Raw genomic sequence first — 56,299 nt, forward strand, 5'->3', positions numbered from 1 at the left:
CTACGACACCGGCGACCGCGGCGACTACCTGCGAGCCATTGTCAGACTCGCATGCGAACGTGAAGACCTGGGCCCCGACTTCAAGGCCTGGCTTCGCCGGTACGCAGCCGAGGAGATGTAACGACGTTGAGCAGCGCCGAGCCCCGCACTCCGGGCCCCGACCACCTCTGGTCGGTGGACGAGCACCTGGCAGACGTCCTCGCCACCGTCCGCCCCCTGGAGCCCATCGAGCTGCAACTGCTCGACGCCCAGGGGTGCGTCCTGGTCGAGGACGTCATGGTGCCCCTGTCCCTGCCGCCGTTCGACAACAGCTCCATGGACGGCTACGCGGTGCGGGTCGCGGACGTCTCGGGCGCGAGCGAGGAGTTCCCGGCGGACCTCGAGGTCGTCGGGGACGTGGCCGCGGGCGCGGCCGACCCCGTCCGGGTCGGGCCGGGCCAGGCCGCCAGGATCATGACCGGCGCCCCGCTGCCGCCCGGCGCGGAGACCGTCGTACCGGTGGAGTGGACCGACGGCGGGCTCGGCGAGGGACCGGTCAGCGGGATGCGCGCCCGCAGCCTGGCCCCCGAGGGCGCCACCGGGCACGTGAGCGTGTACCGCCCGGCCGAGGCCCGCGCGCACGTGCGCGCGAAGGGCGGCGACGTCAAGGCGGGCGACCGCGCCCTGAGCGCGGGCACCGTCCTCGGGCCCCCGCAGATCGCGCTGCTCGCCGCCATCGGCCGCGGGACGGTCCGGGTGCGCCCGCGCCCACGCGTGGTCGTGCTCTCCACCGGCAGCGAACTCGTCCAGCCCGACGAGCAGCTCGGCGGCGGCCAGATCTACGACTCCAACAGCTTCGCCCTGACCGCGGCCGCGCGGGACGCCGGGGCCATCGGCTACCGGGTGGGCGCCGTCGCCGACGACGCCGACACCCTGCGCTCCACCATCGAGGACCAGCTCGTCCGCGCGGACCTCATGGTCACCACCGGCGGGGTGAGCGTCGGCGCGTACGACGTCGTCAAGGAGGCGCTGTCCCACGTCGGCGACGAGGACGAGCCGGGCGCCGGGGTGGAGTTCCGCAAGCTCGCCATGCAGCCCGGCAAGCCCCAGGGCTTCGGCACGGTCGGGCCCGACCACATCCCGCTGCTGGCCCTGCCCGGCAACCCGGTGTCGTCGTACGTGTCCTTCGAGCTGTTCGTGCGCCCCGCGATCCGCACCCTGATGGGCCTTCAGGACGTCCACCGGCCCACCGTCCGGGCGCGGCTGAACGCGGACAAGGCGCTCAGCTCGCCGCGGGGCCGCAGACAGTTCCTGCGCGGAGCCCACGGCGACGGCGAGGTGACGCCCGTGGGCGGTTCCGGCTCGCATCTGATCGCCGCCCTCGCGCAGGCCGACGCGCTCATCGTCGTACCCGAGGACGTCGAGACCGTGGAGCCCGGCGCCGAGGTCGAGGTGATCCTGCTCGGCTGAGCGGGCGGGGTTGGCGGTACCGTGTCGCGCACAGCAGGCCCGCGCTCCGCACCGCGCCGGGCCCCGACCGGGAGCGCCACACGATCATGACCGTGCCTTCCCGGGGGGAGACCCCCGGATCCCCCGTACCGCCCGCGCAGGACGACGCGCGGGGCCGGCTGACCCACATCGACGAGGCGGGCGCGGCCCGCATGGTCGACGTGTCCGGCAAGGACGTCACCGCGCGCACCGCGCGCGCCCGCGGCCGCGTCCTCGTCTCGCCCCGCGTGGTCGAGCTGCTGCGCGGCGAGGGGATGCCCAAGGGTGACGCCCTGGCCACCGCGCGGATCGCCGGGATCATGGGCGCCAAGCGCACGCCGGACCTCATCCCGCTGTGCCACCCGTTGTCGGTGTCGGGTGTGAAACTGGACCTGTCGGTCGCGGACGACGCCGTGGAGATCACGGCCACCGTGCGGACGACGGACCGCACGGGCGTGGAGATGGAGGCGCTCACCGCGGTCAGCGTCGCCGCGCTCACCGTGATCGACATGGTCAAGGCGGTCGACAAGAGGGCGGTCATCACGGACGTACGGGTGGAGGAGAAGACGGGCGGCAAGTCCGGCGACTGGAGCCGGACATGACCTACCGCGCACTGGTGGTCACCGCCTCCAACCGGGCGGCGGCGGGCGTCTACGAGGACCGGGGCGGCCCGCTGATCGCCGACGCCCTCGAGCGGTTCGGATTCCTCGTCGACGGCCCCCGCGTCGTGCCGGACGGCGACCCGGTGCGCGCCGAACTGCGCGCGGCCGTCGAGAGCGGTTACGACGCCGTGGTCACCACCGGCGGCACCGGCGTCTCGCCCACCGACCGCACGCCCGAGGCGACCCGCGAGGTCATCGAGTACGAGGTGCCGGGCATCGCGGAGGCGATCAGGGCCTACGGCCGGGACAAGGTGCCCACCGCCGCGCTGTCGCGGGGCCTTGCCGGGGTGGCCGGGCGGACCCTGATCGTCAATCTGCCGGGCTCCACCGGCGGGGTGAAGGACGGCCTCGCGGTGCTGGAGCCCCTCCTGACGCACGCCGTGGACCAGATCCGCGGCGGCGACCACCCCGGATCCGGCGCGGGGGGTGCGAGCTGAACACCCCGTCGTGGCCCGTGGTGCTCGCTGAGGGCGCGGTCGTCCTGAGGCCGATAAAGCTGCGCGACCAGCGGGTCTGGCGCGAGGTCAACCGGCGCAACCGGGACTGGCTCAGACCCTGGGAGGCGACCATCCCGCCGCCCACGCCCGGCGGCCCCCTCACACACCGGCCGACGTACCGGCAGATGGTGCGGCACCTGCGTTCCGAGGCGCACGCCGGCCGGATGCTGCCGTTCGTCATCGAGTACGAGGGGCGTCTCGTCGGGCAGTTGACGGTCGCCGGGATCACCTGGGGCTCGATGTGCTCGGGCCACATCGGCTACTGGGTGGACGAGTCGGTGGCCGGCCGCGGGGTGATGCCCACGGCGGTGGCACTGGTCGTGGACCACTGTTTCCGCACCGTCGGACTGCACCGCATCGAGGTCTGCATTCGCCCCGAGAACAGGCCGAGCCGCCGGGTCGTGGAGAAACTCGGATTCCGCGAGGAGGGGCTGCGGCCGCGTTATCTCCACATCGACGGAGCCTGGCGCGACCACCTGGTCTTCGCACTCACCGCGGAAGAGGTGCCCGAGGGACTGCTGAACCGCTGGCGCCGCAGCCGGCCGCGCGACTCCGAGAACAGCCAGGGGAATCCCGCGCGCCCCGGAAATTGAATAAGTGTTCGAAAATGATCGTCCCGAGATCCGGGTGCGATCGTCTTCGACTCATTGAATTCGCCGCCTTGACGGGCTGTTGATCGCATCGGTCGCAAAAAAAGTTCGAAATATCAGCCGGATCGTGCGACACACCGGCCCAATTGGCAGATGGCCTCACGCAAACCCCTCTACCGTGTGAGGCGTGAGCAGCAGCGGCCTCATCTACGCAGTCATCGTCGGGGCCTGGGCCGCCTACTTGGTGCCGATGTGGCTCCGTAGGCAGGACGAGCTGAACGAGGCCCGTCCGACGGAACGCTTCAGCACCGCCATCCGGCTGCTGTCCGGACGGGCGGGTATGGAGCGCCGGTACGCCAGGGACCTGCGGGCGCGCTCCGCCGAGGAGGGGGAGTCCAGCGCCGTGGAACCGGACGCCGTCACCGACTCGGTGGACGTCCGGGCCTTCGCCGTGCCCCCGGCCCGGGAGCGGGAGCGCGAGCAGGCGCCGGCGCACCCGCCGCAGGACCGGCCGGAAACCGCCCGCGAGCAGGCGGCGGCCCGCGACGCACGTGAACAGGCGGCGGCCCGCGACGCACGGGAACAGGCGGCGGCCCGCGACGCACGGGAACAGGCGGCGGCCCGCGACGCACGTGAACAGGCGGCGGCCCGCGACGCACGGGAACAGCGCGAGCAGCGCGGCCGGGCGGCCGACGGCAGGCAGGGCCAGGGGCGCGCCCAGGGCTCCCGGCCCCCGGCGGCGGTCCCGGCCCAGGGCACCGCTTCCCGCAGGGTGACCTCCGAGGTCCCCGCGTCCTCCGCCAACCCCTCTACCGCCCCCGACCGCCGACGCGTTCCCGCCGCCCGGCGCGCGCCCGGCGCGGAGGCGGCCGCCGCGCGCGCCCGGCGCTCCAAGGTCCTCGCGCGCCGTCGGCGCACCACCGTCGTACTGTTCCTCGCCTTCACCGTCGGCGCGATCGTCGCCGCGGTCGGCGGGCTCGCGTTCCTGTGGGCCCCCGCCGTGCCGGCCGTGATGCTCAGCGCGTACATCGCGTATCTGCGCGCCCAGGAACGGCGCCGCTTCGCCTACCAGATGGACCGCCGCCGCGCCGAGGTCGCCGCCCAGCGGCTGCGCGAGAACCGGCACCAGCCGCGCCGGCGCACGCCCCTGGACCCGGCCGCCGACGAACCGGACGCCGGTCCCGAACCGGAGACCGACCCCGGCCTCGCCGCGCTCGCCGCCGACCGGCGCGCCCTGGTCGAGCAGACCGACCACGCCGAGTGGCTGGACCAGCAGCGCGAGCGCCGCAGCCGCCCCGGCCAGGGCGACAGCTGGGACCCGGTGCCGGTGCCGCTGCCCACCTACGTGACCGCGCCGGTCGCCCCGCGCGCCACCCCCGACGTGGACCTGGGGGCGCCGGACGCCTGGAGCTCGGCCCGCTCGTCCTCCGTCGTGCCGGAGCAGGAGGCGGCCCCGGCCGCCGAGGAGCCGCCGCACGCCGGGCAGCACGCCGAGCCGCCCGCCTACGACGACAGGCCCGGCGCCGACGGCCGCACCGACGCCCGCCGCGCCGCCTCCGCCCGCCGCTCCCGCGAGCGCGGCCGGACCCCGCTGTTCGACCAGTACGAGGACGGCGACCGCCCCCGCGCGGCCAACGAGTGATCCCCGCCCCTGACCAGCCCGGGTACGGATTTCCAACCACCCGGACGGGGATGCTAGAGTTTCACTCGTTGCAAGGGCCTGTGGCGCAGTCCGGTAGCGCACCTCGTTCGCATCGAGGGGGCCAGGGGTTCAAATCCCCTCAGGTCCACGCAGCTCGAAGCCCCCGTCGGGAAAACTGACGGGGGCTTCGACATGTTCGGCCTCGTCCGAAGCCGAAGCCCCGGCCGAAGCCGAGGGCCTAGGCCAGGGCTTCGGTTACAGCTTCTTCGCGAAGCACATGCTCGACTCGTACTCCCGGTAGTAGCCGAACTTGACGCACGGTTCGTAGCCGCTGGAGGTGTAGAGGGCGATGGCCTCCGGCTGCTGGTCGCCGGTTTCCAGGACCATGCGGCGGCGGCCGGCGGCGCGGGCGTCCTCCTCCAGCGCGGCGAGCATCCGGCGCGCGAGCCCGCGGCCGCGCATCTGCGCGATCACGAACATGCGCTTGAGCTCGGCGTCGCCGTCCTCGTTGCCCTCCTCGTTGCGGTCCTGGCTGCGCCAGCCGCCGGTGGCCACCGGGGTGCCGTCCTCGTCGTAGGCGATCAGGTAGACGCCGTGGGGCGGCCGGAACTCGGCCGGGTCCAGGGGGGTGGCGTCGCCGCCGTCGCCGTAGCGGACGTGGTATTCGGCCTGGACCTCGTCGTTCAGCTTGACGGCGTCCGGGTGGTCGAAGGGAACAGGGCGCAAAATCATGTTGGGCACCGTATATCAATGCAATCGGTAACGGGAGAGCGGGACAATGGTCTCTTACGAGGCCCCGTCCAGTGTGCCGGTAAAGTGCCCGCGTGCTGACTGTGACCTCCGCCAATGTGAACGGGCTGCGCGCCGCCGCCAGGAAGGGCTTCGTGGAGTGGCTCGCGGGGACCGGCGCCGACGTGCTGTGCCTCCAGGAGGTGCGCGCCGAGCCGCACCAGCTGCCCGAGCAGGTGCGCGCCCCCGAGGGCTGGCACGTCGTGCACGCGCCCGCCGCCGCCAAGGGCCGCGCCGGCGTCTCCCTCTACACCCGCCGCGAGCCGGACCGGGTCCGGATCGGCTTCGGGTCCTCGGAGTTCGACGCGAGCGGCCGTTACGTCGAGGCGGACCTGCCCGGGGTCACGGTCGCCTCCCTCTACCTCCCCTCCGGTGAGGTGGGCACCGAGCGCCAGGACGAGAAGGCGCGGTTCATGGGCGAGTTCCTCGGCCACCTCAAGGAGCTGCGCGAGCGGGCCGCCGCCGACGGCCGCGAGGTACTCGTCTGCGGCGACTGGAACATCGCCCACCAGAGGGCCGACCTGAAGAACTGGCGCGGCAACACCAAGAACTCCGGCTTCCTGCCGGAGGAACGCGCCTGGCTCACGCGCGTGCTCACCCCCGAGGACGGCGGCTACGTCGACGTCGTACGCGCCCTGCACCCGGACACCGAGGGACCGTACACCTGGTGGTCGTACCGGGGGCGGGCGTTCGACAACGATTCGGGATGGAGAATCGATCTCGCCGTGGCGACGCCCGGGCTCGCTCAGCGTGCGGTCAAGGCGATCGTGGAGCGAGCGGCCAGCCATGCAGAGCGGTGGTCGGACCACGCCCCGGTGACCGTGATCTTCGCGATGTGACGCTGACCGCGCGGGAGGCCCTGCCGGCAGGTGCTGCTCTCCCGTGCGGTCTCGTCGGTCAGCTCAGTGGTCCCACCGGCTGTCGCTCGGTTCTCCGATGGTGAAGGTCAGGCGTGCGGTGTCCGGCCCATGGTTGCGTTCGGGCCCGCCGCCGCGTCGGCCCTTGGCGGCCGTTACGCGGACTCCGTCGCGGAGCAGGCCCTCGCGGACTGCTCTCCCGTCCTTCCCCGTCGCTTGGTGGTAGCGGTCGAGCGTGTACCGCTCGAGCCAGTCGGAGCGCATCCCCGCAGGTGCGGGGCACACCTCACCGCGAGCGGTCGCTCGGCACAGGTAGTCGCCGTACGCGTAGCCCTTGCGCGCGGCGAAGTACATGCGTCCGCCGCACCCTTGGCAGTGCGCCACGCCGATGAGCAAGGCAGTCGTTCGACGCCTCGGGCGGTGGGTCCCGTTGGAGCGGGCCCGCAAAGTGACCTGTAAGGCGTCGAACTCGGCATCGGAGAGCAGCGGACGGCCGATGAGCACGGGCGCACCCAGTTCATCGCGGACGGTCTGGCCACCATGGGTGCGGTGGCCCATCAAGGTCGGGCTGCGCAGCACCTTGGACAGGGTGCCGGACGTCCACCGGAAGCGGTCGAAGTCGCGCCCGTGGCGGCGGCCCCCCATGGAGCGCCCCTGGAGCTGGGCATGGCGGTCCCGAGGGACGGGCACGCCCTGCTCGTTGAGGTCGCGCGCGATGGCGAGCAGCGACCGTCCCGATTCCACATCGCTCACGATCGACCGCACGAGGGGGGCGGTATCGGGGTCGGGAGCCAGGCACCACCCGCTTCCCGAAGGATGAGGTGCCTTCCGGTATCCGAAGGGCACCAGCCCACCGCCGTAGCGACCGGTCTCGCGCAGGGCCGCGTGGGCGCTGGTGAGGCGCGCGGAGATGGTCTCCGCCTCCTGCTGGGCGTCGCGGGCCAGGTCCACGCAGCGTTGGACGACGGAGTCGCCTGAGAGAGGTGTCATCACCAGCGGAAAACCGTCCTCGGGCATCCCGAAGACGAGAATTCGGCCGTGCCGGCGAGCCCATGCGATCAACTCGGTCATGTGTTGAACGGAGCGCACCGCACGGTCGACGTGCGACCAGACGTCAGCCTCGTACGCGTGGGGTCGTTGCAGCCACGGTGAGAGGGCCGGCCTTTCGAACGGAGATGTCTTACGTGCCGAGACGCCGACGTCCGAGGCTTCGGCGATCAGAGTGAAGCGGAGTTGGTCGGCGCAGCGCCGGACGGCGGAGCGCTGCCGGCCGGGTGATGTTGTCACACTGGTGGCGCAGCTCAGACGCAGAGCTGCCAACGCCCGGAGCGGACGGGCGCGGAGCGGGTCGAAGCAAGCGGGAAGGGCCGAGAGCGGGCTACGCTCGGGCATGTCGACACTCCTTGGAAGAGTCGGCCGTACCCCGGGGCTGCTGACACAGCCGCCGGGGCCTTTTCGGTCCCACTCTCGGAGGTCGAATCGACTTTCGTCGGCGCTTGCCCTGAGTGTGCCCCGATGGAGTGAACGACCGGCGGATCCTTAAGTCCGCTTGCTGAGCCGCCGGTCCAGGGCCATCGACAGTTCCGCGTCGACCACGCTCTTCGCCAGGGGGCGCAGGCGCGGGAGGTCGCCCTCCGAGGCGTGCCGGAGGATCAGGTCGGTGAAGAGGGCGGCCAGGGCGTCGGCGTGGTCGCGGACGCGGCGGCCGGCGGCGAGCACCTCGGCCAGGGGGATGCCCTCGCGGACCAGGGCGGCGGACACGTCCAGCAGGCGGCGGCTGATGTGGACGATCTCGTCGCCGTCGGTGCCGAGGTAGCCGAGGTCCATGGCGGCGGCCAGGTTCTCGGCGGTGACTTCGCCGGCGAAGTGGTCGGCGAGTTCCTCGGGTGTCAAGCGCACCGGGGTCTCCTCGGTGGGGGCGCCGATGCCGAGGAGGTCGCCGACGTCGCGGCCGTGGTCGAAGGCCTCGGCCAGTTCCGCGATGCCGCTGAGGGTGTGGCCGCGCTCCAGCAGGGCGGAGATGGTGCGCAGCCGGGCCAGGTGGTGGTCGTCGTACCAGGCGATACGGCCCTCGCGGCGCGGTGGCGGGATCAGCTTGCGCTCGCGGTAGAAGCGCAGCGTGCGCACGGTGATGCCGGCCAGCCGGGCCAGCTCCTCCATGCGGTACTCGCGCGGGCCCGCGCCCCGTCCGTCGCGTCGTCCAGCGTCTTCAGCCACGGCAGCAGCCTATGTTGTACCGCCGGTAACTTTCCTTGCCCGCCCCCTACCGATCGGTACGGAGCTCCTCTACGCTCCCCATTGCGCCAGTGTTCACTGGCAGATTCGCTGTGAGGAGGGGCGCTCCATGGCCGAGCGGGAACACGGGCACGTGCACGGGCAAGGACACGGGCAAGGGCCCGGTCACGAGAACGAGCACGTGCGGGTGGCGGTGATCGGGTCCGGGTTCGGCGGCCTCGGCGCCGCCGTGCGGCTGCGCCGCGAGGGGATCACCGACTTCGTCGTGCTCGAACGGGCCGGCAGCGTCGGCGGCACCTGGCGCGACAACAGCTATCCGGGGTGCGCCTGCGACGTCCCCTCCCACCTGTACTCCTTCTCCTTCGCACCCAACCCCGAGTGGCCGCGCACCTTCTCCGGCCAGGAGCACATCCGCGCCTACCTGGAGCACGTGACCGACGTCTTCCACCTGCGCCCGCACATCCGCTTCGACTCCGAGGTCAAGAAGATGACCTGGGACGCCGGAAGGCTGCGCTGGGACATCGAGACCACCGGCGGCAACCTCTCCGCGGACGTCGTGGTCTCCGCGACCGGACCGCTGTCCGACCCGAAGATCCCGGACATCCCCGGGCTCGACACCTTCCCCGGCCGGGTCTTCCACTCCGCCCGCTGGGACCACGACTACGACCTCGCCGGCAAGCGGGTCGCCATGGTCGGCACCGGCGCCTCCGCCATCCAGATCGTGCCGTCCATCCAGCCCGAGGTCGCCCGGCTCACCCTGTTCCAGCGCACCCCCGCGTGGGTGATGCCCCGTGTCGACCGCGCGATCAGCGGCCTGGAGCGCTCGGTGCACCGCGCGCTGCCGGTGACCACCCAGCTGCGCCGCGGACTGCTGTGGGGCATCCGGGAGTTGCAGGTCCAGGCGTTCACCAAGCGCCCCGACGAGCTCGGCTTCGTCGAGCGGCTGGCCAAGCGCAACATGGCCCGCGCCATCAAGGACCCCGCGCTGCGCGCCAAGCTGACCCCCGACTACCGCATCGGCTGCAAGCGGATCCTGCTGTCCAGCACGTACTACCCGGCGCTCGCGCGGGACAACGTGGACGTGGTGGCGTCCGGGCTCAGCGAGGTCCGCGGCTCCACCGTGGTCGCCGCCGACGGCACCGAGGCCGAGGTCGACGCGATCGTCTTCGGCACCGGCTTCCACGTCACCGACATGCCGATCGCCGAGCGGGTCGTCGGCGCGGACGGCCGCACGCTCGCCGAGAGCTGGCGGGGCGGCATGGAGGCGCTGCGCGGCGCGTCCGCGGCCGGCTTCCCCAACTGGATGACGATCATCGGGCCCAACACCGGCCTCGGGAACTCCTCGATGATCCTGATGATCGAGTCGCAGCTCAACTACATGGCCGACTACCTGCGCCAGCTCGACGTCCTCGGCGGCCGGGCCGCCCTGGACGCCCGCCCGAGCGCGGTGAAGGCCTGGAACCGCAAGGTGCAGGACCGCATGAAGCGCACGGTGTGGAACACCGGCGGCTGCACCAGCTGGTACCTGGACGCCTCCGGCCGCAACACCACCATCTGGCCCGGCACCACCACGGAGTTCCGGCGCGCGACCCGGCGGGTCGACCTCGCCGAGTACGAGGTGCTGCGCGCGCCCGCCCGCGAGGGCGCCACCGCGCCCGCCGAGCCCGCCGGGCAGACCCAGCCCACCGAGCCCGCCGAGCCCGCCGGGCAGACCCAGCCCACCGAGCCCGCCGTGCCAGCCGAGCGCGACGAGCGCGCCGAGGCGGTGGAAGCGTGAGCCGCACGACCCACGTCACCTCCGGCCCGTACGCCCCGCCCACGCCCGCCCGCGAGCTCACCGTCACCTCCGCCGACGGCGCCCGCCTGCACGTCGAGGTGCACGGCCCCGCCGGCGACCCAGCAGTCCCCGCCGTCGTGCTCGCCCACGGCTGGACCTGCTCGACCGCCTTCTGGGCCGCGCAGATCCGCGACCTGGCCGCCGACCACCGCGTGATCGCCTACGACCAGCGCGGCCACGGACGCAGCCCGGCGAGCCCCGCCTGCAGCACCGACACGCTCGCCGACGACCTGGAGGCCGTGCTCGCGGCCACCCTCGCCCCGGGCGAGAAGGCGGTCGTGGCGGGCCACTCCATGGGCGGCATGACCGTCATGGCCGCCGCCGCCCGGCCCGGCTTCCAGGAACACGCGGCGGCCGTACTGCTGTGCAGCACCGGCAGTTCGGGGCTGGTGGCCCGGTCGACCGTGGTCCCGCTGCGGTCCGGACGGGCGCGCACCTGGCTGACCCGGCACGTCCTCGGCTCGCGCGCACCCCTCGGGCCGGTCACGCCGCTCGCCCGGCGGATCCTCAAGTACGCCACCATGGGCCCGGGTTCGGCGCCGCACATGGTCGAGGCGTGCGCCCGGATCGTGCACGGCTGCCCGAGCCGGGTGCGGCACGCCTGGTCCGAGGTGCTGAACCTGCTCGACCTCGACCACGGCGTACGGGAGTTGCGGGTGCCGGCCGCGGTCGTGGTGGGCACCGCCGACCGGATGACCCCGCCGGTGCACGCACGGGCGCTGGCCGCCGCGCTGCCGCAGTGCGTCGGCCTGACCGAACTGGCCGGCCTCGGCCACATGACCCCGGTGGAGGCGCCCGAGCTGATCACCGGCAAGATCCGGGAACTCGTCACCGCCTACGGGCAGTCGCACGCGCACCCGGACGGCGGCGCGGGCGCCGGCGGTCGCGACGGCGACGAGAACGACGACGACGTACGGATCAAGGAGGGCGCATGAGCAGGGTGAGCCTGGAGGGACAGGTCGCGGTCGTCACCGGGGCCGCGCGGGGCGTGGGGGAACTGCTCGCGCGCAAACTGTCCGCGCGCGGCGCGCGGGTCGCGCTGGTCGGTCTGGAGCCTGACGCGCTGAAGCAGGTCGCGGAACGGCTGCACGGCGAGAGCGCGTACTGGCACGCCGACGTCACCGACCACGAGGCGATGACCCGGGTCGCCGCGGAGGTCGAGGAGCGGTTCGGGAAGGTGGACATCGTGGTCGCCAACGCCGGTGTGGCGACCGGCGGTCCGTTCGCCGGCTCCGACCCGGAGTCCTGGCGGCGCGTGATCGAGGTCAACCTCATCGGCTCGGCCGTCACCGGGCGGGCGTTCCTGCCCGCGCTGACCAAGAGCCGCGGCTACCTGCTCCAGATCGCCTCCCTCGCCGCCATCACCCCGGCGCCGATGATGACGGCGTACTGCGCCTCCAAGTCCGGTGTGGAGGCGTACGCGCACAGCCTGCGGGCCGAAGTCGGCCACCTGGGCGTGCGGGTGGGCGTCGCCTACCTGTCCTGGACCGACACCGACATGGTGCGCGGCGCCGACCAGGACGACGTGATGCGGGAGTTGAGGCAGAGGCTGGTGTGGCCGTCCAACAAGACCTACCCGCTGGGTCCGACGGTGGACCGGATCGTCGAGGGCGTCGAGCGGCGCTCGAGCCACGTCTACGGGCAGTGGTGGCTGCGCGGGATGCAGGGCGTGCGCGGGTATCTGCCGGGCCTCATCGGGACGGTGGGCCAGCGGGAGATGCGGCGGTTCGCGGACCGCCTCGCCGGGATGCGGACCGGGCTGGTGGGAGCGGGCGGCGCCGCCGACGAACAGCACCGCGGCACCCGGAGCACTTCGGGCCCGCGCCGCCGCTGATCCCCCGCTCACGCGGCCGCCGACCCGCCGATTACGCACCGTCGTTGATCGACATGCGCACGGTCACCGCCCGTGTGAATCTGGTCGAGGTCGATCCCCTCACCCACTTGGGGATCCCCTTCACCCACACGGGAGTGAAACAGCATGGCTATGAAGGACAAGTTCCAGGACCAGGCCGAGCAGTGGCAGCAGCAGGGCAAGGAGCGCACCGGCGAGGGCCGCGAGAAGGCCGGCCAGCGCTCGTCCCAGCAGCGCGAGCGTGCGCGTCAGGGCATCGACGACACGCACGACGAGATGGAGGACCGTCTCAACGAGGACTACGACCGGTAGTCACCGTCGTCACCGTAGTCATCGTGTGATGCCATGCTCGGCTTCGGCCGGGAAGACGCGGGGTGCCCTGTGTGTCGGGGCACCCCGCGTCCGTGCCCCCGCCGGGACACCGCGGCCGCGGGCCGCCTCAGGGGCGCGGGGGCAGCTTCGGGCGGGACCGGTCGGGCACGTCGCGGTAGTCGGGCGGGTCGGCGGCCGGGTTGGACTCCAGGAGTTCCAGGGCGAGTTCGATGGCGTCGTCCATCTCCACGTGCCGGCCCTCGGCCCAGTCCATCGGGGTGCGCAGGCTCTCCACGTCCGGCGCGACGCCGTGGTTCTCCACGGACCAGCCGTACGCGTTGAACCAGGCCGCGTTCATCGGCACCGTGATCACCGTGCCGTCGCCCAGGCGGTGCCTGCCGGTCATGCCGACCACTCCGCCCCAGGTGCGCTGGCCGACGACCGGCCCGAGCTTCAGCAGCCTGAAGGCCGCGGTGATCATGTCGCCGTCGGAGGAGGTCGCCTCGTCGGCGAGGGCCACGAGCGGCCCGCGGGGCGCGTTGGAGGTGTACGACACCGGCTGCGCGCCCCGGGTCAGGTCCCAGCCGAGGATGGTCCGGGTCAGCTTCTCGACGACGAGTTCGCTGATGTGCCCGCCCGCGTTGCCGCGCACGTCGACGATCAGCGCGGGCCGGGAGACCTCCATGCGCCAGTCCCGGTTGAACTGCGCCCAGCCGGAGCCGCCCATGTCGGGGATGTGCAGATAGCCGCACCGGCCGCCGCTCAACTCCCGCACCACCGCGCGCCGTTTGGCCACCCAGTCCTGGTAGCGCAGCGGCCGCTCGTCGATCAGCGGGACGACGGCCACCCGGCGCGCGGGTCCCCCGCCCTCGGCCGGCGCGAAGGTCAGCTCCACCGTCGTACCGCCGGAGCCGGCGAGCAGCGGGTACGGGCCGGCGACCGGGTCCACCGGGCGGCCGTCCACGTGGGTCAGGACCGCGCCCTCGCGGATGCCCGTGCCGGCCAGCGGGGAGCGCGCCTTGGAGTCGGAGGAGTCGCCGGACAGGATCCGCCCGACCACCCAGCCGGCCTCCCGGTGCGCGAAGTTGGCGCCGAGCAGGCCCTGCCAGCGCTGGTAGTGCGGCGGCCCCTCGTTGCGGCGGGCGGCGGCGACGTAGGCGTGCGAGGTGCCGAGCTCGCCCAGCACCTCGCGCAGCAGGTCGGCGAACTCGTCGGGGGAGGCGACCCGTTCGACCAGCGGGCGGTACTGCGCGAGTACGCCGTCCCAGTCGATGCCGCACATCCGCGGCTCCCAGAAGTAGGCGCGGATCAGCCGGCCCGCCTCCTCGTAGGCCTGGCGCCACTCGGCGGCCGGGTCGACGACCTGCACGATCCGGCGCATGTCGATCCAGGCCGTGGTGTCGAGGTCGCCGATCTCCGTGGACGGCACGGCCCGCAGGTCGCCCTCGTCGACGACGACCAGCCGGGTGCCGTCCCCGCTGACCCCGAACCAGTCGAGGTGGCCGACGAGTTCGGACTTCTTCGCCTTGCTGATGTTGAAGTGCTCCAGGGTCGGGCGGCCGGTGGTGTCGTCCGGGTTGGCGAAGGTCTCGCCGAGCGCGCCCGAGATCGGCCAGCGCAGCCAGACCAGGCCGCCGCCCGCCACCGGGTACAGGCCGGAGTACTTGGAGGCGATGACCGGGAACGGCGTCACCCGGTTCTCCAGGCCCTCGACCTCGACCGTCACGGTGCCCGACTCGCCGCTGTCCTCGTCCTCCACCGGGTCCAGGCCGCCCGCCGCCGGGCGGCCCTCGGGGTTGAGCGCGAAGGGGGAGGGGGTCGCGGAGGACAGCGGGACCAGGTAGGGCTTGCAGCCGAGCGGGAAGGACAGGTCGCCGGTGTGCACGTCGTACACCGGGTCGAAGCCGCGCCAGGACAGGAAGGCGAGGTAGCGGCCGTCCCGGGTGAACACCGGGTTCTCGTCCTCGAAGCGGCCGTTGGTGACGTCGACGACCGTGCGGTCCTTGATGCGGGCCATCCTGATCTGCCGCAGGGTGCGCCCGATCCCGGGGTGCGACCAGGTCAGCCAGGCCCCGTCGGGGGAGAAGGCCAGGTCCCGCACGGGCCCGTTGACGGACCGGACCAGCTCGGTGACTCCGGCCCCGGTCTCGACCCCGGCTTCGGCCCCGGTCTCGACCCCGGCTTCGACCTCGGTCGCGACCTCGGCTTCGACCCCGGTCTCGCCCTCGGCCCCGGCCTCACCCTCGCCCCCGGCCTCGGCTTCCGCTTCGGCTGCCGTCTCGCCCGCGGTCTCACCCTCGGCGTTCGAGCCCTCGGCTTCCGCGCCCACGCCGTCCGTGCCCCCGCCGTCCGTCACGTCGAGCAGCAGCAGGCGGCCGTCGTGGGAGGCGATGGCCAGGCGTTCGCCCGCGGGGTCGGCGACCATCTCCAGGACCCGGCCCAACCGCCCGGAGGCGAGCCTGCGGGGCGGGCGTGCGCCGGTGGCGCGGGGGAGGTGGGAGATCTCGACGGCGTCCTCGCCCTCGGCGTCGGTGACGTAGGCGACCTGGCCGGTCTCGCCGAGCATCTCCGGCAGCCGGACGCGTACGCCCGGGGTGTCGATGAGGGTGCGGGCCGGGCCGTCGCGGTGGGTCAGCCAGTACAGGGAGCCGCGTACGACGATCGCGCTCGCGCGGCCGGTCTCGTCCACCGAGAGGCCGTCGACGTGCTGGGAGGCCGGCACCTGGTACGGGCGGCGTCCGGCCCGGGGCCCGCCCAGGCGTACCTCCAGCCGGCGCGGGACGGCGCCGGGGGAGAAGTCGTCGACGATCCACAGGTCGCCCGCGCACTGGTACACCACGCGCGTGCCGTCGCTCGAGGCGTGCCGGGCGTAGAAGGCGTCGTGGTCGGTGTGGCGGCGCAGGTCGGTGCCGTCGTGGGCGCAGGAGTAGAGGTTGCCGACGCCCTCGTGGTCGGAGAGGAAGGCGATCCGGCCGCCGACGAACATCGGGCAGGCCAGATGGCCGTCGAGGCCGGCGAGCAGCCGCCGCCCGTGCAGCCAGAGGCGGCCCGTGGCGCCGCCGCGGTAGCGCTTCCAGGAGGCGGGTTCGTGCGGCGGGGTCCCGGTCAGCAGCAGGCTGCGCCGCTCGCCGTCGACGTCGGCGACCTGGATGTCGGAGACCGGCCCCCAGGGCAGCTTGCGGCCGGGGGAGCCGTCGGTGTCGACCTTGTAGGCCCAGGTGAAGTAGGAGAACGGCTCGCCGTGCGAGGCGACGGCGAGGATCGCGGTGTGGCCGTGCTCGTCGGGCGGGCTCCAGCCGCACACCTGGGTGTCGGAGCTGCCCCAGTACGTCAGCTGCCGGCCGGGCCCGCCGTCCACGTCGAGCAGGTGGACCTCAGGCACCAGGCTGCGCCAGCTCGTGTACGCGAGCCGGCGGCCGTCGGGGGAGAAGCGCGGGTGGCCGGCCTTGGTGCGGTCCACGGTGAGGCGCCAGGCCCGGCCCGCGCCGTCCAGCGGCGCCAGCCAGAGGTCGTCCTCGGTCACGAAGCACAGGAGGTCGCCGCTGATGTGCGGCAGGCGCAGATAGCTCACCTCCCCATGCTTCGCCGGGGGATGGAGCGGGGCAAATCGTGAAAGACGGGACCGTGTGCGGAGCGCGTGACCCAGCACACGTACGAAACAGTTTCGTTTCGCTTTGGTCCTGCGCTACATTCGTTCGGTACGACGCGTACGAAACCGTGTCGTTCGCAAGCGGTACCGGAGCGGAAGGGGTGACGGACATGGCCGAGGGCGCGACCCAGCGGCGCAGCCGCATCACGCCCGAGCGCGAGGCCGAGCTGTACGAGGCCGTGCTCGACCTGCTCCGCGAAGTCGGCTACGACGCCCTCACCATGGACGCCGTCGCCGCCCGTACCAAGTCCAGCAAGGCGACGCTCTACCGCCAGTGGGGCGGCAAGGCCGATCTGGTCGTCAAGGCGCTGCGGCACGGCAAGCCGGGCCGTCTCGACGAGATCGACACCGGCTCCCTGCGCGGCGACCTGCACGCCCTGGTGGCGCTGGAGGACGACTGCACCATGGAGCGCAACTCCGCGCTCATGCGGGGCGTCGCCATGGCGATGCACCACAACGAGGATCTGCGCCAGGCCTTCCGGGAGCAGGTCATCGACCCGGAGATGGGCGGGTTCCGGCAGGTCATGCGGCGTGCCGTGGACCGCGGGGAGATCCGCGAGGACTGCCCCGCCCTGGAGTTCACGCTGCACATGATGGTCGGTGGCTTCGCCACCCGGGCCCTGCTCGACGACCAGCCGCCCACCCGCGCGTTCCTCATCTCGTACATCGACGCCGTGGTCCTCCCCGCCCTCGGCGTGTCCCCTCACTGACACCTCCCCGGCAAGCCCACCCCCTGACGTACCCTCCCCCATCGCCTTGACGGCATGGGCGGTGCCCCCATCGTCGTCGGGCTGATCACCCCTGCCCAGAACCGAACACGACCTGACCGGGAGTACGCCCCCGTGGCCACGTACCTCTACAAACTCGGCCGCCTCGCCTTCAGGCGACGGCACTTCGTCGCCCTGATCTGGGTGGCGCTGCTGACGCTCGCGGGCGTCGGCGCCGCCTCCGCGCCCGCCGCCGGCAACACCTCCTTCTCCGTCCCGGGCACCGAGGCCCAGAAGGCCTTCGACCTGCTGGAACAGCGGTTCCCCGGCGCGAGCGCCGACGGGGCGACCGCGCGGGTCGTCTTCAAGGCGCCGGCCGGCGAGAAGATCACGGACGCCCGGAACAAGGCCGCCGTGAAGAAGACGGTCAAGGAGCTGTCCGGCGGCGCCGAGGTCGCCTCCGCCGGCGACCCGTACACCGGGCGCGCCGTCAGCAAGGACGGCACGATCGCGTACGCGTCGGTGAAGTACAAGGTCTCCGGCATGGAGCTGAAGGACTCCTCCCGCACCGCCCTGAAGAACGCGGCGCAGGACGCGCGCGAGGCCGGGCTGACCGTCGAGGTCGGCGGCGACGCCCTCAACGCGGCCCCCGAGACCGGCGCGACCGAGGTCGTCGGCATCGCCGTCGCGGCCGTCGTCCTCGTCATCACCTTCGGCTCGCTGCTCGCGGCCGGGCTGCCGCTGCTGACCGCGCTGATCGGCGTGGGCATCGGAGTCTCCACGATCACCGCGCTCGCCCACGCCCTCGACCTGGGCTCCACCACCTCCACCCTGGCCACCATGATCGGCCTCGCCGTCGGCATCGACTACGCGCTGTTCATCGTCTCCCGCTACCGCGCCGAACTCGCCGAGGGACGCGAGCGCGAGGAGGCCGCCGGGCGGGCCGTGGGCACCGCGGGCTCCGCGGTGGTCTTCGCCGGCCTGACCGTCGTGATCGCCCTGGTCGGCCTGTCGGTCGTCGACATCCCGATGCTGACGAAGATGGGCGTCGCCGCGGCCGGCACGGTGGCCGTCGCCGTCCTGATCGCCCTCACCATGATCCCGGCCCTGCTCGGCTACGCCGGCCGCAGGGTCAAGCCGGCCGGCGAGAAGAGCAGGCTGCTGGGCGGCGCCCGCGCCGCGCGCCGGGGCGGCCAGGACCGGCCCAACATGGGCACCCGCTGGGCGAGCTTCGTCGTCCGCCGCCCGGTCGCCGTGCTGCTGCTCGGCGTGCTGGGCCTCGGCGCCGCCGCCGTGCCCGCCGCCTCGCTGGAGCTGGGCCTGCCCGACGACGGCTCCCAGCCCGTCTCCACCACCCAGCGCCGCGCCTACGACCTGCTCTCGGAGGGCTTCGGCCCCGGCTTCAACGGCCCGCTGCTGGTCGTCGTCGACGCCAAGGACAGCGCCCGCCCCAAGGCCGCCTTCACCCGGGTGACCGACGAGATCAAGAAGCTGGACGACGTCGCCACCGTGACCCCGGCCCAGCCGAACAGGGCCGGCGACACCGCGACCGTCACCGTCGTGCCCGACTCCAAGCCGTCCTCGGCGAGCACCGAGGACCTGGTGCACGCCATCCGCGCCGCGGGCGGCGGCATCGCGGCCGAGACGGATGCGAAGGTGCTGGTCACCGGCTCAACGGCGATGAACATCGACGTCTCGCAGAAGCTCAACGACGCGCTGTTCCCCTACCTCGCCCTGGTCGTGGGCCTCGCCTTCCTGCTGCTGATCGTGGTGTTCCGCTCGGTGCTGGTCCCGCTGAAGGCGGCGCTCGGCTTCCTGCTGAGCGTGATGGCGGCCCTCGGCGCGGTCGTCGCGGTCTTCCAGTGGGGCTGGCTGTCCGGTCTGATGGGCGTGGAGCAGACCGGGCCGGTCATGTCGATGATGCCGATCTTCATGGTGGGCGTCGTCTTCGGACTCGCCATGGACTACGAGGTGTTCCTCGTGACCCGCATGCGGGAGGCCCACGTCCACGGCGAGAAGCCGGGCCAGGCGGTCGTCACCGGCTTCCGGCACGGCGCGCGGGTCGTCACGGCGGCCGCGGTCATCATGATCGCCGTGTTCTCCGGTTTCATCGGCTCGAGCGAGTCGATGGTCAAGATGATCGGCTTCGGCCTGGCGATCGCGGTCTTCTTCGACGCGTTCGTCGTACGGATGGCCCTCGTTCCCGCCGTACTGGCCCTGCTCGGCCGGAAGGCCTGGTGGCTGCCGAAGTGGCTGGACCGGGCGCTGCCCAACGTGGACGTCGAGGGCGAGGGGCTGCGCACCGGGCACCCGAGGGACGCGGACACGGACACGGACACGGACACGGATCCGGACGCGGAGCGCGAACTGGTACGGGTCTGAGCCGCCCGGCGGGGGCCCGGGCCCCCGCCGACGCGCTCATAACAACGCGCTCGCGTGGCACCTGCACCCGCCGCTAGCGTGCCTTGCATGACGACGACAGCCGCCACTGACGCCGAGGGCTTCGGAGCCCACCCGCGATTCGCCGAGGCGCTGCGGGAACTGGGGCTCGGTGAGCTCACCGCCCGGGTCCGGCGCTTCCCCGACGCCACCCGCACCGCCGAGCAGGCCGCCGCGGCCGTCGGGTGCGAGCTGAGCCAGATCTGCAAGTCGCTCATCTTCGCCGCCGACGGGGTGCCGGTGCTGGTGCTCATGGACGGCGCCTCCCGCGTGGACGTCGAGCTCGTGCGCAAGGAGCTCGGCGCCGAGAAGGTGACCCGGGCCAAGGCCGACGTCGTACGCGAGACCACGGGATACGCCATCGGCGGGGTGCCGCCCTTCGGGCACCGGACGCGCACCCGCGTACTGGCCGACCGGTCGCTGCTGGAGCACGACACGGTGTGGGCGGCCGCGGGCGACCCGCACGCGGTGTTCCCCATCGCGCCGGACGCGCTCGTCGCCCACGCCGGGGCCACCGTCGTGGACGTGCGCGAGCGCACCGCGTGACGGACGCGGTCCTCCCCGCCGCCCTCCACGCCGTCAGTACGCGTGAGCCGCGGTGACCTCCGCGGAGCGGGCCAGGGCCTGCTGGGCGTCCGGACCGCGCAGGGCCAGCAGGGTGAGGGCCAGTGCGTCCACCACGACGAGATGAGCGAGGCGGCCTGCGACGGCTTCCAGGCCGAGGGTGAGGTCCTGGCCGCCGGCGAGCAGTGTGCACTGGCTGGTCTCGGTCAGCGGTGAACGGGCGTAGCTGGTGAGCGAGATGACGGTGGCTCCGCGTGCGTGGGCCCGTCGGGCGGCGTCCACGGTGGTGCGGGTGGCGCCGGTGTGGCTGACGGCCAGGCAGACGGCGTCCGCCGGAAGCGTCGAGGCGGCCACCTCGGCGGTGAGCGGGTCGGTGGGGGCGTCGACGGCGCAGCCCAGGGCCCTGAGGCGGTAGGCCGCGTCGGTGGCCACGGCGGTGGACAGGCCCGCACCGACGACCAGGATCCGGCTCGCGCCGTGCAACGCCTCGGCGGCGGTGCGCAGGTGGTCGGGAGAGACGGTCGCGGACAGCCCGTCCAGGGCCTCGCGTGCCGCTTGCACGGTGTCGGCCAACGCGCGGGAGGTGGGATCGGCGCCTTCCGGGGTGGTGGGCCGGGGCGCCTCCCGGGCCGCCGTGATCTTCACCTCCTGATAGCCGCGGAAGCCCAGCCGCTGACAGGCGCGGACCACGGAGGAGGGCGCCGTGTGCGCCATCGCGGCGACGTCGCTGACGCTCAGCCGGACCAGTTCGGGGCCCTGATCGAGCAGGACCTGGGCGACCCTGGCCTCCGCGTCGCGCAGTTGCGGCAGCCGGGCGCGTACGTGGGCGGCGAGATTCCGCACGCCGGCGGCCCGTGCGTCCGCGGAAGTACTCCCGGTCGGGGAATGTCGTTCCATGTGGGTAGCATAATGCGGAATTCAATTCCCTACCGCCTCACCTTCCGGAACGGTCGACGCTCATGGATGTGTTCATGCGAGCAGGCACCGCCGTGCCCGTAGTGGTGCCCGTAGTGGTGCTGGCCGCGGCGGTGCTGCACGCCGTGTGGAACGCGCTGGCGCACGCGATGCCGGACAAGCTCGCCGGCTTCACGCTGATCAACCTGGCCTTCGTCGGCGTCAGCGCGATCTGGGTCTGTTTCACCCCGCTCCCCGGCTCCGCCGCCTGGCCGTTCGTCGCGGCCTCGGCCGTGCTCCAGGCCGCCTATCAGACGCTGCTGCTCCAGGCTTACAGGCTCGGTGACTTCGGCCAGATGTACCCGGTGGCGCGCGGCGTCGCGCCCATGCTGGTCGCCGTCCTCTCGGTGAGCGTTCTCGGCCAGGAGCCGTCAGCCCCCGAACTCACCGGCGTCCTGATCATTTCCGCCGGGCTGGTCGCCCTCGCTCTGGCGGACGGCCTGCCGGACCGCACCCAGTTGCCGGCACTGGCGGCTGCCCTCGGCACCGGCGTCATGATCGCCTCGTACACCGTCGTCGACGGCACGGGCGTACGGCGCTCGGACAGTGTCTTCGGCTACATAGCCTGGAGTTTCCTGCTGCAGGGCGTGCTCTTCTGCGCGGGCGCCTTGGCGCTGGGCGGGCGCGGACTGTCATCCCGGCTGCGGCGCGCCCCGATACGCGGACTGACCGGTGGGGTGCTCTCCCTGACCGCGTACGCACTGGTGGTATGGGCGCAGGATCACGGCGACCTGGCGTCCATCGCCGCACTCCGCGAGACGAGCATCGTCATCGCCGCGCTGCTCGGCACCGTGCTCTTCCGCGAGCGACTGGGTGGCCGACGGCTGGCCGCGAGCGTCACCGTGGTGGCCGGCATCGCCGTGCTCCAACTCGCGCACACCTGAACGTCCGGGCCCACAAGCGCCTGACCGTCGGCCGGCCCGCGCAGCCCGCTCGGTCCCGGAGCGAGCGGACCACCGTGGCTGGTCACTGGGTGCCGCTGAGTGGCGTAGGGTGTTCCTACACCGACGCGGGGTGGAGCAGCTCGGTAGCTCGCTGGGCTCATAACCCAGAGGTCGCAGGTTCAAATCCTGTCCCCGCTACTACACACGAAGCGGAGCCTGGGCATACACGCCAGGCTCCGCTTCGTATTTGGTCGCGTCCCGTCGCCACACGCACTCTCACCGCGCTGCGCCCGCGGCCCTGTGGGAGCACCCTGGAAGGAGGTGTTGTGGAGGTGACCGTCATGATGAACACCGCTGTGGGATGGCATGTGGAGCTGGAGTTCACGGAGGACGACCAGCACACGCGGGCGGCGGCGCTGGTCCGGCTGCCCGACGGCAGCGAGGTCCGGGCCCACGGGCGCGCCAGCCGTCACCACACCGACTCCAACCAGCCCCGGGTGGGCGAGGAGATCGCCGGCGCCCGCGCGCTGAACGAGCTCGCCATGCAGTTGCTGACCAAGGCGCACGGCGAGATCGACGACGCCTCGGGGCGGACGTCCCAGCCCATTCACGTCTGAGCGGACCGGGCCGGCGGGTGGCTCAGGCCTCCGCGGAAGCCGGCCTTCGCCCGGATATCGCCGCCGCCACCGCCCGGACCAGGGCCTGCGCCCTCGGGTCCGCCGTGACGCCGGAGCGGAAGCCGTTGGTGACGTAGCCGAAGGCGATGCCCGACTCCGGGTCGGCGAAGCCGAGGGAGCCGCCGCGTCCGGGGTGGCCGAAGGAGCCGGGGGCCAGCAGCGGGGACGCGGCGCCGTGCAGCATGTAGCCGAGGCCGAACCGGGTGCCGACCACGAGCACGCGGTCCGGCCCGGCGGAGTGCTCCGTGCGGGCCAGTTCCGCCGTCGCCGGTGTGAACAGGCGGGTGCCGCCGTCCACTTCGCCGATGAGCGAGGCGTAGAAACGGGCGAGTCCGTCGGCGGTGGCGATGCCGTTGGAGGCGGGCAGGACGGCAGCCCGGTAGGCGGGGTCGTTCTCCTCGGGCAGCGGCGTGATCGCGGCGAAGGCGCGCCGGGTGAGCGAGTCCGGGTCGGCGTAGGCCTCGGCGACCGCGCGCTTGGGGCGCGTCCTGAGGGTCCTCAGACCGCCCGCGGGGGCGGGCGCGTCCACGGGCCCGACCCGGCCCACGCGTCCCGTCTCGTCCGCGGGCAAGCCGACCCACAGGTCGGCGCCGGCCGGTCCGGCGATCTCGCGCGCGATCCACTCGCCGATGGGCCGGCCCGTGACCCGGCGGACCAGTTCGCCGGTCAGCCAGCTGTATGTCTGCGCGTGGTAGCCGTGGTCCGTGCCCGGCTCCCACGCCGGCGCCTGCGCGGCGACGGCCTCGGCGCCGAGTACCGGGTCGGCGGCCTGCTCCGGGGTGAGCGGACGGTCGAGCGCGGGCACCCCGGCGCGGTGCGCGAGCAGATCGCGTACGAGGGTGTGCTCCTTGCCCGCCGCCTTGTACTCGGGCCAGTACGTCCCAACCGGCGCGTCCAGGTCCAGCTCGCCGCGCTGGTGCAGCAGCAGGAGTACGGCCGCGGCGACGCCCTTGGTCGCCGAGCGCACGATCTGCGCGGTGCCCCGCTCCCAGGGCGCCGAGCCGGGGACGCCGTCGAAGTCCTTCGTGCCCGCCCAGAGGTCTGCGACCTTGCGCCCGTGCCGGTAGACGGCCACCGCCGCGCCCCGCTCGCCCCGCGACGCGAAGTTCTCCGCGAACGCCTCCCCGACCGGCTCGAAGCCCTCGGCCACCGCGCCGTGCACGTCCACGCCCACGTCCGCCGTCCTCTCTGCACTGCTGCCTGCGACAGTGGGTGCAACAAGCACGTACCGCCCGCGATTCCTGGGCGCGGTGTCAGGCGCCCATGGTCACGGACCGGGGGTCGAAGCCGAAGGGCAGCTCCAGCCGGTGGGCGCGCATCAGGTCGTCGTCGCCGAGCAGCTCGCCGGTCGGGCCGTCCGCGGCGATCACCCCGTCGCTCAGGACCAGCGCACGCGGGCACAGCTCGAGCGCGTACGGCAGGTCGTGCGTGACCATGAGCACGGTCACGTCCAACGAGCGCAGGATGTCGGCGAGTTCGCGGCGCGAGGCCGGGTCGAGGTTGGACGAGGGCTCGTCCAGGACCAGGATCTCCGGCTCCATCGCCAGCACGGTCGCCACGGCCACCCTGCGGCGCTGGCCGAAGGAGAGGTGGTGCGGCGGACGGTCGGCGAAGTCCGCCATGCCGACCCGCTCCAGCGCGGTGCGCACCCGCCGCTCGAGCTCCGCGCCCTTCAGTCCGGCCGCCGCCGGGCCGAACGCCACGTCCTCCCGCACGGTCGGCATGAACAGCTGGTCGTCCGGGTCCTGGAAGACGATGCCGACCCGCTGCCGGATCTCGGCCATGTGCTTCCTGCCCACCGGCAGCCCGGCCACCGTCACCGTGCCGGCGCCGCCGGTCAGGATGCCGTTGAGGTGCAGTACGAGGGTCGTCTTGCCGGCGCCGTTCGGGCCGAGCAGCGCGACCCGTTCGCCGCGCGCGACGGTGAAGTCCACGCCGAACAGGGCCTGGTGGCCGTCGGGGTAGGCGAAGGCGAGGCCGGAGACCTCGAGGGAGGCAGGTGCAGTCGTCACAGGACCCATCCCAGCAGACACACGACGAGGGCGGCACAGGGCAGGGCGAGGGCGTACGACCACTGCGCCCGGGACGCGGTCACCTCGTCGATCACCGGCATCGAACCGGAGTAACCGCGGCTCACCATGGCCAGGTGGACCCGCTCGCCGCGCTCGTAGGAGCGGATGAACAGCGCGCCCGCGGACTTGGCGAGCACGCCCCAGTGCCGCGGGCCGCGCGCCTCGAAGCCGCGCGACTCACGGGCGATCCGCATGCGCCGCATCTCGTCGGTGATGACGTCGCCGTAGCGGATCATGAAGGAGGCGATCTGCACCAGCAGCGGGGGCAGCCTCAGGCGCTGCAGGCCCAGCAGCAGCTCCCGCAGCTCGGTGGTGGCGGCGAGCAGCACGGAGGCGGCCACGCCGAGGGTGCCCTTGGCGAGCACGTTCCAGGCGCCCCACAGGCCGCTCACGCTCAGGGACAGCCCGAGCACGTCCACCCGCTCGCCCTCGGCGACGAACGGCATGAGCACCGCGAAGGCCACGAACGGCACCTCGACCAGCAGCCGCCGCAGCAGGAAGCGGGCGGGCACCCGCGCCGCCGCGGCGACGGCGGCCAGCAGTACGGCGTAGAGCGCGAACGCCCACATCGCCTCCCGCGGGGTCGACACCACGACCACCACGAACGCGAACGCGGCGGCCAGCTTGGTGTGCGGCGGCAGCGCGTGCACGGGCGAGTGCCCGTGCCGGTACAGCCGGTGCGCGTGGCCGGCGCCCATCTCAGGCTGCCCCGGCCGTGGAGGACCCGGGGGCGGCCGTACGGCGCCTGCGGACCACGTAGAAGACGGTGCTGCCCGCGACGACGGTCGCGCCGACCCCGATCACCCCGGCGAGGCCGCCGGACAGGCGGGCGTCGGAGACGTCCTCGACGCCGTAGCCGGCGAGCGGGGAGCCGGCGGAGGCGTGCCGCTGTTCCTTCTTGTCCATGCCCTGGTCGTGGGCCACCTTCTCCAGGCCGTCGGGGCTGGCGGAGGCGTAGAAGCTGACGAAACCGGCGAGCACCAGGGACGCGACCAGGCCGGTGATCCACAGCTTGCGGTGGGACCGGGCGGCGGCCGGTGCCGGGGCGGGCGCGGCGGCGGGGACGTCGACGAGTTCGCCGCCCACCCGCAGCTTCAGCCGCTGCTCCAGGCCCCGCGCCCCGTGCACCAGGTCGGGCCGTACGGCGATGACGGCGCCGACGGTCAGCGCGGTGATCACCGCCTCGCCGACGCCGATGAGCACGTGCACGCCGATCATGGCGGTGGCGACCTTGCCGATCGCCACGTCCGTGGTGCCGCCGAGCGCGTAGACCAGCGTGAAGGCGACGGCGGCGGCCGGCACCGAGACCAGCGCGGCGGCGAAGGAGGCGACGGTGACCGAGCGGCGGCGGCGCGGGAGCACTTTCACCAGGCCGCGGAAGACGGCGTAGGCGACGACGGTCGTGACGATCGCCATGTCGGTGATGTTGACGCCGAGCGCGGTCAGGCCGCCGTCGGCGAAGAGGACGCCCTGCATGAGCAGGACCACGCTGACGCACAGGACCCCGGTGAAGGGGCCCACGAGTATCGCGGCGAGCGCGCCGCCGAGGAGGTGGCCGCTGGTCCCGGCCGCGACCGGGAAGTTGAGCATCTGCACCGCGAAGATGAACGCGGCGACCAGGCCGGCCAGTGGCGCGGTCCGCTCGTCGAGTTCGCGGCGGGCGCCGCGCAGGCTCACGGCGAGGGCGCCGGCGGCGACGACTCCGGTCGCGGCCGAGGTGGGGGGGTTGATGAATCCGTCAGGCACATGCACCGTTCGATGATAGTGGCTTGTTGCGAACGACTTGCAAGAGCGAGTGCGTCCTGACTCGGTCCCGGTCGGGATGGACGGGGTTCGAGAGGCGCAATCAGGGAAATATGCGACATTGAAGGAAGAGGATGAACAGCTTCCGCAGAGGTCACACGGCGTGAGGGGTCGTCCGATGTCGGTAGTCGAACAGTACGAGCGTGCGCACATAGTCACGGACCACGACATCCAGGACGACCGCGACGCGGTCCCCGTCGTGCTGCGCTACGACCCGCGGGACGACCCCCGGCTGGTGCGGATCGGTCTGCCCGGGGCCCATGAGTACGCTTTCTCGCGCTCCCTGCTCGAACAGGGACTGCGCTCCCCGGCCGGCACCGGTGACGTGCGGGTATGGCCGTGCGGGCGGGTGCAGGCGGTGGTCGAGTTCCACTCGCCGCAGGGTGTCGCGGTGGTGCAGTTCGACAGCGGGGCGCTGCTGAGATTCCTCCGGCGCACCTACATGGCGGCGGCGACGGCCGCGGCCGTCGCACACCGCTGACGCCTCCGGGTGCGTCAGCCGCCCGTCTTCAGGGGCCCGTCTTCAGGCGCCCATCTTCAGCAGGGCCGCCACGATCGGGCCGGCCGTGTCGCCGCCGTGGCCGCCCGCCTGGACGACGCCCGCGGCCGCGAGGTCGCCGCGGTAGGCGGTGAACCAGCCGTTGGGCTTCTTCTGGCCGTCGACCTCCGCCGAGCCCGTCTTCGCGCCGTAGTCGGGACCGAGACCCGCCATGGCCTGGGCCGCCGTGCCGTAGGCGGCGGTGTACCGCATCAGCTCGCGCAGCTGGGAGAGCGTCGAGGCGGACAGGGTGCGCGAGGCGGTGGCCAGCTGCCGGTGGTCGACGGACGGGGACACCAGGTACGGCTGGTGGAAGGTGCCCGACTTCACGGTCGCGGCCACCGAGGCCATGTTCAGCGGGTTCATCCGCACCCCGCCCTGGCCGATGAGCGAGGCCGCCATCTGCGCCGCCGACTGCACGGGCACCGAGCCGTCGAAGGACGGCACCCCGATCGCCCAGTTGTCCAGGGACAGCCCGAAGACCTCCTGCGCCTGCCGGGTCAGGTCGGAGTTCTGCAGCTTCTTGGCCTGGCTGATGAAGGCCGTGTTGCAGGAGCGGGCGAAACTCGCCTTGAAGGTGCCGCCCTTGATCTCGAAGTCGTCGTCGTTGTGGAACTTCCAGCCGCCGTAGGTGAACGTCTTCGGGCACGGGTGCTGCTTCTCGGCCGACGCCAGGCCCTTGTCGATCAGCAGCGAGGAGGTGATGACCTTCATCGTGGAGCCCGGGGCGAGGGAGCCCTGGAAGGCGGTGTTGAAGCCGTGGCCGGTGTTGGCCACCGCCAGGATCTCGCCGGTGGACGGGCGCAGCACCACCACCGAGGCGCGGTCCTGCTCGGCCACCCGCTTCTCGGCGGCGGCCTGGAGGGTGGGGCTCAGCGTCGTCCTCACCGTGCCCGGGGTGCCCTTGCTCAGCTCGGCGAGCGTCTTGTCGGACAGCTCCGCCTTCTTCGACGCCGCGCCGCGGACCACCCGCAGTTCGACGCCCGCCTTCCCGCCCGCGGTCTTGCCGTACTTCTCGCGCAGCCCGTCCAGCACCGTGCCGAGCGAGGGGTACTTGGCGGCGGTCAGCTCGCCGCCGTCGCGGTCCAGGGCCTTCACCGGCGGGGTGCCGGACTCGCCCGTGACCAGCGTGTCGCCGTCCTTCAGCTCCGGGTGCACCACGGCGGAGTGCCAGTCGACGACCGGCCGGCCGTCTTCGGCGCGCCGCACGACGGTCAGCGCGCTGTCGTACGCCAGCGGCTTGCTCAGGCCCTTGTACGAGACGGTCGCCTTCACCGAGAAGGGGACCTTCGCGCCGCTCGGCGTGCCCTCGGTGAGGGTGACGTCCTTCAGGTGCGCGTCCTTGGAGTACCCGGTGAGCAGGGCGCTCGCCGCCGCGGAGTCGCTGGTGGCGGCCGCGGCCTCGGCGGTCCTGCCCTGCTGCCAGGCCGTCAGGAAGCGCTCGGCCGTGGTGCGGACCTCGGCGGCCGACGGGGGACCGGTCTCGACGTTCCTGGTGCGGGCGGTGGAGGCGTCCTGCGAGCGGCCCTCGGCCGCGGCCCCGCCGCCGTACAGCGCGTACCCGCCGACGCCGGCGCCGCCGACGACCGCGGCGATCACGCCGCCGACCACGAGGGGTCCCGTCCTCCGTCGCTCGGCGACGCGCCTTCTCTTGCCCACTGCCTTCCGTCCTCCGCCAGTACCCGGGGCGCCCCCGCTGCCCTCGCAGCCTCACACTCGTCAACGACGGCAACCACCCTAGAGTCCCGTTCTCGCGGAACGCCCCCGGGCACCTGTCCGTAGCCAAGCTGGGACATTGGGAGCGCGTCCCCGCCGGGCCGGCGCGGGCCGGTTCAGCCCGCCGCGCGCAGCACGGCTGCCACGATCGGGCCGGCCGCGTCGCCGCCGTGGCCGCCCTCCTGGGTCATGGCGGCGGCCGCCACGTCATTGCGGTAACCGGTGAACCAGCTGTTGGACTTGGCCTGCCCGTCGACCTCGGCGGAGCCGGTCTTCGCGCCGATGCTGCCGCTCAGCCCGGACATGGCGACGGCCGCGGTGCCGGTGGTGGCGGTGCGGCGCATCATCTGCCGCAGCTGGGCGACCGTGCCCCCCGGCAGGCCCTGGGCGCGGGCCAGTTCCCGGTCGTCCAGACCCGGCGCGACGAGCACCGGCTGGCGGAACTCGCCCGTCATCGCGGTGGCTGTCACCGACGCCATGTTCAGCGGGCTCATCTGGACCTGGCCCTGCCCGATCAGGTTGGCCGCGGTGTCCGGTCCGCCGGAGGCGGGGACCGAGCCGTCGAAGGAGGGGATGCCGGTCTTCCAGTTGTCCCGGCCGAGCCCGAAGCGGTCCTGCGCCTCCCTGGTCAGGGAGTCGACCTTGACGGCGTCGGCGTACTTCACGAACGCCGTGTTGCAGGAGCGGGAGAAGCTGTCGGAGAGCGTGGCGTGCTCGTCGGGCCGCATGCCCTTGAGGTTGTGGAAGGTCTGGCTCTGCCACACCGCCTGGTCCGGGCAGGGCGCGGGCCCGGCCGCGCTGGTGATGCGGTTGTCGATGAGGGTGGCGGCGCTGATGATCTTCATCGTGGAGCCGGGGGCGAGCCGGCCCAGGAACGCCGCGTTGAAGGCGTCGTCGCGGTGGTTGGCCACGGCCAGCACCTCGCCCGTGGACGCCTTGACGGCCACGACCGAGGACTCGGCGTAGCGCCGCACCGCCTGCTCGGCCGCGGCCTGCGCGCTCGCGCTGAGCGTGGTGCGCAGCTTGCCCGCCCTGCCCTTGGCGAGGGTGATGAGCGGGGTCTCGGCCGCGTTGGTGTCGGCGTGGCGGATGCTCAGCTCGACGGCCGGGGTGCCGCCGGCCTTGTCGCCGTACTTGGCCCGCAGCTCGTCCAGGATCGGCCCGAGCGAGGGGTAGTCGTCCTTGGTCAGCACGGTGCCGTCGCGGTCGACGGCCTGGATCGGCGCGGCCTCGGACTCGCCGGTGACCAGCGTGTCGCCCTTGCGCAGCTCCGGATGGACCACCGAGGGCTGCCAGTCGACGAGCGGGCGGTGGGTGCTGGCGCCCCGCACGACGCTCAGCTCACTGCGGTAGGCGAGCGGCTCGGACCTGCCGCCGTAGGAGACGGTGGCCTTCACGGAGAACGGCACGGTGGCGCCGGTGGCGGGCCCGGGCGTGATCCGTACGCCGGTGATGTGCGCGGCGCCCCCGTAGGCCGAGAGCAACTCGCCGGCCGCCTCGGGGAAGTTGGTGTACGAGGCGGCGGTGGCCGCCTGCCCCTTCTCCCAGGCCGCGAAGAACTTCGCCGACGTGTCCTTCACCTCGTCCGCACCAGGCGGCCCGGTCCGCACCGGCTGCGCCCCGCCGACGACCGAGTCGCCGTTCAGCGCGGACACGAAGGTGACCACCCCGTACCCTGCCCCTCCCACCACAGCGGCGAGCACCGAGCCGATCACGGCGACCTTCGCCCCCTTGCGCATACCGCACTCCCCTCCCCGTGGCCAACCCACGCACTGTAGGTGGCCGGAGAGGCTCCTGTGACGGTTGTTTTCGGATGTTCTCCGAACAGAGATCAGCCCGCTGACTCAAACCCAGGTATCCAGCCACATACGTGAACGCCATTGCTCGATCGGGATGGACGTGCCGGTGTAGAGCGGCCAGAAGTAGATGAAGTTCCAGGCGATCAGGAGGACCAGGACGCCCGTGGCGGTGGCGCCGGCGACGCGGCGGGTGTCGCCGGCGCCGGGCGGGCCGATGACCGCGCCGATCAGCATCGTCACGGCCAGGCAGAGGAAGGGCACGAAGACGACCGCGTAGAAGAAGAAGATCGTGCGCTCCTGGTAGAGGAACCAGGGGAGGTACCCGGCCGCGACGCCGCAGGCGATGGCGCCCGCGCGCCAGTCGCGGCGGAAGAACCAGCGCCACAGCACGTACACCAGCGCCGCGCACGCCACCCACCACAGCACCGGGGTGCCGATGGCGAGCACCTCGCGGGCGCACTTGCCGCCCGCGTTCGCCGGGCAGCCGTCCGTGCCGGGGGAGGGCGACTCGTAGAAGTACGACACCGGGCGGGCGTCGACGATCCAGCTCCAGGGGTTGGACTGGTAGGTGTGCGGCGAGGACAGGCCGACGTGGAACTCGTAGACCTCGTGCTCGTAGTGCCACAGGCTGCGCAGCCAGTCCGGCAGGAAGGTCCAGTCGCCGCCCTTGCCTGCGGTGGCCGCCCAGTCGCGGAAGTAGCCGCCGTCGCCCTTGTCGGAGGAGCGGATCCAGCCGATCCAGGAGACCAGGTAGACGGCGGTCGCGACCGGGACGGTGGCGAGGAACGTGATGCCCGTGTCGCGCCTGAGGACCGTCGCGTACGGGTGGCGCGCGCCGGCCACCCGGCGGGAGCCGGCGTCCCACAGCACCGCCATCACGCAGAAGGCGGCCAGGATGTAGAGGCCGTTCCACTTGGTGCCGATGGCCAGGCCCAGCATCAGCCCGGCCGCCCAGCGCCAAGGGCGCCACCCCAGCCGGGTCGACTCGGCGGTGTCCGCGTCGGGGCGGACGCGGCCGTCCGCGTCGGCCGGCAGCGCGGCGGCCAGCCGTTCGCGCGCCCGGTCGCGGTCGATGAGCAGGCAGCCGAAGGCGGCCAGCACGAAGAACATCAGCACGCCGTCGAGCAGCGAGGTCCGGCTCATCACGAAGTGCAGGCCGTCCAGCGCCATCAGCGTGCCCGCCACGCAGCCGAGGAACGTGGACCGGAACAGGCGGCGGCCGATCCGGCACAGCATCAGCACCGAGAGGGTGCCGAGCAGCGCGGTCATGAAGCGCCAGCCGAACGGGTCGAACCCGAAGAGCAGTTCGCCCAGGCCGATCACGTACTTGCCGACCGGCGGGTGCACGACGTACGCCGCCTCGGTGGGCAGCTTGACGTGGCCGCCCGAGTTCAGGATGAGGTTGTTGGCGTTCTTGTCCCAGTTGAGCTCGAAGCCGCGGTGGACGATCGCCCACGCGTCCTTGGCGTAGTACGTCTCGTCGAATATCACCGCCTTCGGGCTTCCCAGGTTCCAGAAGCGCATCACGCCCGCCATCAGGGTGACCAGCAGCGGGCCGCCCCAGCCCGACCAGCGGGCGAGGCGGTCGCCGAGCGTGCGCGGGAAGCCGAGCGCCGCCCACAGGCGCGCGCTGGGCGCCGTGTACGGCGGCACCAGGCGCTCGCGTACGTCGCTTGCGGGCCCCGCCTGCCCCGCCGTGTAGCCGAATCGGCGCAGCCGCTGCTGCCACGACGGCCGCTGGTCGTGCGGGGCCGGTCCCTGCCGGGTGTCCGTGGAGGACGCGGTACTGGTCACCGCGCCATCGTAGGGAACGGGGCTGTGCGAGTCCCGTGCATGCCGCATCCGGTGCCGAATGCGTCCGCCCGCACCCGGGGCCGGTGCGGGGTCCGGGAGGGTGCCGTCCGGGGCTTGAGAGGATGGGACGCGTGACTGGAACCCTTGTTTTGGCGGGCACCCCCATCGGCGACGTCCAGGACGCGCCGCCCAGGCTCGCCGCGGAGCTGGCCGGCGCCGACGTGGTGGCCGCCGAGGACACGCGGCGGCTGCGCAGGCTGGCGCAGGCCCTGGACGTCACGCCCGGCGGGCGGATCGTGTCCTACTTCGAGGGCAACGAGTCCGCCCGCACCCCGGAACTGGTCGAGGAGTTGCTCGGCGGCGCGCGGGTGCTGCTGGTGACGGACGCGGGCATGCCGTCCGTGTCCGACCCGGGCTACCGGCTGGTCGCGGCGGCCGTGGAGAAGGGCGTGCGGGTGACCGCCGTGCCCGGGCCGTCCGCGGTGCTCACCGCGCTCGCGCTGTCCGGGCTGCCGGTGGACCGGTTCTGCTTCGAGGGGTTCCTGCCGCGCAAGGCGGGCGAGCGGCTGACCCGGCTGCGGGAGGCCGCGGCCGAGCGGCGCACGCTGGTCTACTTCGAGGCCCCGCACCGGCTCGACGACACCCTCGCCGCGATGGCCGAGGTCTTCGGCGCCGACCGGCGTGCCGCCGTGTGCCGCGAGCTGACCAAGACCTACGAGGAGGTACGGCGCGGCGGCCTCGCCGAGCTGGCCGCCTGGGCCGCCGACGGCGTGCGCGGTGAGATCACGGTCGTGGTCGAGGGCGCCCCGGAGAAGGGCCCCGAGGAGATCGGCGCGGACGAGCTGGTGCGGCGGGTGCGGGTGCGCGAGGAGGCCGGCGAGCGCCGCAAGGAGGCCATCGCGGCGGTCGCGGCGGAGGCCGGCGTCCCCAAGCGCGAGGTGTTCGACGCGGTGGTCGCCGCCAAGCACGCGGGCTGACGAACGCCGCCGCGCGATCGGCCGCCGTGCGATCGGCCGGCACGCGATCGACTGCCGTGCGATCGGCCGGCACGCGATCGACTGCCGTGCGATCGGCCGGCACGCGTTCGCGGGTGCGGCGCGCGCCGGTGAGAGAGGTGGCTCACACCCGCTCTGAGCAGGACGTATCTCTCATGAGCGTGCGCCCCATGAGGGGGTAAACGGCTGGGCGGAAAGGCAAAGCGACACCTGCCGTCCGGGCGACCCTTTGGCAAGCAACCGCCAAATCGCCTCCAACACTCGGCAGGCCTGGTGCGTTCGGCCAGGTGAAGTCGTCCACTGGGGGAAAGGGACGCATACCCGTCCCTTCGTCCAGCGGACACGAGGAGCTGGCATGAGCGAGAGCGCAGGGCAGACCGGCCACCGCGGCACGGCCACCGCCGTCGTCAACGAGTCCTACTCCTTCGCCTGCATGCGATGCGGGCACGGGTGGGAGCAGGCGTACGAGATAGAGCACCACACCGACGCCGACGGCAACGAGTTCGTGCTGTACGTCGTGGAGGGCAGGGTCGTCCCGTCCCCGCTGACCAGGCCGAGCTGCCAGAACTGCGACGGGCAGGTCGTGCGGATCATGCGGGCGGGCCAGGTGTCCTCCGTGCAGCACCACCTGCACGAGCACGAGCGCCGGCACCAGCCCCAGGCCGGACCCGTGGTGTCCCCGGCGTCCGAGTCCCCGTCCGGGGAGGAGGCGGCGGACCGGAAGCAGGGCGACCACCACTGGCACCTGTCCGACCTCCTGCACCCCTTCCACCACAAGGCGGGCTGAGCCGCCCCCGGTCTCCGGCGCGAGGCGGGCCGGTCCGGCCCCCGCCTCCTGCGTGAGGCGGGCTGGTCCGGCCCCGGGTGTGCCCCTTTCGTACGATCGGGGCATGCCCTCCGACAAGAACGCGGCGCCCCCCTCGCCCGAGCCCCTGCGCACCCCGGTCGCCGACTCCCACACCCACCTGGACATGCAGTCCGGCACCGTGGAGGAGGCCCTGGCCAGGGCCGCGTCCGTGGGCGTGACGACGGTCGTCCAGGTCGGCTGCGACGTCAAGGGTTCGCACTGGGCCGCCGAGACGGCCGCCGCGTACGACAACGTCCACGCGGCGGTCGCCCTGCACCCCAACGAGGCCCCGCGCATCGTCCACGGGGACCCCGACGGCTGGTCGCGGCAGGGCGCTCGCGAGCCGGGCGGCGACGCCGGGCTCGACGAGGCCCTCGCCGAGATCGACCGGCTGGCCGCGCTGCCCCACGTCAAGGGCGTCGGCGAGACGGGACTGGACTACTTCCGCACCGGCCCCGAGGGCAAGGCAGCCCAGGAGCGCTCCTTCCGCGCCCACATCGAGATCGCCAAGCGGCACGGCAAGGCCCTGGTCATCCACGACCGCGAGGCCCACGCCGACGTCCTGCGCGTCCTGCGGGAGGAGGGCGCCCCCGAGCGGACGGTGTTCCACTGCTACTCGGGCGACGCCGACATGGCGCGCGTCTGCGCCCGCGCCGGCTACTACATGTCCTTCGCCGGCAACGTCACCTTCAAGAACGCCCAGAACCTGCGGGACGCCCTCGCCGTCGCCCCGCTGGAGCTGGTGCTGGTCGAGACCGACGCGCCCTTCCTGACGCCGATGCCCCACCGCGGCCGGCCCAACGCGCCCTACCTGATCCCGCTCACCGTGCGCGCCATGGCCGCCGTACGCGGGGTCGACGAGGACACGCTGGCGGCGGCCCTCGCCGCGAACACCGCACGCGCCTTCGGGTACTGACTCCATCGGGCCACCACTGTGTGTGGTCGCGCCGTTTTGGAGAGTGACGGGCGCTCCGCTAGGTTCTGGGGGCCCGATCCGGACTCCCGGACTCCTCGGACCCCTGGAGTGTGCCTGCGTGAGCAGATCGCCGTACGAGACGACGTACGACACGGCGTACGGGACGGCGTACGGGACGGCGTACGAGCCGACGCAGCAGGTGACCTACGAGCCGTACGAGCCGCCCCATGAGTCCCGCGAGCTCTACGAGCCGCACGAGGCCTACGGCTCCTACGAGGCGTACCACGCCGCCGACACGCTGCCCTATGGCGACACCTACCGCCCCGCTCACGAACGCCGCACCGAGCCGGACCCGGTGCTGCCCCGGCAGGCGGGCGGCGGCGGGCGGCGGGGCGCGCGGCGGCGCCGGGCCCGCTGCGCCGAGCGCCCGGAGGCCGGCGTGCGCAGGCTGCTGCCGCAGGCGCTGGTCGTCGCGTTCCTGGCCGGCGGCACCACCGCGTTCGTCGCCAAGGACAAGGCGGTCGAGCTCGACGTCGAGGGCCGCTCCCGCACCCTGCACACCTTCGCCGACGACGTCTCCGAGCTGCTGGCCGAGCAGGGCGTGCCGGTCGGCCCGCACGACGAGGTGGTGCCCGGCCCCGGCACGGCGCTGGCCGGCGGCGACGAGATCGAGGTCCGCTACGGGCGCCCGGTCCGGCTCACCCTCGACGGGCAGCGGCACGAGGTGTGGACGACCGCGCGCACCGTCGAGGGAGCGCTCAGGCAGCTGGGGGTGCGCGCGGAGGGCGCGTACCTCTCGGTCGCGCGCTCCCGGCCCATCGGCCTTGCCGGGCTCGCGCTCGACGTGCGCACCGAACGCTCGGTCACGATCATGGCGGACGGCCGGGCGCGCACGATCCGCACCAACGCGGCTACCGTGCGCGAGGCGGTCGAGGAGGCCGGGATCACCCTGCGCGGACAGGACGCCACCTCCGTGCCGCCCGGCAGCTTCCCGCGCGACGGGCAGACGGTGACCGTGCTGAGGATCACCGGCACCCGGGAGGTGCGCGAGGAGCCGATCCCGTTCGTGGTGCGGCGCACCGCCGACCCCACCCTGTTCAAGGACACCGAGGTCGTCGACCGGGCCGGGCAGCCGGGCGTGCGCCGGGTCACCTACTCCCTGCGCACCGTCAACGGCGTCCGGCAGCGGCCGCGGCGGCTGGGCTCGGAGGTGGTGCGCGAGCCGCGCGCCCAGCTCGTCCGGTACGGCACCAGGCCCCGGCTGCCGTCGGTGCGGGGCGCCGAGCACCTCGACTGGCAGGGGCTCGCCCGGTGCGAGTCGGGCGGCCGGCCGGACGCGGTGGACTCCTCCGGCACGTACGGCGGGCTGTACCAGTTCGACACCGGAACCTGGCAGAGCCTCGGCGGGTCCGGCCGTCCGCAGGACGCCTCGCCGGAGGAGCAGACGTACCGGGCGAAGAAGCTGTACGTGCGCCGCGGCGCGAGCCCCTGGCCGCACTGCGGGGACCGCCTGCGCTCCTGAGCCCGTCCCCGGCCCCCGTACCCTGGTGCGGTGAGCAGCCCCACCCCCGACGCCCTCCTGGGCCCCGCCGACGTCCGCGAACTCGCCGCGGCCCTCGGCGTGCGGCCCACCAAGCAGCGCGGCCAGAACTTCGTGATCGACGCCAACACCGTCCGCCGCATCGTCCGCACCGCGGGCGTACGCCCCGAGGACGTGGTCGTCGAGGTCGGCCCGGGGCTCGGCTCCCTCACGCTGGCCCTGCTGGAGGCGGCCGACCGGGTCACCGCCGTCGAGATCGACGACGTGCTGGCCGCCGCGCTGCCCGCCACGATCGCCGCCCGCATGCCCGGCCGCGCGGACCGCTTCGCCCTGGTCCACTCCGACGCCCTGCACGTCACCGAGCTACCGGGCCCCGCCCCGACCGCGCTGGTGGCCAACCTGCCCTACAACGTGGCCGTCCCGGTGCTGCTGCACATGCTCGACACCTTCCCCGGCATCGAGCGCACCCTCGTGATGGTGCAGTCGGAGGTCGCCGACCGCCTCGCCGCCGCGCCCGGCTCGAAGGTGTACGGCGTTCCGTCCGTCAAGGCGAACTGGTACGCCGAGGTCAAGCGGGCCGGGGCCATCGGCCGCAACGTCTTCTGGCCCGCGCCGAACGTCGACAGCGGGCTGGTGTCCCTGGTCCGGCGGGCGGAGCCGGTCAAGACCACCGCCACCAGGCGCGAGGTCTTCGCCGTCGTCGACGCGGCCTTCGCGCAGCGCCGCAAGACCCTGCGCGCCGCGCTCGCCGGCTGGGCCGGTTCGGCCGCGGCCGCGGAGGCGGCCCTGGTCGCCGCCGGGGTGTCGCCGCAGGCGCGCGGGGAGTCGCTGACCGTCGAGGAGTTCGCGCGCATCGCGGAGCACAGGCAGCCCGTGGAGAACAAGGAGTCCGGCAACCAGTGAGCGTCCCCGCCCCCGTCCCCGCCGCAACGCCCGCCGCGGTCACCGTCCGCGTCCCGGCCAAGGTCAACGTCCAGCTCGCGGTCGGCGCGGCCCGCCCCGACGGCTTCCACGACCTGGCGAACGTCTTCCTCGCCGTCGGCCTGTACGACGAGGTCACCGTCACCGAGTCCGACGAGCTGCGGATCACCTGCTCGGGCCCGGACGCCGGCCAGGTCCCCCTGGACCGCACCAACCTCGCCGCCCGCGCGGCCCTCGCGCTCGCCGGGCGCCGGGGCATCGACCCGGCGGTGCACATCCACATCGCCAAGGACATCCCGGTGGCCGGGGGCATGGCGGGCGGCAGCGCGGACGGGGCGGGCGCGCTGCTCGCCTGCGACAGGCTGTGGCAGGCGGGCGCCTCCCGCGCCGAACTCCTGTCCATCTGCGCCGAGTTGGGCAGTGACGTGCCCTTCAGCCTGGTCGGCGGGGCCGCCCTCGGCACCGGGCGCGGCGAGCAGTTGCGGACGCTGGAGGCCGGCGGGACCTTCCACTGGGTGTTCGCGGTCGCCGACGGCGGGCTGTCGACCCCGGCGGTCTACGGCGAGTTCGACCGGCTGAACGAAGGCGTACGGGTCCCCGAGCCGACGGCGTCCGAGGCCCTGCTCGCCGCGCTGGCCAAGGGCGACGCGGAGGCGCTGGCCGCCACGCTCGCCAACGACCTCCAGCCGGCCGCGCTCTCCCTGCGCCCGTCCCTCAGGGACACCCTCGAGGCCGGCCGCGCGGCCGGCGCCCTGGCGGGCCTGGTGTCGGGCTCGGGCCCGACGACGGCGTTCCTCGTCGGGGACGGCGACACGGCCGAGAAGGTGGCACAGGCCCTGACCGCCTCGGGCACCTGCCGCACGGCCCGGGCCGCCGTGGCCCCGGCACTTGGGGCCACGGTGGTGTGAGGGACGGGCGCGAGCGCTAGAGCTCGTCGATTGCAGTGAGGTCGATGTCGATGGCGTAGGGAACGTCGACCTTGATGCGATCGTGATAAATGCCCGTCAGAGCGTACGTGCCAGTGACGTGCGCCAGTTCGTACACCTCAATGACCGGGTGGAGATTCGGATTGGCCATGTCGACCAGCCAGAAATGGCGGATACCCGCTGCGGCATATTTGTGCGGCTTGGTGTGACGATCACGGGACTCCGACTCCGGAGAAACGACCTCCACGGCCATCACCACGTCCTCGCCCATGAAGCGAGTCTGAAGAGGTCCCTTCTTCGCCTCGGCCCTCACGACGGAGATGTCCGGCTCAGGGCCATTGCGCCGGTCCAGCACCACGGTCATCTCACGAGCGACTTTGAAATCGGACGGAATGGTCCTTCTCAGGCCGCTCACCAGCAGATCGATCGCGGTGAAATGGAAATAGCGCTGCGGGCTCACAAGCACCAGACTCCCGTCGATCAGCTCGGTGTGCGGCGGGAGATCAGGCAGTGTGAACAGATCGTCCACGGTGTAACCGTCCGTCGGCGGCATCGGCCAACGCGACTGCTCGACGGACTCGGCGGTCATGGTTCCTCCCATGGACGGGATCCTGTTGCCTGCTCTCCACGGTAGCGGCCCGTTCGCGATCACGTCATCACAAAGGGTGACGTAGCGCTCGCTCTCCGACCCCACCCCCGGAGGCCCTACGCTTGAAGGCTGATCGATCCCCCCGGGCAGGAGTGAAATGGCCGTCAACCTGGTCAGTGTCGAGAACGTCAGCAAGGTGTACGGAACCCGTGCCCTGCTCGACGGTGTGTCGCTCGGCGTGTCCGAAGGGGACCGGATCGGGGTCGTCGGGCGCAACGGCGACGGCAAGACCACCCTGATCCGGATGCTCGCCAAGCTGGAGGAGGCCGACACCGGCCGGGTCACGCACTCCGGCGGGCTGCGGCTCGCGGTGCTCACCCAGCACGACTCGCTCGACCCCGCCGCCACCGTGCGGCACGAGGTCATCGGGGACCTCGCCGACCACGAGTGGGCCGGCAACGCCAAGATCCGCGACGTGCTGACCGGGCTGTTCGGCGGCCTCGACCTGCCCGGCTTCCCCAAGGGCCTCGACACCGTCATCGGGCCGCTGTCCGGCGGCGAGCGGCGCCGGATCGCGCTGGCCAAGCTGCTCATCGACGAGCAGGACCTGATCGTCCTGGACGAGCCGACCAACCACCTCGACGTCGAGGGCATCTCCTGGCTGGCGCGGCACCTGCGCGAGCGGCGCTCGGCGCTGGTGTGCGTCACCCACGACCGGTGGTTCCTCGACCAGGTCTGCACCCGCATGTGGGACGTCCAGCGCGGCGACGTCCACGAGTACGAGGGCGGCTACTCCGACTACGTCTTCGCCCGCGCCGAGCGCGAGCGCATCGCCGCCACCGAGGAGGCCAAGCGGCAGAACCTGGTCAGGAAGGAGCTGGCCTGGCTGCGGCGCGGCGCGCCCGCCCGCACCTCCAAGCCGCGCTTCCGCGTGGAGGCCGCCAACGAGCTGATCAAGGACGTGCCGCCGCCCCGGGACAGCAGCGAGCTGATGAAGTTCGCCTCCTCGCGGCTGGGCAAGACGGTCCTCGACCTGGAGGACGTGTCCGTACAGGCCGGCCCGAAGGTGCTCCTCAAGCACGTGACCTGGCAGCTCGGTCCGGGCGACCGCGTCGGTCTCGTCGGCGTCAACGGCGCCGGCAAGACGTCCCTGCTGCGGGCCATGGCCGACGCCGTCCGCAGCGAGGGCGAGATCCAGCCCGCGGCCGGCCGGGTCGTCGTGGGCCGCACGGTCAAGCTGGCGTACCTCTCCCAGGAGGTCGCCGAACTCGACCCCTCCTGGCGGGTCCTGGAGGCCGTGCAGCGGGTGCGCGAGCGCGTCGACCTCGGCAAGGGCCGGGAGATGACCGCCGGTCAGCTGTGCGAGACCTTCGGTTTCACCAAGGAGAAGCAGTGGACGCCGGTCGGCGACCTGTCCGGCGGCGAGCGGCGCCGGCTGCAACTCCTGCGCCTGCTCATGGACGAGCCCAACGTCCTCTTCCTCGACGAGCCCACCAACGACCTCGACATCGAGACCCTCACCCAGCTCGAGGACCTCCTCGACGGCTGGCCCGGCTCGATGATCGTCATCTCCCACGACCGGTTCTTCGTCGAGCGCACCACCGACACGGTGTACGCGCTCCTCGGCGACGGCACCCTGCGGATGCTCCCGCGCGGCATCGACGAGTACCTCGAGCGGCGGCAGCGGATGGAACAGCAGGCGGCGGCCGCCGCCTCCGCCCCGGCGCCCGCGCAGGACAGGGCAGGAGCCGAGAAGAGCGCGGCCGGGCTGCGCGCGGCGAAGAAGGAACTCCAGAAGATCGAGCGGCAGTTGGACCGGATCTCGGAGAAGGAGTCCGGGCTGCACGCTCGGATCGCCGAGAACGCCACCGACTTCGCGAAGGTCGCCGACCTCGACGCCGAGCTGCGGGACCTGGCGGGCGAGCGCGAGGAACTGGAGCTGCGCTGGCTCGAACTCGCCGAGGACGCCCAGGGCGCGTGAGGGCCGGCGCGCGCGCCGTGTGAAGGGCGTGTGAGGGCGCGTAACGGAGGCATCACAGCCCGGTCCTCCCTTGGGAACAGGGGCGGACGCGGGCCGGTGGGCCGTCGGCGGCGGGTGATAGAAAGGGCCGTCCGAGAACCGTTTGAGAACCGCCGGGGACCGCTTCCGCACGTCCCCGGCTCCGTCACGTTCACGTGCCTCGGGGCGTGGCTCAAAATCAGTGAACTAGGGGGAGAGGCGCTGATGACCCAGCCGCCCGACCAGCCGCAGCAGGGCGGCTCAGGAGCACCGCAGGACCACCCTCCGCGGCAGCCACCACCCTCGCCGCCCCAGGGCGCCTTCGGCGCACCCCAGGGCACGCCTCCGCCCCCCGCCCAGCCGCCGCAGGCCCCCGCCGCACCGCCCTCCGGGCCGCCCCAGCAGCAGCCCGGTTACGGCTACCCGCAGCAGCCCGGTCCGTACGGCGGGCCCCCGCAGCCGGGACCGTACGCCCAGCCCGGCCCCTACGGCCCTCCGCCCGCCCCCGGCCCCTACGGACAGCCGCCGCAGCAGCCCGGCCCCTTCGGACAGCCCCAGCAGCCCGGCGCCTTCGGGCAGCCCCCGCAGCCGGGGCCGTACGCGCAGCCCGGATACGGCTACCCGCAGCCGCAGTTCCCGGGCGCGCCCGGCGCCCCGCAGCCCAGCGGCTCGCGCAACCCCTTCAAGGGCCGCCCTGCCGTGGTCGCCGGCGCCGCCGTGGCCGCGCTGCTCGTGATCGGCGGCACCGTCTGGGCCGTGACCGGCAACGGCGGCGACGGGAAGAAGCCCGTCGCCGCGAAGAGCGGCGGCGCCACCGGCACCGCCTCCGACGCCCCGGTCAACCCCGGCGACGGCAGCGGCGACGGCGGCAAGGACCCGGAGAACCTCAACTCCGGCCGCAAGGCGGGCGAGGCGAAGGTCCTCTGGTACAAGGAGGCCCCGGACGCGCCAGGTTCGGGCGCCGACGCCCCCGGCATGTGGATCACCGCCAAGGCGGCGGTGAAGGCCGCGTACAAGCAGGTCTTCGCCTACAACGTCGGCGACGGGAACCCCACTTGGGCGCCGATCGCCTTCCCGCAGAAGATCTGCGCGGTGACCCCGCACAAGTCGGCCGACGACAAGGTCGTCGTCGCCTACATGAGCGGCAGCAGCGACCGCGCCAAGTGCAACCAGTTGCAGCAGATCGACCTCGACACCGGCAAGAAGGGCTGGAGCCTCCAGGTCCCCGACGGCCAGCTCTTCGACAGCACGCTCACCGTCGAGCTGTCGCTCACCGGCAAGACGCTGATGGTGGGCCGCTCGCAGTCGGGCACGGCGTACGACGTCGACAGCGGCAAGCACCTGTTCGACAAGCAGCACTACGGCGCGGCCTGCTACCCGGCGGGCTTCGCGGGCGGCGCCCGGCTGCTCGTGGTCTCCTGGTGCGGCGCCGGCGGCCCGAACGAGCACGACGAGGTGCAGGAGCTCGACCCGGCCACCGGCAGGGCCAAGTGGACGAAGAAGATCCCCAAGGGCTGGTCGGTCCAACGCGCCTACTCCCTGGACCCGGTGGTGCTGTACTCCACCGACAAGGACAAGAAGCACTGGAACATCTCGACCCTGAACGCCGACGGGTCGATCCGCTCCCAGGTCGACTCCAAGGCGACCTTCGACGCCCAGTGCGGCTTCGCGATCCTCGACCGCGACCTCCAGGGCTGCCAGGCCGTCGCCTCCGACGGTGGCACGCTGTACCTGCCCACCCGGTCGGTCACCGGGCCCAACCAGATCGTCGCGATCAGCCTCGCCACCGGCAAGGAGAAGTGGCGGGTGAAGTCCCCGCAGGACACCTCGATGACGCCGATGAAGGCGGAGGACGGCAGGCTCGTCGCGTACGTCGCCCCGTCCTACGACTCCGGCGGGCGGGTCGTCTCCGTACCGGTGACCGGGTCGAGCCACACGCCGACGACGCTGCTGCAGAACCCGCAGGGCACCGCGAAGATCGAGAGCGGTTTCTTCTCCAAGGACGTCGACTGGGTCGACGGGCGCTTCTACATCTCCACCACCCGGCTGAACGGCAACGACGCCTCGAAGGAGAAGTTGATGCTCGCCTTCGGCAAGTGAGGCCGGCCGGCCGCCGCGCGCGGCCGGTCCCCGCACGCCGTTCCGGTCACCCCACTTCTCCGCGCTCCACGTCCCCGTCCCCCGAGGTGCATCCGTCATGACCCAGCCGCCGCCCCCGCCGCCCAACCAGCCCCCGCAGCAGGGCGGTTTCGGCCCGCCCCAGGACCAGCCGCCCCAGCAGCCGCCCCCGCCCGCGCAGCCCCCGCAGCAGCCCCCGGCGGGCGGCCCCGACCTGTCCAAGCCCCCGCAGCAGCCGGCCCCGCCACCGGGCTACGGCTACCCCCAGGCGCCTCAGCCGCCCCAGCCGGCCCCCGGCTACGGCTACCCCCAGGCGCCTCAGCAGCCCCAGCCCCCCGCCGGCTACGGCTACCCGGGCCAGCAGCCCAACCCGTACGCCCAGCCCGGGTACGGCTACCCCGGTCAGCCGACCGTGCCCATGCACCCGCAGGCGGCGCAGCCCGGCGGCGGCAGGCAGGGCCGGACCCAGCTGATGATCATCGTCGCGGCCGTCGTGGCGATCGCGCTGATCGTCGGCGGCGGGGTCCTCTACGCCAAGTCCTCCGGCGGCGACGGCAAGAAGGACACCGCGAGCTCCAGCGGCGGCACCGGGGGCGGCGGCTCGGACAAGGGCGGCAGCGGCGGCACCACCTCCGGCGGCAAGGAGAAGGTGCCCTCGGACACCGCCTCCAAGGTGCTCTTCCAGGTGCCGATGCCCGCCGTGACCGACACGGTCGCCACGCCCGGCTCCTGGCTGACCGGCAAGGCGTACGTCAAGACCGGCGTCGCCGAGATCGTCGGCTACGACCCCGACAAGGGCACCAGGCTCTGGACGATCAAGCTGCCCGGCCCGGTCTGCCAGGCCAGCCGGCACACCACCACCGACGACCGCACGGCGATCGTCTACGAGCCGGCCATGCCGACCAAGGCCAAGCCCTCGCACGGTTGCAGCCTGCTCGCCGCGATCGACCTCGACGCCGGCCGCAAGCTGTGGACGACGTCGGTCAAGTCCGGTGACCAGCCGATCGGCCTGGACAACGTCACGGTCAGCGGGACCACGGTCGCCGTGGGCAGCACCAGCGGCGGCGCCGCCTTCGACATCGCCGACGGCAAGGCCCTGTGGCTGCCCAAGCCGGACGACACCTGCTACGACGCCGGCTACGGCGGCGGGCCCAAGCTGGTCGCGCTGCGCAAGTGCGGCCAGTACGGCCAGCGCCAGCTGCACGTGCAGACCCTCGACCCGAAGAGCGGGAAGGTGATCTCCGACTACAAGATGTCCGAGGGCATCGAGTACGCGGCGATCGTCTCGACCGACCCGCTGGTCGTGGCGGCCGACGTCGGCGACAGCGCGGGCGACGGCAGCGGCATCTCCGACTTCTTCTCCGTCGACAACAAGACCGGCAAGCTGCGCGCCCACATCTCCGCGCCCGGCGACAAGTACGCGGCCCGCTGCGACGGCATCACCCGGATCGAGTTCTGCACCAGCCTCGCGGTCGGCAACGACCGGCTCTACGTCCCGACCGAGCAGCACGACGGCAGCGGCCAGTACAGCAAGACCAACGAGATCGTCGCCTTCGACCTCGCCACCGGCCGCCAGACCGGCCAGCGCGCGGACGCCGGCGACGGCTTCCAGATCTACCCGCTGCGCATGGACGGCGGCAACGTGATCGCCTACAAGCGGCCGCCGTTCAACAAGGGCGGCCAGATCGTGAGCATCGACGGGGGCAGCTTCAAGCAGACCAAGCTGCTGGAGAACCCCGACACCGAGGCGGTGCGCGACGCGGAGACCGCGATGTCCCCGGACTACGCGGAGATCCGCTACGCCCAGGGGCACCTGTACATGTCGGCGGTCTTCGCCCACAAGTCGACGTCCTCCTTCGGCAAGGAGTACCTGGCGCTGGCCCTCGGCGCGGGCGGCTGATCCGTCCCGCGCGGCTCCCGCCGGCGTGCGGCGGTTGTCACGGCCCCGCCCCTGCTCAGGGGCGGGGCCGTGCGCATTGTGCTCAACTCTGCTCGAACGTGATGATTTTCGGCGATCCGGGGCACTTCTCGCCGGTAGGGGCAGCGCGATCTCGAACTTGCGTGTAGCTTCCGGGGGCATGACGGGCGGGTGTGCCGGGGGGCCACCTCCCGTAGGGCTGTTCGTGCGGTTGTCCGATGGCCTGTCCCTCGGATGCGGTGGGCAGCCATAGTGGGCATCCGTGGGGGGGGACTGGGGGGTTGCTCGATGGGAGTGCGGCTCATGGTGGTCGACGACCACCGCTTGCTCGCGGAGGCGCTGGCCTCGGCGCTGAAGCTGCGGGGCCACCGTGTGCTGGCCGCGGCGGCGCCGGCCGCGGGCGCGGCGGAGCTGGTGATCAGCAGGGCGCCCGAGGTGTGCCTGCTGGGCACGGCGGCGCCGGCCGAGCCGGACGCGTTCGATCCGGTGGCGCGGATCAAGCGGGAGCGTGCGCAGGTGGCGGTGGTCGTGCTGGGCCCGGTGCCCTCGCCGCGCGGCATCGCGGCGGCCTTCGCGGCGGGCGCCTCCGGTTACGTACGCCATGACGAGCGCATCGAGGGCGTGGAGCGGGCGATCATGAAGGCCCGCGCGGGTGAGGCCGCCGTCGCCCCGCAGTTGCTCCAGGGCGCCTTCAGCGAGCTGCTCAACCCTGCCGCGCAGCCCGACGACGAGGGCCAGCGGCTGCTGCAGATGCTGACCCCGCGCGAGGTTGAGGTACTGGTCAGGGTCGCCGAGGGCGAGGACACCCGGCTGATCGCGGCCGGCATGGGCATCGCCCCGAGCACGGCCCGCACCCATGTCCAGCGGGTCCTGATGAAGCTCGGCGTCGGCTCCCGCCTGGAGGCGGCGGCCCTGGCGGCCCGCACCGGCCTGCTGGACCGCGCGGGCCCGCTGCCCCGGACAGCGCCGGCCGGCGGCCTCGGCGCCGTGGACCGGATGCCGGGGCTGGAGCCGTAGGCCGCATGGGCCTGTCGGGCTCCAGCCGGACGGCGCGGGTCACTCGGGCCGGTTCTGCTCCTCCAGGAGTTCACTCACCGGCGGCGGGGTCACCGGGCGCAGCTTCATCCACACCAGGAAGAAGACGCCGAGGACCAGCATGCCGAGGCCGGTCCACAGGTTGATGTTGACGCCCTGGGCCTTGTCGATCGCGGCCTGGGAGTCGGTGATGCCGGCGATCGTGACGATGATTCCGTACAGCACGAACAGGCCGCCGATGATGCGCCGCAGGTCGAAGATGCGGGCGGCGGTCGCCGACTTCTGCTCCAGCTCGGTGACTTCGCGCTGGACGTCCTGCTCGGAGTATCCGGAGTACTCGTGCTCTGCCATGGTCTCTCAATCCTCCCGCGGTCAGAACGAGAACGGGATGTAGCACAGGGCGGCGATGACGACCGCGCCCCAGCCCAGCAGGGCGGGCTTGCGGTACCAGGCCTCGTCGCCGGGGGCGGGGGGCTCGGCCATGCCGGGGGACCTGGTGCCGTAGACCAGGCCCTGGAGTTCCTCGGCGGGCTTGGGGCGGGTGAACAGCGACACCGCGACCATGACGACCGCGCCGGCCACGAAGCCCGCGATCGCGGAGACGAAGTTCGCGCCCTGGTCGGTGGGGATGTCGATGATGCCCTGCTTGTAGATGACGAAGTAGTTGACCATCGCGGCGGTGGTGCCGGCGAGCAGGCCCCAGAAGCCGGACTTCATCGACGCCCGCTTCCAGAACATGCCGACGATGAAGACCACGAACATCGGCACGTTGAAGAAGGAGAACAGGGTCTGCAGGTAGGCCATGATGTTCGAGAACGACGAGGCCAGGAACGCGGTGCCGATCGAGGCGAGCACGCCGACCGCGGTGATGAGCCGGCCGAAGCGGACGTAGTAGGCGTCCTCGCGGTGCTTCACCACGTACTTGGCCCAGATGTCGGTGGTGAACACGGTGTTGAAGGACGACACGTTGGCCGCCATGCCCGCCATGAACGCGGCGAGCAGGCCGGTCACCGCGATGCCGAGCACGCCGTTGGGCAGCAACTCCTGCATCAGGTAGGGGATCGCGTCGTTGTACTGGTAACCGGAGCCGGGCGTGCCGAACTTGGGCACCAGCGCGGCGGCGACCAGGCCCGGGATCATCACCAGGAAGACGATGAAGATCTTCGGGAACGCGGCGATCAGCGGGGTGCGCTGGGCGGCGGAGAGGTTCTTCGCGGACAGCGCGCGCTGCACCTCGGCGAAGTTGGTGGTCCAGTAGCCGAAGGACAGCACGAAGCCGAGGCCGAGGACGATGGTGAGCCAGTTGGCGCCGAGCGGGTTGGCGTGGCCGATGCCGGTGCCGCCCCAGGCCGTGGTGAAGTCGGCCCCGTGGGTGGCGGTGAGCCTGTGGGTCAGGCCGTCCCAGCCGCCGACCTTCTTCAGGCTCAGCGCCACGATCGGGATGAGGGCCGCGAGGATCACGAAGAACTGCAGCACCTCGTTGTAGATCGCGGAGGACAGTCCGCCCAGGGTGATGTAGGCGAGCACGAAGAAGCCGGCGACCACGATCGCGACCCACTGCGGCCAGCCGAGCAGCGCCTCGACGACGATCGCGAGGGCGTAGAGGTTGACACCGGCGATCAGGATGGCCGCGAAGGCGAACAGGATCGAACTCAGCAGGTGGGCCGCGCGGTCGAAGCGCAGCAGCAGGAACTCGGGGACCGAGCGCACCTTCGAGCCGTAGTAGAAGGGCATCATCACCAGGCCGAGGAAGACCATGGCCGGGATGGCGCCGATCCAGTACCAGTGCACGGTGTACGCGCCGTACTGGGCGCTGTTGGCGGCCATGCCGAGGATCTCGGTGGCGGCCAGGTTGGCGGAGATGAACGCCAGGCCGGTGATCCAGGCGGGCAGGGACCGGCCGGACAGGAAGAAGTCGAGGCTGGTCTTCACCGACTTGCGGGCGGCGAAGCCGATGCCCAGGACCACGACGAAGTAGATGCCGAGGATCGTGTAGTCGAGCCCGTTCGTGGGGAGCCGTAGGCCCGCAGCCAGCTCCACGGGGGCGTATGTGGGGGTTTGCATGAGTACTCGCTTCGTTGCGCGAACTGGTCCAGCGGGGAACCTACGCCTCCGCGTTCAGTATTTGAACACTTTTGTTGGTCGTCTTTGTTTGATTGTGATGTGAGAAGCCCGATGATTGGTTGTGACGTGTTATGTTTGATTGTGTTGGTGAGTGGTGGGGGACCCAGTAGGGAGACCGGCAGTGAAGAAGACCTCGACCCGGCTGGCCGACGGTCGTGAGCTGATCTACTACGACCTGCGCGACGACGCCGTGCGCGGCGCCGTGGACCGGCGCCCGCTGGAGCCGACCGTCACCAGCTCCGCGATCCGCCGGGACGAGCTGCTCGGCGACCGCGTGGCCGTCGCCTCGCACCGCCAGGGCCGCACCTACCACCCGCCGGCCGACGAGTGCCCCCTGTGCCCGTCCCGGGGCGAGCGCCTGAGCGAGATCCCCGACTCCTCGTACGACGTGGTGGTCTTCGAGAACCGCTTCCCCTCGCTGGCCGGCGACTCCGGGCGCTGCGAGGTCGTCTGCTTCACCTCCGACCACGACGCGTCCTTCGCCGACCTGAGCGAGGAGCAGGCGCGGCTGGTCCTGGACGCGTGGACCGACCGGACGTCGGAGCTGTCCCATCTGCCCTCCGTGGAGCAGGTGTTCTGTTTCGAGAACCGGGGCGCCGAGATCGGCGTGACACTCGGTCACCCGCACGGCCAGATCTACGCCTACCCCTTCATCACCCCCCGCACCGCGCTGATGCTCCGCTCGCTGGCCGCCCACAAGGAGGCCAGTGGCGGGGAGAACCTCTTCGACGCGGTCCTCGCCCGGGAACTCGCCGGTGAGCGGGTCGTCCTGGAGTCGGCCCACTGGGCGGCCTTCGTGCCGTACGCGGCGCACTGGCCCTACGAGGTCCACCTGTACCCCAAGCGCCGCGTCCCCGACCTGCTCGGCCTCGACGAGGCGGCGCGCACAGAGTTCCCCCAGGTGTATCTGGAACTGTTGAGGCGCTTCGACCGGATCTTCGGCGAGGGCGAGCCGCCGACGCCGTACATCGCGGCCTGGCACCAGGCCCCGTTCGGCCCGCTGGCGGACTTCGAGGGCGTCGTACGCGACGACTTCGCGCTCCACCTCGAGCTTTTCACCATTCGCCGCACTTCCGGCAAGCTGAAGTTTCTCGCGGGTTCCGAGTCCGGCATGAGCGTGTTCATCAACGACGTGCCGCCGGAGCGCGCGGCCGAGCGACTGCGAGAGGTAGCGAGTTCATGAGCGGGAAGTACCTGGTGACGGGCGGCGCGGGTTACGTGGGCAGCGTGGTCGCCCGGCACCTGCTGGAGGCCGGCCACGAGGTCGTCGTCCTGGACAACCTCTCCACGGGGTTCGCCGAGGCCGTCCCCGGGGGCGCCGCCTTCGTCGAGGGCGACATCCGCGACGCCGCCAAGTGGCTGGACCCCTCCTTCGAAGCGGTTCTGCACTTCGCCGCCTTCTCGCAGGTCGGCGAGTCGGTGGTGAAGCCGGAGAAGTACTGGGAGAACAACGTCGGCGGCACCATGGCGCTGCTCGCCGCGATGCGCGAGTCGGGCGTGCGCACGCTGGTGTTCTCCTCCACGGCGGCGACCTACGGCGAGCCGGAGCAGGTGCCCATCACCGAGACCGCCCCCACCCGGCCCACCAACCCCTACGGCGCCTCCAAGCTCGCCGTAGACCACATGATCGGCGGCGAGGCGGCCGCGCACGGCCTGGGCGCGGTCTCGCTGCGCTACTTCAACGTGGCCGGCGCCTACGGCGCGAGCGGCGAGCGCCACGACCCCGAGTCGCACCTCATCCCGCTGGTCCTCCAGGTCGCGCAGGGCCGCCGGGACGCGATCTCCGTCTACGGCGACGACTACCCCACCCCGGACGGCACCTGCGTACGCGACTACATCCACGTCGCCGACCTGGCGGAGGCCCACCTCCTCGCCCTGAGGGCGGCCCGCCCGGGCGAGCACCTGATCTGCAACCTGGGCAACGGCAGCGGCTTCTCCGTCCGCGAGGTGATCGAGACCGTCCGGCAGGTCACCGGCCACCCCGTCCCCGAGGTGACGGCCCCGCGCCGGGCCGGCGACCCGGCGGTCCTCGTCGCCTCCGCCGACGCGGCCCGCGAGCGGCTCGGCTGGCGGCCCTCCCGCACGGACCTCGCCGGTATCGTCGCGGACGCCTGGGAGTTCGCGCAGCACATCGCAAGGGAGAGCTGAGTGGGGGCACAAGAGGTCCGGGACGGCTTCGCCGCGCTGTACGGCGCCGAGCCGGACGGGGTGTGGGCGGCGCCCGGCCGGGTCAACCTGATCGGCGAGCACACCGACTACAACGACGGCTTCGTGATGCCGTTCGCGCTGCCGCACGTCACGGTCGCCGCGCTCGCCCGCCGCACCGACGGCGTGCTGCGGCTGCACTCGGCGGACGTGCCGGGCGGCCCCGTCGAACTGCGCGTGGACGCTCTGGCCCCGGGCTCGGACAAGGCGTGGACCGCCTACCCGGCCGGGGTCGTGTGGGCGCTGCGCGAGGCGGGCCACGCGGTGACGGGCGCCGACGTGCACCTGTCCTCCACGGTCCCCTCGGGCGCCGGGCTGTCCTCCTCCGCCGCCCTGGAGGTCGTCATCGCCTCCGCCCTCAACGACCTCTTCTCCCTCGGCCTCGAGGGTTGGCGCCTGGCCCGCCTGTGCCAGCGCGCCGAGAACGTCTACGTCGGCGCCCCCACCGGCATCATGGACCAGACCGCCTCCGCCTGCTGCGAGGCGGGGCACGCCCTGTTCCTCGACACCCGCGACCTGTCCCAGCGCCAGATCCCCTTCGACCTCGCGGCCGAGGGCCTGCGCCTGCTGGTCGTCGACACCCGCGTCAAGCACGCCCACAGCGACGGCGAGTACGGCAAGCGCCGGGCCGGCTGCGAGAAGGGCGCGGCGCTCCTCGGCGTGGACGCCCTGCGGGACATCCCCTACGACGGACTCGGCTCCGCCCTCGCCCGCCTCGGCGACGAGGAGGAGATCCGCCGCCTGGTACGCCACGTGGTCACCGAGAACGAGCGCGTCGAACGCGTGGTCTCCCTGCTCGAGTCGGGCACCCCCCGCGCCATCGGCCCCGTCCTGACGGAGGGCCACGCCTCCCTCCGCGACGACTTCCGCATCTCCTGCCCCGAACTCGACCTGGCCGTCGAGAGTTCCCTGGCGGCAGGCGCCCTGGGCGCCCGCATGACCGGCGGCGGCTTCGGCGGCTCGGCGATCGTCCTGACCGCACAGGCGGACGTTCCGGCCGTCACGAAGGCGGTGGAGGAGGCCTTCACGACAGCGGGCTTCACACCCCCCCGAACCTTCGAAGCGGTACCGTCGGCGGGAGCGGGCCGCCTGTCCTGACCACCCGCCCCACGGCCGGCTCCGACGGCCTGGCGTGTGAACGCCCCGGTCAGCGCAGGGGTTTGAGCAAGGTGTACTCCGTGACTCCCGGGGGGTAGTCCGGGATGGCGCAGACGATCTTGTAGCCGTGGCGGCGGTAGAAGTCGGGGGCCTGGAAGTCCCAGGTCTCCAGGCGGGCGCCGTGGCAGCCGCGTTCGGTGACGGCCAGGCGTTCGGCGCGGGCGAGGAGGCGGGAGCCGAGGCCGGCGCCGCGGTGGCGTTCGTCGACCCACAGGTACGCCACGTGCAGCCAGGTGGTCCAGGTGTGGCCCACCAGACCGCCCGCCAGGGCGCCGGTCCCGTCCAGGGCCCAGACGTGCAGGGGGAGTTCGCGTTCGGCGGGTGTTCCGCGCAGGGCGGCGAGGACGGGCGACGCCGCCGTGTTCGTGTCGCGGAGGCGGGAGCGGAGCAGATCGCACCGCTCTTTGTCGACTTCTGCCTCAATACGAAACATGCGGCACACCCTAAACGCGCTCGACGGCCAGTTCTGCGAATTGCCTTCCCCTCCAGGCGCCCGCCCGTACTCTGAGGAACGGTGCCGGTGGGGGCCGGCGCCGTTCAGGGGGCGAGACAGCCGGGTTCGATGCCCGAAGCGGGGGTAGCAGTTCCGCATGGCGGCGGCCGTGCGGTCATCCCGCCGCGGGCGTCGGACCCGTGCCGGCCGGCACTCCTTGGACGATCGGGAATCCCCTGCTCCTCAAGGAGCCTGGGGAAGGGGGTTTTCAGTGGTTCGCATCCGAGTCCTGGTCGTCGACGACCACCGCATCTTCGCCGAGTCGCTCGCCGCCGCCCTGGCCGCCGAGCCCGACGTCGACGTCCTGGCGGCCGGCTCCGGCCCGGCGGCACTGCGCTGTCTGGAGCGCGCCGCCGCCGAGGGCCGGCGCTTCGACGTGCTGCTCGTCGACGCCGACCTCGGCGGCAACGTGATGGGCGGCCGGGCCGCCGTGCCCGTGCAGGAGGGCAACGCGGACGGGCTCGTCGACGGCATCTCCCTGGTCGCCGGCGTGCGCGGCGCCCAGCCGGGCGTACGGACCGTCGTACTCGCCGAGAAGGACGACCCGCGCCGGGCCGCGCTCGCGCTGCAGGCCGGGGCGTCCGGCTGGGTGGCCAAGGACTGCTCGCTGTCCCGGCTGCTCACCGTCATCCGGGGCGTGCTGCGCGAGGAGACCCACCTCCCGCCCGCCCTGCTCACCGGCGTACTGCGCGAACTGACCGCCGCGCGCAAGCACCGCACCGAGAGCGAGCGGCTGGTGGAGTCGCTGACCCCGCGCGAGCGCGAGGTGCTGCGCTGCATGGTCGCGGGCCTGGGCCGCAAGGCCGTCGCCGAGCGGCTGTACCTGTCCCCGCACACCGTGCGCACCCACATGCAGAACGTCCTGGGCAAGCTGGGCGTGCACTCCACCCTCGCCGCCGTGGCGCTGGCCCGCAGGGCCGGGGTCGGCCCGGTCGACCTAACCGGGGATGTTGTCGAACGGGGCGGTCAACTGGCGTAGCAGACTCGCCAGTTCGGCGCGCTGGGCGGGGGACAGCTCCCCGAGGATGGCGCGTTCCTGGTCGAGCAGTCCCGCCAGGGACCGGTCGGCGCGGTCCTTGCCCTCCTCCGTCAGCCGGACCAGCACACCGCGCCGGTCACTGGGGTCGGGCAGCCGCTCCACCAGGCCCTTCTTGGCCAGCCGGTCGATGCGGTTGGTCATCGTGCCCGAGGTGACCAGGGTCTGGGTCAGCAGTTGTCCGGGCGAGAGCTGGTACGGGGATCCCGCGCGCCTGAGCGCGGTCAGCACGTCGAACTCCCAGGGCTCCAGGCTGTGCTCGGAGAAGGCAAGCCGGCGTGCGCGGTCGAGGTGCCGGGCCAGCCGGCTCACCCGGCTGAGCACCTCGAGCGGTTCCACGTCGAGGTCCGGGCGCTCCCGGCGCCACGACGCGACCAGTCGATCGACCTCGTCCTCCATGGCGATCAGTGTAGTGGTTGTGTCGACGTGAAGTCTCTTGACATCAAGCTTCTTGACATCAAGCTTCTTGACATCAAGCTACCTGCTCCGGGAAGGTGGGGGACGGACAACGGAGTACGACTCGAAGGAGGCCGCCGTGCCCGAACCGACCCCCGTATGGGACCCCGCCCAGTACCTGCGCCACGCCGGCCACCGCGCCCGCCCCTTCACCGACCTCCTCGCCCGCGTCCCCGCACTGCCCTCCGGCCGGCCCCGGATCGCCGATGTCGGCTGCGGCCCCGGCAACGTCACCGTGCTCCTCGCCGCCCGCTGGCCCACCGCCGGCGTCACCGGCTACGACAACTCCACCGAGATGCTCGACAAGGCCGTCGTGGAGCACGCGGGCCCCACCCCGGACGGCGGCCGCCTGGATTTCGCCCACGCCGACGCCCGCACCTGGAGGCCCGCGCAGCCGCACGACCTGATCATCAGCAACGCCACACTCCAGTGGGTGCCGGGGCACGTGGACCGCTTCGCCGACTGGGTGGCCGCCCTGAAGCCCGGCGGCACCTTCGCCTTCCAGGTGCCCGGCAACTTCTCCGCCCCCAGCCACCGCCTGATGCGGGACCTCGCGGCCTCCGCCCGCTTCGCGGACCGCCTCGGCGGCGTCCTGCGCCACGAGGACGCCGTCCACGAGCCCGCGGCCTACCTGGAGCGCCTCACCGCGCTCGGCTGTTCGGCCGACGTGTGGGAGACGACGTACGTCCATCTGCTGCCCGGCGAGGACCCGGTCCTGGACTGGGTGAAGGGCACGGGCCTGCGCCCGGTCCTCACCGCGCTCGCCGACGAGCCGGCGGCCCGGGACGAGTTCCTGGCCGCGTACCGCACCGCCCTGCGCGAGGCCTACCCGGCGGGTCCGCACGGCACCCCGTTCCCCTTCCGCCGCGTCTTCGCGGTGGCCACCAAGGAGGCCTGAGAAATGCTCACCGCCGTCGACCATGTGCAGCTGGCCGCGCCGCCCGGCTCGGAGGACCGCCTGCGGGCGTACTACGCCGGAGTGCTCGGCATGACGGAGATCCCCAAGCCGCCCGTGCTCGCGGCGCGCGGCGGCTGCTGGTTCCAGGCCGGGGCCGTCCAGCTCCACGTCGGCATCGAGGACGACTTCCGTCCCGCGAGGAAGGCCCACCCGGGCCTGCGGGTGACCGGCATCGAGGCCTACGCGGCCCGCCTCGCCGAGCGCGGTGCACCGGTCACCTGGGACGGCGACCTCCCCGGCCACCGCCGCTTCTACTCCGAGGACCCGGTGGGCAACCGCCTGGAGTTCCTCGAACCGGCCGGCTGAGAGCGGCCGCCCGGCCGGCGGCGGCGCCGTCAGCTCCTGCGGTGCCCGATCAGGCGCGGCTTCTGCTCCAGGCCGTCCAGGCCGTGCCAGGCCAGGTTCACCAGGTGCGCGGCCACCTCCGCCTTCTTCGGGCGGCGCACGTCCAGCCACCACTGCCCGGTCAGGGCGACCATGCCGACCAGCGCCTGGGCGTACAGCGGGGCCAGCTTGGGGTCGAAGCCGCGGGACTTGAACTCGCGGCCCAGGATGTCCTCCACCTGGGTGGCGATGTCCGAGATCAGGGAGGCGAAGGACCCCGTCGACTGCGGGATGGGGGAGTCGCGGACGAGGATGCGGAAGCCGTCCGTGTACTCCTCGATGTAGTCCAGCAGCGCGAACGCCGCCTGCTCGCACAGCTCGCGCGGGTGACCGGCCGTCAGCGAGCTGGTCACCATGTCCAGCAGCCGCCGCATCTCGCGGTCCACCACCACCGCGTACAGCCCCTCCTTGCCGCCGAAGTGCTCGTAGACCACCGGCTTGGACACCCCGGCCTTCGCCGCGATCTCCTCCACCGACGTGCCCTCGAAACCCTTCGCCGCGAACAGGGTGCGACCGATCTCCAGCAGCTGCTGGCGGCGCTCGGCACCGGTCATCCGGGTGCGGCGCGCACGCCGCGGCTTCTCATTGCTGGGAGTGCTGCTGGAGTCGGTCGCCACGGCGTCAATCATGCCGTCTCGGCCGTCTCCTTCCGGCGCCGGGAGCCGTCTTCGCCCGTGTTCCGGCGGGAATCGATACGCGAGCGTGACGGCCAGCGCACGTCGTAGGCCCAGCCGAGCTTCTCGAACCAGCGGATGATCCGCGCGGAGGAGTCCAGCTGGCCGCGCTCCACGCCGTGCCGGGCCGACGTCGGGTCGGCGTGGTGCAGGTTGTGCCAGGACTCGCCGCAGGACAGGACCGCCAGCCACCACACGTTGCCCGAGCGGTCCCGCGACTTGAAGGGGCGCTTGCCGACCGCGTGGCAGATCGAGTTGATCGACCACGTCACGTGGTGCAGCAACGCCACCCGGACGAGCGACCCCCAGAAGAACCCGGTGAACGCCCCCCACCACGACATCGTGACCAGGCCGCCGATCAGCGCCGGCAGCGCCAGCGACACCGCCGTCCACAGCACGAACTGACGCGAGACCGCCCGCAGCGCCGGATCCTTGATCAGGTCGGGCGCGTACTTGTCCTGCGGGGTCTGCTCCTCGTCGAACATCCAGCCGACGTGGGCCCACCACAGGCCCTTCATCAGCGCCGGGACCGTCTCGCCGTACCGCCAGGGGGAGTGCGGGTCGCCCTCGTGGTCGGAGAACTTGTGGTGCCTGCGGTGGTCGGCGACCCACCGGACCAGCGGGCCCTCGACCGCCATCGACCCCGCGACCGCCAGCGCGATCTTCAGGGG

General features: G+C 72.7%; 51 protein-coding genes, 2 tRNA genes and 1 pseudogene (1 of these 54 cut by a window edge). 35 read left to right on the plus strand and 19 right to left on the minus strand.

Annotated features, from left to right (window positions below; genetic code table 11):
- From IE217_RS29950 to IE217_RS29980, 7 genes and pseudogenes are all read left to right on the plus strand, one after another.
- Positions 1-121: pseudogene (locus IE217_RS29950) on the plus strand (UTP--glucose-1-phosphate uridylyltransferase); the annotation flags it as partial.
- Positions 122-126: 5 nt separating this feature from the next.
- Positions 127-1,449, plus strand: a complete 1,323-nt coding sequence (glp, locus tag IE217_RS29955; RefSeq protein ID WP_190181098.1) for a molybdotransferase-like divisome protein Glp — start codon at positions 127-129, stop codon at positions 1,447-1,449.
- A gap of 86 nt (positions 1,450-1,535) precedes the next feature.
- Positions 1,536-2,069 (plus strand): cyclic pyranopterin monophosphate synthase MoaC, encoded by a 534-nt coding sequence (gene moaC / locus IE217_RS29960; protein WP_190181099.1) that lies wholly within the window; start codon positions 1,536-1,538, stop codon positions 2,067-2,069.
- Entirely contained in the window at positions 2,066-2,566 is a 501-nt protein-coding gene (locus tag IE217_RS29965) for a MogA/MoaB family molybdenum cofactor biosynthesis protein (protein WP_190181100.1), read from the plus strand. The genes moaC and IE217_RS29965 overlap by 4 nt, the downstream gene beginning before the upstream one ends.
- A gap of 20 nt (positions 2,567-2,586) precedes the next feature.
- Positions 2,587-3,219 (plus strand): GNAT family N-acetyltransferase, encoded by a 633-nt coding sequence (locus tag IE217_RS29970; RefSeq protein WP_190181175.1) that lies wholly within the window; start codon positions 2,587-2,589, stop codon positions 3,217-3,219.
- A gap of 184 nt (positions 3,220-3,403) precedes the next feature.
- The gene (gene sepX / locus IE217_RS29975) at positions 3,404-4,858 is read left to right on the plus strand and encodes a divisome protein SepX/GlpR (RefSeq protein ID WP_190181101.1); all 1,455 of its coding nucleotides are present in this window, start codon (positions 3,404-3,406) and stop codon (positions 4,856-4,858) included.
- A gap of 74 nt (positions 4,859-4,932) precedes the next feature.
- Positions 4,933-5,006: transfer RNA gene (locus tag IE217_RS29980), tRNA-Ala, on the plus strand.
- Positions 5,007-5,113: 107 nt separating this feature from the next.
- Here IE217_RS29980 and IE217_RS29985 read toward each other — a convergent pair.
- Positions 5,114-5,590, minus strand: coding sequence for a GNAT family N-acetyltransferase (locus IE217_RS29985; protein WP_189711447.1), 477 nt, complete (start codon positions 5,588-5,590; stop codon positions 5,114-5,116).
- Between the two features lie 92 nt (positions 5,591-5,682).
- Between IE217_RS29985 and IE217_RS29990 the strand changes: the two genes are divergently transcribed.
- On the plus strand, positions 5,683-6,486 hold the full coding sequence (locus IE217_RS29990; RefSeq protein WP_190181102.1) for an exodeoxyribonuclease III: 804 nt from the start codon (positions 5,683-5,685) through the stop codon (positions 6,484-6,486).
- A 63-nt stretch (positions 6,487-6,549) separates the two neighbouring features.
- Here IE217_RS29990 and IE217_RS29995 read toward each other — a convergent pair whose 3' ends face one another.
- Positions 6,550-7,896, minus strand: a complete 1,347-nt coding sequence (locus IE217_RS29995; RefSeq protein ID WP_229865696.1) for a recombinase family protein — start codon at positions 7,894-7,896, stop codon at positions 6,550-6,552.
- 147 nt (positions 7,897-8,043) lie between these two features.
- Positions 8,044-8,664 carry a MerR family transcriptional regulator gene (locus tag IE217_RS30000; RefSeq protein ID WP_190181176.1) on the minus strand — a complete coding sequence of 207 codons (621 nt, stop codon included), beginning with the start codon at positions 8,662-8,664 and terminating at the stop codon, positions 8,044-8,046.
- A 184-nt stretch (positions 8,665-8,848) separates the two neighbouring features.
- Between IE217_RS30000 and IE217_RS30005 the strand changes: the two genes are divergently transcribed.
- The 4 genes from IE217_RS30005 (at position 8,849) to IE217_RS30020 (ending at position 12,740) form a co-directional block, all read left to right on the plus strand.
- A complete protein-coding gene (locus IE217_RS30005) occupies positions 8,849-10,516 on the plus strand; it encodes a flavin-containing monooxygenase (RefSeq protein ID WP_229865697.1) in 1,668 nt (555 codons plus the stop codon).
- Positions 10,513-11,511: an alpha/beta fold hydrolase gene (locus IE217_RS30010; RefSeq protein ID WP_190181104.1), complete on the plus strand. Its 999-nt coding sequence runs from the start codon at positions 10,513-10,515 to the stop codon at positions 11,509-11,511. Before IE217_RS30005 ends, IE217_RS30010 begins: the two co-directional genes overlap by 4 nt.
- A complete protein-coding gene (locus IE217_RS30015; RefSeq protein ID WP_190181105.1) occupies positions 11,508-12,410 on the plus strand; it encodes an SDR family oxidoreductase in 903 nt (300 codons plus the stop codon). Before IE217_RS30010 ends, IE217_RS30015 begins: the two co-directional genes overlap by 4 nt.
- 144 nt (positions 12,411-12,554) lie before the next feature.
- On the plus strand, positions 12,555-12,740 hold the full coding sequence (locus IE217_RS30020) for a hypothetical protein (RefSeq protein WP_229865698.1): 186 nt from the start codon (positions 12,555-12,557) through the stop codon (positions 12,738-12,740).
- Positions 12,741-12,867: 127 nt separating this feature from the next.
- Here IE217_RS30020 and IE217_RS30025 read toward each other — a convergent pair whose 3' ends face one another.
- Entirely contained in the window at positions 12,868-16,311 is a 3,444-nt protein-coding gene (locus tag IE217_RS30025) for a S41 family peptidase (protein WP_190181106.1), read from the minus strand.
- Positions 16,312-16,499: 188 nt separating this feature from the next.
- Here IE217_RS30025 and IE217_RS30030 point away from each other — a divergent pair, with 188 nt between their 5' ends.
- From IE217_RS30030 to IE217_RS30040, 3 genes are all read left to right on the plus strand, one after another.
- Positions 16,500-17,099, plus strand: a complete 600-nt coding sequence (locus IE217_RS30030) for a TetR/AcrR family transcriptional regulator (protein ID WP_190181107.1) — start codon at positions 16,500-16,502, stop codon at positions 17,097-17,099.
- A 132-nt stretch (positions 17,100-17,231) separates the two neighbouring features.
- Positions 17,232-19,478 (plus strand): MMPL family transporter, encoded by a 2,247-nt coding sequence (locus IE217_RS30035; RefSeq protein ID WP_190181178.1) that lies wholly within the window; start codon positions 17,232-17,234, stop codon positions 19,476-19,478.
- Positions 19,479-19,565: 87 nt separating this feature from the next.
- On the plus strand, positions 19,566-20,081 hold the full coding sequence (locus IE217_RS30040; protein WP_190181108.1) for a YbaK/EbsC family protein: 516 nt from the start codon (positions 19,566-19,568) through the stop codon (positions 20,079-20,081).
- A 33-nt stretch (positions 20,082-20,114) separates the two neighbouring features.
- On the opposite strand, the gene IE217_RS30045 is transcribed toward IE217_RS30040, so the two are convergent.
- Positions 20,115-20,996, minus strand: a complete 882-nt coding sequence (locus IE217_RS30045) for a MurR/RpiR family transcriptional regulator (RefSeq protein ID WP_190181109.1) — start codon at positions 20,994-20,996, stop codon at positions 20,115-20,117.
- 74 nt (positions 20,997-21,070) lie between these two features.
- Between IE217_RS30045 and IE217_RS30050 the strand changes: the two genes are divergently transcribed.
- The 3 genes from IE217_RS30050 to IE217_RS30060 all read left to right on the plus strand — a co-directional run bounded on the left by IE217_RS30050 (position 21,071) and on the right by IE217_RS30060 (position 22,554).
- Entirely contained in the window at positions 21,071-21,937 is an 867-nt protein-coding gene (locus IE217_RS30050; protein WP_190181110.1) for an EamA family transporter, read from the plus strand.
- Positions 21,938-22,061: 124 nt separating this feature from the next.
- Positions 22,062-22,135 (plus strand) — tRNA-Met (locus tag IE217_RS30055).
- 128 nt (positions 22,136-22,263) lie between these two features.
- Entirely contained in the window at positions 22,264-22,554 is a 291-nt protein-coding gene (locus IE217_RS30060; RefSeq protein ID WP_190181111.1) for a DUF1876 domain-containing protein, read from the plus strand.
- A gap of 22 nt (positions 22,555-22,576) precedes the next feature.
- On the opposite strand, the gene IE217_RS30065 is transcribed toward IE217_RS30060, so the two are convergent.
- The 4 genes from IE217_RS30065 to IE217_RS30080 all read right to left on the minus strand — a co-directional run bounded on the left by IE217_RS30065 (position 22,577) and on the right by IE217_RS30080 (position 26,438).
- Positions 22,577-23,782, minus strand: coding sequence for a serine hydrolase domain-containing protein (locus tag IE217_RS30065; protein ID WP_190181179.1), 1,206 nt, complete (start codon positions 23,780-23,782; stop codon positions 22,577-22,579).
- 85 nt (positions 23,783-23,867) lie between these two features.
- The gene (locus IE217_RS30070; protein ID WP_190181112.1) at positions 23,868-24,635 is read right to left on the minus strand and encodes an energy-coupling factor ABC transporter ATP-binding protein; all 768 of its coding nucleotides are present in this window, start codon (positions 24,633-24,635) and stop codon (positions 23,868-23,870) included.
- Positions 24,623-25,384: a cobalt ECF transporter T component CbiQ gene (gene cbiQ / locus IE217_RS30075; protein WP_190181113.1), complete on the minus strand. Its 762-nt coding sequence runs from the start codon at positions 25,382-25,384 to the stop codon at positions 24,623-24,625. Before cbiQ ends, IE217_RS30070 begins: the two co-directional genes overlap by 13 nt.
- Before the next feature lies 1 nt (position 25,385).
- Positions 25,386-26,438 carry an energy-coupling factor ABC transporter permease gene (locus tag IE217_RS30080; protein ID WP_190181114.1) on the minus strand — a complete coding sequence of 351 codons (1,053 nt, stop codon included), beginning with the start codon at positions 26,436-26,438 and terminating at the stop codon, positions 25,386-25,388.
- 169 nt (positions 26,439-26,607) lie between these two features.
- Here IE217_RS30080 and IE217_RS30085 point away from each other — a divergent pair, with 169 nt between their 5' ends.
- Positions 26,608-26,970 (plus strand): SsgA family sporulation/cell division regulator, encoded by a 363-nt coding sequence (locus IE217_RS30085; protein WP_190181115.1) that lies wholly within the window; start codon positions 26,608-26,610, stop codon positions 26,968-26,970.
- Positions 26,971-27,012: 42 nt separating this feature from the next.
- On the opposite strand, the gene IE217_RS30090 is transcribed toward IE217_RS30085, so the two are convergent.
- The 3 genes from IE217_RS30090 to IE217_RS30100 form a co-directional block, all read right to left on the minus strand.
- Positions 27,013-28,686 (minus strand): penicillin-binding transpeptidase domain-containing protein, encoded by a 1,674-nt coding sequence (locus tag IE217_RS30090; protein ID WP_190181116.1) that lies wholly within the window; start codon positions 28,684-28,686, stop codon positions 27,013-27,015.
- 173 nt (positions 28,687-28,859) lie between these two features.
- Positions 28,860-30,482: a penicillin-binding transpeptidase domain-containing protein gene (locus IE217_RS30095; protein WP_190181117.1), complete on the minus strand. Its 1,623-nt coding sequence runs from the start codon at positions 30,480-30,482 to the stop codon at positions 28,860-28,862.
- Between the two features lie 105 nt (positions 30,483-30,587).
- On the minus strand, positions 30,588-32,336 hold the full coding sequence (locus tag IE217_RS30100; protein ID WP_190181118.1) for a dolichyl-phosphate-mannose--protein mannosyltransferase: 1,749 nt from the start codon (positions 32,334-32,336) through the stop codon (positions 30,588-30,590).
- 131 nt (positions 32,337-32,467) lie between these two features.
- Here IE217_RS30100 and rsmI point away from each other — a divergent pair, with 131 nt between their 5' ends.
- From rsmI to IE217_RS30130, 6 genes are all read left to right on the plus strand, one after another.
- A complete protein-coding gene (rsmI, locus tag IE217_RS30105) occupies positions 32,468-33,313 on the plus strand; it encodes a 16S rRNA (cytidine(1402)-2'-O)-methyltransferase (RefSeq protein ID WP_190181119.1) in 846 nt (281 codons plus the stop codon).
- A gap of 373 nt (positions 33,314-33,686) precedes the next feature.
- The gene (locus tag IE217_RS30110; protein ID WP_190181120.1) at positions 33,687-34,118 is read left to right on the plus strand and encodes a hypothetical protein; all 432 of its coding nucleotides are present in this window, start codon (positions 33,687-33,689) and stop codon (positions 34,116-34,118) included.
- Positions 34,119-34,221: 103 nt separating this feature from the next.
- Positions 34,222-35,094 carry a TatD family hydrolase gene (locus tag IE217_RS30115; protein WP_190181121.1) on the plus strand — a complete coding sequence of 291 codons (873 nt, stop codon included), beginning with the start codon at positions 34,222-34,224 and terminating at the stop codon, positions 35,092-35,094.
- A gap of 118 nt (positions 35,095-35,212) precedes the next feature.
- The gene (locus IE217_RS30120) at positions 35,213-36,616 is read left to right on the plus strand and encodes a resuscitation-promoting factor (RefSeq protein WP_190181122.1); all 1,404 of its coding nucleotides are present in this window, start codon (positions 35,213-35,215) and stop codon (positions 36,614-36,616) included.
- A 30-nt stretch (positions 36,617-36,646) separates the two neighbouring features.
- Positions 36,647-37,537, plus strand: coding sequence for a 16S rRNA (adenine(1518)-N(6)/adenine(1519)-N(6))-dimethyltransferase RsmA (gene rsmA, locus IE217_RS30125; protein ID WP_190181123.1), 891 nt, complete (start codon positions 36,647-36,649; stop codon positions 37,535-37,537).
- Positions 37,534-38,463, plus strand: a complete 930-nt coding sequence (locus tag IE217_RS30130) for a 4-(cytidine 5'-diphospho)-2-C-methyl-D-erythritol kinase (protein ID WP_190181124.1) — start codon at positions 37,534-37,536, stop codon at positions 38,461-38,463. Before rsmA ends, IE217_RS30130 begins: the two co-directional genes overlap by 4 nt.
- 16 nt (positions 38,464-38,479) lie before the next feature.
- Here IE217_RS30130 and IE217_RS30135 read toward each other — a convergent pair whose 3' ends face one another.
- Positions 38,480-39,070 carry a Uma2 family endonuclease gene (locus IE217_RS30135; protein WP_190181125.1) on the minus strand — a complete coding sequence of 197 codons (591 nt, stop codon included), beginning with the start codon at positions 39,068-39,070 and terminating at the stop codon, positions 38,480-38,482.
- A gap of 157 nt (positions 39,071-39,227) precedes the next feature.
- On the opposite strand from IE217_RS30135, the gene IE217_RS30140 reads away from it, so the two are divergent.
- The 4 genes from IE217_RS30140 to IE217_RS30155 all read left to right on the plus strand — a co-directional run bounded on the left by IE217_RS30140 (position 39,228) and on the right by IE217_RS30155 (position 46,122).
- Positions 39,228-41,051, plus strand: a complete 1,824-nt coding sequence (locus IE217_RS30140; protein WP_190181126.1) for an ABC-F family ATP-binding cassette domain-containing protein — start codon at positions 39,228-39,230, stop codon at positions 41,049-41,051.
- A gap of 243 nt (positions 41,052-41,294) precedes the next feature.
- Positions 41,295-43,169 carry an outer membrane protein assembly factor BamB family protein gene (locus tag IE217_RS30145; protein WP_190181127.1) on the plus strand — a complete coding sequence of 625 codons (1,875 nt, stop codon included), beginning with the start codon at positions 41,295-41,297 and terminating at the stop codon, positions 43,167-43,169.
- A 97-nt stretch (positions 43,170-43,266) separates the two neighbouring features.
- Positions 43,267-45,087: an outer membrane protein assembly factor BamB family protein gene (locus IE217_RS30150; protein WP_190181128.1), complete on the plus strand. Its 1,821-nt coding sequence runs from the start codon at positions 43,267-43,269 to the stop codon at positions 45,085-45,087.
- A gap of 306 nt (positions 45,088-45,393) precedes the next feature.
- Positions 45,394-46,122: a helix-turn-helix transcriptional regulator gene (locus IE217_RS30155; protein ID WP_190181129.1), complete on the plus strand. Its 729-nt coding sequence runs from the start codon at positions 45,394-45,396 to the stop codon at positions 46,120-46,122.
- A 39-nt stretch (positions 46,123-46,161) separates the two neighbouring features.
- On the opposite strand, the gene IE217_RS30160 is transcribed toward IE217_RS30155, so the two are convergent.
- Positions 46,162-46,491 (minus strand): hypothetical protein, encoded by a 330-nt coding sequence (locus IE217_RS30160; RefSeq protein WP_190181130.1) that lies wholly within the window; start codon positions 46,489-46,491, stop codon positions 46,162-46,164.
- 21 nt (positions 46,492-46,512) lie between these two features.
- On the minus strand, positions 46,513-48,204 hold the full coding sequence (locus tag IE217_RS30165; RefSeq protein ID WP_190181131.1) for a sodium:solute symporter family protein: 1,692 nt from the start codon (positions 48,202-48,204) through the stop codon (positions 46,513-46,515).
- A 181-nt stretch (positions 48,205-48,385) separates the two neighbouring features.
- Between IE217_RS30165 and galT the strand changes: the two genes are divergently transcribed.
- From galT to galK, 3 genes are read left to right on the plus strand one after another with little or no spacing between them, the layout of a single operon-like run.
- Positions 48,386-49,447: a galactose-1-phosphate uridylyltransferase gene (gene galT, locus IE217_RS30170; RefSeq protein WP_190181132.1), complete on the plus strand. Its 1,062-nt coding sequence runs from the start codon at positions 48,386-48,388 to the stop codon at positions 49,445-49,447.
- On the plus strand, positions 49,444-50,412 hold the full coding sequence (gene galE, locus IE217_RS30175; protein WP_190181133.1) for a UDP-glucose 4-epimerase GalE: 969 nt from the start codon (positions 49,444-49,446) through the stop codon (positions 50,410-50,412). Before galT ends, galE begins: the two co-directional genes overlap by 4 nt.
- Entirely contained in the window at positions 50,413-51,567 is a 1,155-nt protein-coding gene (galK, locus tag IE217_RS30180) for a galactokinase (RefSeq protein WP_190181134.1), read from the plus strand. It begins immediately after the preceding gene.
- 49 nt (positions 51,568-51,616) lie between these two features.
- Here the strand turns inward: galK and IE217_RS30185 are convergent, their stop codons facing one another.
- Positions 51,617-52,060, minus strand: coding sequence for a GNAT family N-acetyltransferase (locus IE217_RS30185; protein WP_190181135.1), 444 nt, complete (start codon positions 52,058-52,060; stop codon positions 51,617-51,619).
- A gap of 271 nt (positions 52,061-52,331) precedes the next feature.
- On the opposite strand from IE217_RS30185, the gene IE217_RS30190 reads away from it, so the two are divergent.
- Positions 52,332-53,099: a LuxR C-terminal-related transcriptional regulator gene (locus IE217_RS30190; RefSeq protein WP_190181136.1), complete on the plus strand. Its 768-nt coding sequence runs from the start codon at positions 52,332-52,334 to the stop codon at positions 53,097-53,099.
- On the opposite strand, the gene IE217_RS30195 is transcribed toward IE217_RS30190, so the two are convergent.
- Entirely contained in the window at positions 53,058-53,555 is a 498-nt protein-coding gene (locus IE217_RS30195) for a MarR family winged helix-turn-helix transcriptional regulator (RefSeq protein ID WP_190181137.1), read from the minus strand. The two genes, IE217_RS30190 and IE217_RS30195, sit on opposite strands and share 42 nt — an antisense overlap.
- Positions 53,556-53,691: 136 nt before the next feature.
- On the opposite strand from IE217_RS30195, the gene IE217_RS30200 reads away from it, so the two are divergent.
- Together IE217_RS30200 and IE217_RS30205 are read left to right on the plus strand one after the other, a co-directional pair.
- Complete coding sequence (locus tag IE217_RS30200) at positions 53,692-54,510, plus strand: trans-aconitate 2-methyltransferase (RefSeq protein ID WP_190181138.1); 819 nt, start codon at positions 53,692-53,694, stop codon at positions 54,508-54,510.
- A gap of 3 nt (positions 54,511-54,513) precedes the next feature.
- Complete coding sequence (locus tag IE217_RS30205; protein WP_190181139.1) at positions 54,514-54,876, plus strand: VOC family protein; 363 nt, start codon at positions 54,514-54,516, stop codon at positions 54,874-54,876.
- Positions 54,877-54,905: 29 nt separating this feature from the next.
- Here IE217_RS30205 and IE217_RS30210 read toward each other — a convergent pair whose 3' ends face one another.
- Positions 54,906-55,583, minus strand: a complete 678-nt coding sequence (locus tag IE217_RS30210; protein ID WP_132852882.1) for a TetR/AcrR family transcriptional regulator — start codon at positions 55,581-55,583, stop codon at positions 54,906-54,908.
- Positions 55,580-56,299, minus strand: the 3' portion of a protein-coding gene (locus IE217_RS30215) for an acyl-CoA desaturase (protein WP_190181140.1). 288 nt of this gene lie beyond the right edge of the window; only the last 720 of its 1,008 coding nucleotides appear in the window; its start codon lies beyond the right edge, outside the window; its stop codon occupies positions 55,580-55,582. The genes IE217_RS30210 and IE217_RS30215 overlap by 4 nt, the downstream gene beginning before the upstream one ends.

This window comes from Streptomyces naganishii JCM 4654 (genome assembly GCF_014650575.1).
In the GTDB taxonomy this organism is placed as follows: Bacteria; Actinomycetota; Actinomycetes; order Streptomycetales; family Streptomycetaceae; genus Streptomyces; species Streptomyces naganishii.

Bases quoted from the DNA above. Each gene is read 5' to 3' on its own strand.
- moaC (WP_190181099.1), top strand. From the start codon at position 1,536: ATGACCGTGCCTTCCCGGGGGGAGACCCCCGGATCCCCCGTACCGCCC.
- IE217_RS29965 (WP_190181100.1), top strand. From the start codon at position 2,066: ATGACCTACCGCGCACTGGTGGTCACCGCCTCCAACCGGGCGGCGGCG.
- IE217_RS29985 (WP_189711447.1), bottom strand. From the start codon at position 5,590: ATGATTTTGCGCCCTGTTCCCTTCGACCACCCGGACGCCGTCAAGCTG.
- IE217_RS29995 (WP_229865696.1), bottom strand. From the start codon at position 7,896: ATGCCCGAGCGTAGCCCGCTCTCGGCCCTTCCCGCTTGCTTCGACCCG.
- IE217_RS30000 (WP_190181176.1), bottom strand. From the start codon at position 8,664: ATGGAGGAGCTGGCCCGGCTGGCCGGCATCACCGTGCGCACGCTGCGC.
- IE217_RS30005 (WP_229865697.1), top strand. From the start codon at position 8,849: ATGGCCGAGCGGGAACACGGGCACGTGCACGGGCAAGGACACGGGCAA.
- IE217_RS30015 (WP_190181105.1), top strand. From the start codon at position 11,508: ATGAGCAGGGTGAGCCTGGAGGGACAGGTCGCGGTCGTCACCGGGGCC.
- IE217_RS30020 (WP_229865698.1), top strand. From the start codon at position 12,555: ATGGCTATGAAGGACAAGTTCCAGGACCAGGCCGAGCAGTGGCAGCAG.
- IE217_RS30030 (WP_190181107.1), top strand. From the start codon at position 16,500: ATGGCCGAGGGCGCGACCCAGCGGCGCAGCCGCATCACGCCCGAGCGC.
- IE217_RS30040 (WP_190181108.1), top strand. From the start codon at position 19,566: ATGACGACGACAGCCGCCACTGACGCCGAGGGCTTCGGAGCCCACCCG.
- IE217_RS30045 (WP_190181109.1), bottom strand. From the start codon at position 20,996: ATGGAACGACATTCCCCGACCGGGAGTACTTCCGCGGACGCACGGGCC.
- IE217_RS30050 (WP_190181110.1), top strand. From the start codon at position 21,071: ATGCGAGCAGGCACCGCCGTGCCCGTAGTGGTGCCCGTAGTGGTGCTG.
- IE217_RS30070 (WP_190181112.1), bottom strand. From the start codon at position 24,635: ATGGGTCCTGTGACGACTGCACCTGCCTCCCTCGAGGTCTCCGGCCTC.
- cbiQ (WP_190181113.1), bottom strand. From the start codon at position 25,384: ATGGGCGCCGGCCACGCGCACCGGCTGTACCGGCACGGGCACTCGCCC.
- IE217_RS30085 (WP_190181115.1), top strand. From the start codon at position 26,608: ATGTCGGTAGTCGAACAGTACGAGCGTGCGCACATAGTCACGGACCAC.
- IE217_RS30095 (WP_190181117.1), bottom strand. From the start codon at position 30,482: ATGCGCAAGGGGGCGAAGGTCGCCGTGATCGGCTCGGTGCTCGCCGCT.
- IE217_RS30110 (WP_190181120.1), top strand. From the start codon at position 33,687: ATGAGCGAGAGCGCAGGGCAGACCGGCCACCGCGGCACGGCCACCGCC.
- IE217_RS30115 (WP_190181121.1), top strand. From the start codon at position 34,222: ATGCCCTCCGACAAGAACGCGGCGCCCCCCTCGCCCGAGCCCCTGCGC.
- IE217_RS30135 (WP_190181125.1), bottom strand. From the start codon at position 39,070: ATGACCGCCGAGTCCGTCGAGCAGTCGCGTTGGCCGATGCCGCCGACG.
- IE217_RS30140 (WP_190181126.1), top strand. From the start codon at position 39,228: ATGGCCGTCAACCTGGTCAGTGTCGAGAACGTCAGCAAGGTGTACGGA.
- IE217_RS30145 (WP_190181127.1), top strand. From the start codon at position 41,295: ATGACCCAGCCGCCCGACCAGCCGCAGCAGGGCGGCTCAGGAGCACCG.
- IE217_RS30150 (WP_190181128.1), top strand. From the start codon at position 43,267: ATGACCCAGCCGCCGCCCCCGCCGCCCAACCAGCCCCCGCAGCAGGGC.
- IE217_RS30155 (WP_190181129.1), top strand. From the start codon at position 45,394: ATGGGAGTGCGGCTCATGGTGGTCGACGACCACCGCTTGCTCGCGGAG.
- IE217_RS30160 (WP_190181130.1), bottom strand. From the start codon at position 46,491: ATGGCAGAGCACGAGTACTCCGGATACTCCGAGCAGGACGTCCAGCGC.
- IE217_RS30165 (WP_190181131.1), bottom strand. From the start codon at position 48,204: ATGCAAACCCCCACATACGCCCCCGTGGAGCTGGCTGCGGGCCTACGG.
- galE (WP_190181133.1), top strand. From the start codon at position 49,444: ATGAGCGGGAAGTACCTGGTGACGGGCGGCGCGGGTTACGTGGGCAGC.
- IE217_RS30185 (WP_190181135.1), bottom strand. From the start codon at position 52,060: ATGTTTCGTATTGAGGCAGAAGTCGACAAAGAGCGGTGCGATCTGCTC.
- IE217_RS30195 (WP_190181137.1), bottom strand. From the start codon at position 53,555: ATGGAGGACGAGGTCGATCGACTGGTCGCGTCGTGGCGCCGGGAGCGC.
- IE217_RS30205 (WP_190181139.1), top strand. From the start codon at position 54,514: ATGCTCACCGCCGTCGACCATGTGCAGCTGGCCGCGCCGCCCGGCTCG.
- IE217_RS30210 (WP_132852882.1), bottom strand. From the start codon at position 55,583: ATGATTGACGCCGTGGCGACCGACTCCAGCAGCACTCCCAGCAATGAG.